We start from the raw sequence: 57,671 nt of genomic DNA on the forward strand, positions 1-57,671 counted from the left end.
GACCGGCAGTTTCTGCGTGGCACTCGGTGCAGATGGCATTCTGGTCGGCGCTCGACTTGAGTAATTTGTCCTCAAACGTGCCATGTGGATTGTGGCAGTCGCTGCATTTCATTAATCCTTCATTCACTTTGTGGTGGAATGGCTGGGCAAAGGCGGCCTTCGCGTCGGTATGGCAGCCATAGCACAGCTTCGGCTCCGATACCTTCAGTAAATTCGCTTCGCTCTGGAAGACATGACTGCTGTGGCAGCTTGTGCAGCTAACACCGGCTGCCCCATGCGAGGAGCGTTCGAAATTCGCGTGTGTGTCTGCGTGGCAACTCAGGCACTTGTCATCCACCATCTTCGGTGTTGCTTTTGAGAACTGAAATATCTTAGTAGCATCGCCGCCGGACTCCACATGCGCCTTGCCGGGACCGTGGCAGCTCTCGCATGTAACGCCTTTTCCACCATGCATAAGAGCAAGCTTCGAATGAGGATTGATAGCGAACTTCGTTGAGACCTCAGCGTGGCAAGTGGCGCAGGTCTCAGACCCGACGTAATCGGCAGGATTGATCGAGGGATCTTTTCTGACCGATGCATTTGTGCGGCCTGGATCAGATTTCTGTTTGTCTTGACCAGCAGCATCTACTACTCGGTGAGGCATACAAAGCCAGAACAGCACCGTAATCATCGCTGAAGCAAAGAGCAAACGCCGCATGCATAATCACCGTAACCTTTTAGTGGCAATGACGACATAGCTCTGTGACTTCCAGCCGTTTTCGAGGTTTCAACACTCTGTTGAACGCGATCACACATGTCACGAGTTTTGATGTCAGAGCAGGTTAACTAGCGTACCTTGTGCTGAGTATGGGCGCACAGACTCGACGGAATCTGAGCACTCTAGCTCATAGAGTTCCCATTCTTCCAAGCAGCCTATGCTCGGCGGACTTGCAGAGCGGCTGAGGCTCTGGATTGGATCACCCTAGCTTTGGGAGGGCAGGCAGGATTCCCTCGTGGCCTACTTTGCGGCTGGCGACATCAATGTTGGCTTTACCCTGGTCTGGTCGGCGTAGCATTAACTGCAGAGGGAAACAAGACCCTCCGCATCCATCGCCCTGATAACTTCTGAAAGGATTGGGGCTCCTTTCCCGTCTACGAAGGTAGCTCCGCGGATATGACGCCGCATCTCCTTTCGCTTTCCCTAAAACTAATGATTGGGCCACACGTTGCCCTAACTCGGTAGCTCAGAGGCCGACAACCAAGGAGTTCTCATGGATATCTCCAAGCAATTTCCCTTCGAAACGATCGTTGTGGCGTCAGACTTTTCACAAAAATCTTCGTCCACACTTCGCTATGCCCAAGCCATAGCGCTCCAGCATGGCGCTAAGCTAGTGCTCGTACATGTGATAGATCCCATTGGCTACGCGTTTCCCACGGGGGTGCCTAGCGCCCTCTCCGTCGATCAAACGGCTCGCGAAGAACTGAATCGGGTCGAAGAGCAGCTACGCGCACAGGGGATTTCGGTTCACTCAGTTGTTCAGACGGGCGACATTTGTGAGCTCATCCTGCAGACGGTGCGTGACCACGGTGGGGATCTTCTGGTTCTTGGAACCCGCGGCAAGACGGCGGTTGGTCGGGCGGCGCTCGGAGCGATCGCGCGTCAACTCCTGGCAAAGACCGAGTTCCCCATCCTCACCGTCACACCCGATGTCGAATTCCTGATTCCATGGGCGGGAAAATGGAGAACCGTTCTGCTGGCAACAGATTTTTCCACTTGCTCCCTGGCCGCATTGACCGCTGCACACCGCATCGCGCATCGGCTGTTGACGGTTCTCCACTCTTCCGTGACAGAAAGCGACACAGAGCATCGCAGTCATCTGGAACAGTTGCGCTTTCTCGCGCCCATGAACGAGTCTCACACCGTTCCCGTCGAACACATAGCGACCACTGGCGAAGCTGGACAGGTGATCGTGGACTTTGTCCTCAAGCATCAAATCGATCTAGTAGTCCTGGGCAGTCCTGCGACGATGCTGTCGGAGGAAGATATGCACACCAGCACCGTGCTCCAGGTGATATCCGGAGTCCACTGCCCTGTGCTTTGTATCCCTGCTCCCCGGGAGAAGGGAAAGTCGGCGACGTCGGCGATTGAATCCGGGAGAGAGGAAACTGCAGCACTGCAGAAAGCTTAGGTTTCCTGACATCAAGTTACCCCTTTCCCCGGGCGAGACCTGGAAATTCCTCAACGAAATCTTCATCTTCGTCATTTTGGTGTTCCTGGATATGTCTCGATCTTCATTCGACAGGTTGCGCTTTCGATCGTAGTGGAGGTCGACATTGAGAATCGTCATACTCGGCGCCGGTGTTCAAGGTACGGTCTTCGCCGTGACGACGTGCGAAACTTTCTCCGCCAAGGGGAAGCAGCAAAACTCCGGAGCCTGCTGGCATCGATCGACGCCTGGCAGTTGAAGTTTCAGAAACATTCACCTAGCGGAATCGCATCGGATTGGCGTTAGACGACCAAACTCTGCGGCACCCTCGGGTTGCGAAGTGGTAATGGCGCGGCCCTTTTAGAAATCCATGGAGTCGCTTCGTAGCCTCGGATCACCAGTCTTTCAGGGACCGTTCAGACACAGGTGTTCTGGGTGCGCAAGGTACTTCCGTTCGAGGATTTCGGCCCATTCTGAGCGTATACTCGAAGACCAGGATACGAATCTTTCGTTGCCCAGGCGGACGGACGTTACTTGCGCAACTCCAGGATGAGTTGAAGCAGTTGCAGCGTCGGATAGAAAGAGCCGATGCTGTCATTTTCGAGGCAGCCGGAGAGCACGAAGTCTGCCAGCGTTTGATGGCGATCCCCGGAATGCCGACTCCTACAGCTAATATGCCGTTTTTTCCGCCTTCGCTAGGTTAAGGCCTCGTACAGTGCCAACGACCGGCGTCATTGCTCTCGGGAAGCTCAAAGAGTTTTCAGGAATGCGATGAGCGCTCGGCGATCTTCTTCGGACAAATCCAATCCAAAGGGATGACCTTTGACCGAATAGCTCTCGGCGCCATAAGGTTTGAACCCTGTCGGCTCATAGTCGTCTTGCTGGCGTTTGGGATCGAACCAATCTTCGAGAGACGCGCACCAGCCGCTGTGCCCGAACATGCTGCGGTACCAGACGCCCTTCAGCGACGGCACTTTGTAATAACCCGTGCCTCGTCTCGTTTTTAAGGTCATATTTGGATCTGTCCCAACCGAGAACGGTGCGATGTCGAATTGTTTTCGCGCCTCAGGAGGCACACGGAAACCTTCAGCCGGCGTGAGCTTGTTGTTGGTGTAAAGAGGAGGCGTGTGACAGGTTCCACACCCTTCGCTCTCAAATATCTTTTTACCGCGATTGGCGAGTGCATCGAACTTGTTCGGATTGGGAGGTGGTTCGAGAGCGTACAGGTACATCGCCAATGCATAAAGCTGCTCGTCACTGTATCGACCGCCGACGGCGATCGGATCGTCGGGTTCCGGGCGTTTTGTCGAGTAGTGAAAATCCGCGGGCACGAAACCGTCGTAAGAAGCAAGATCATCAGCACCCTGGTTCAATGCCGCGTAGCGCATCAGATCCGCGATGGAACGGTGCTTTTGCAGTCCTGTGTGGTCCAGGTAACGGCGATCCTTAACGCCAATAAGGTCTGGAATCTGGAGTGGATAAAAGAGGCTGCTCCGATGCCGGGCTGTTACTTCCGCAGGCATGGCCGCATGCGCGGCGATCAACTGGTCCGTGGTCATGTTGTCTATTGGCATCGATGGATCAGGCTTCTGCCATGGAGCTGCGTACAACGAATGGTCAAGGTGTCGAAGGTCGGCCTCAGCTTTCCGGGCATCATCGGGATTGGCCAACCGTCTGCCGAAGTACCAAGCTTTGCTTTTCTCAAACGGGAAGTTCCCCTGGGCACCCTCTAGAACACTTCCATTGGGCATGACTCGCGTGTGGCAAAAGCCGCAGGCAAAATCGCCGAGGTCCACCTCGCCCTGCTTTCGAATGACATATCGGACAAACGGTACGACTCCATCCTTGGCAACAGGAACACCAGTTGCCTGATACCACTTTAGATCTCGCACGTCGTTCATGCTGGCGATCCGATGCGTTGTGAAATAGATCGGCGTGTTGAAGACGATTCGTCCGGCCGCGATCCAGTCTTCACTAGAGCTGAGATTGGGCTTGTGAGCTGATTCGTCCCACAGGACCTCGGGAGCCTGTTGCTTGAGCCACTCCATATAGTTCGGTGGTTCATGCCCCGGAGCGTAGACCGGGTAGCTCTTGTAGATAGGACGAACGGGAATGCGGTAGTAATAATCGGAGGCAATGTGCTTTGGCGATCCGACCGGGTCTGCGAGCGGCAGCTCCAATGTCGCGATCGCTTCGTCATCCCACACCCGCGGAACCGAAGGCGTGAAAGTTGAGCGTTGGTGCTGGGCCTGGGCATGCGAGAACAGCCACAACCCACTCACGATGACCACCAGCAGAAACACAACCTGGGACATCAACCTCAACCTTTTCATGACTGACCTCCGGGGAAACCTCGCAAGGTGGAATCACCGCCAAGCCTGCACATCTTCCTATGTTCCTGATTTTGTTGGCAATGGAGATAGTCTGTAGAATCCTGTATTTTTCCTTTAGCGGCGGCCGGGGTACTTTCTAGCCAGGACATTGCCGGTTCACCTGAGAGGTGATGGGGGTTTACCTGAATTCCAGCGTCCTACAGTTCGGAGAATTCGAACTCGACCTCCGTAACCATCGGTTGCGGCGGTCGGGTTCTGAGCTGAAGCTCGAGCGGATCCCGATGGAACTCCTGATTCTGCTGGCCAGCCGGCCTGGCGAGCTGGTCAGGAGAGAAGAGATCATTCAAGAGCTTTGGGGCGATGAGATCAACGTTGATACCGAAAACGCAATCAATACCGCCGTCCGAAAGATACGACAAGTTCTGGGCGACGACTCGTCGAGCCCCCGCTTTGTCCAGACGATCAGCAAACGAGGATACCGATTCCTGGCTGAGCCCACACGGCCAGCCGTACCGCCTCAGACACCCGCATCAATTTCGAAAGCCGTCCGCTGGAAGACGATCCGATGGACACTGCTCGCCGCTATAGCAGCCCTGTTAGGCGTCGGCCTCGTCGTCTGGAGCATCCGTCATTCCCGGCAGGTCCTGCGAGTCTCGAATTACATGGCAATCACGCATGACGGCCTGCCGAAACAAGGGCCGCTGCTCTCGGACGGCGTTCGCATCTATTTCGTCTCCGGGAGCATGAATCATCGAAGCATCTCTCAGATATCGGTCCACGGTGGAGAGTCTTCAACTCTCGTTAGCGCGCTTCAGTCCCCTCGATTGATGGATATCTCATCGAACGGAAGCGAGCTGCTGGCCGCATCGTTTGGACCTGATCCTGGCGCTTCAATGGGAGAGAAAGCAGGATTAAACGAGTCGGCTCTGTGGAGCATTTCGTTGCCTTCCGGAAACGTCCGGCGAATTGGCGATCTCTTCGCCGATGCCGCCGCGTTCGCTCCAGACGGTCAGAAGATCGCCATTGGCTGGAACCGCGCGCTGTACGTGGTAAACAGCGATGGCACCGACCAAAGAAAGATTGCTCAATTGTCTGGAACCGCATCGTCCATTCGATGGTCGCCCGATGGAAAGCGATTGCGATTGACCATCATGGACCCGAAGACGCTTCGGTCGTCCCTTTGGGAGTCGCTCAAAGATGGAACGTCTCTGCACGAAATCCTGGGCGAGTGGAACCCGGTTCCCGCCGAATGCTGCGGACGATGGAGCCCCGATGGACGCTGGTATGTTTTCCAATCTACCCGAGATGGCAGGACGGATTTATGGGCGCTTCCTGAGTCTTCGGGCCTGATCGACCGCAAGTCACAGGAGCCCATTCAGTTGACGGCAGGACCAATCAACTCTCTCGCGCCGGAAGTAAGCTCCGACGGACGCAAGCTATACATGATCGGTCAGCAGCTCCGCGGAGAGTTGAACAGGTACGACGCCAGGTTGAAGGAGTTCGTTCCGTACCTCAATGGCGTATCGGCCGAATTTATTGACTTCTCACGAAACGGAAAGTGGATAGCCTATGTCAGTTTTCCGGACCATCTGCTCTGGCGCTGCAACGCAAGAGCCATGCCCCGAGTACTTGGCGATAGCCGATTTAAGGTCTGGCACACTGGCTCCCACGGGAGCGTCAGGTTCGGGTTGTATTGACAGCACAGTCGGACTTCTGCATCGGGATGAGCTACTGGGAACGCGGCGGCTAAGCAGTACCTATCGCGAGAGCTCTCTTGGGCCCGCTCTGCAACTACTGGTAGAGAACGTTGACGACTCCGGTGCTGCTGAGTCGATACCCCTTACGCCCAAGCTGAACTCTAGAGATTCCACGAAGGATCGTTTTGATCCTATCTGGCGCACACCTACCGAAGTCGTATACCTATCGGGATCGGAGCAATGATGAGACCTCTATCGATGAAGTGCATGCTCACAAGTTTGTATCTAGCATTAGTCGCCTCATGTTTGCAGGGTCAGACAAAGCCAATGAGCATGACATCGCTTCTAGTTCATGCCTGGGTACCGTCCGCGACCGGCACGACTTGCCCATTAAGCAGCACATGGCCCGGCTTGACCCGGCCGTTACCACCGCGAGCGGCAGGTGATCGTTTCCACTTCCCCTCCGCGTCCTTATATCTGACCATCAAGGTCACTACCTTGGTATCCATTTGGGAATTATATGGCCTTTTGCGCGACAACCGCACGACAACGAAACCATACTATGCGTATTTACTAGGGTTTTTGGTGCTACATTCCAGAATCCCACTCTCTCCGCCATTTTTCATATTAACTTATTGATTTTATTTAACTTATAGTGACTGTCGAGGGTCGAATCACCCTTGTTATTCCTTGTGAAATCTGACTAGACCTCTCCGACGCTATCCCCTCATCTGTTCAATCGCAAAAGCTAGACTTTCCACCCGCATCTTGCCTTCCCTCTTTGCGACAGCTAGACAACGGCAGCGGAGAGTAGTCGTTTGCCAATCGGAGGCTGACGTCCTTGGTTTTTCGAGTGGAAGAAGGTGAATGGGAAGCCTGGACCGAAATACAAGATTTCCGTTCCTGGCTGTGACCTATTCGGCTTCGCTGGATTGTGAGGAAACTGGACTAATCCCAAGACGAACCAGTGGGAAAAGACGTTCTCGATACTCACGACTACGCCCAACACTGCAATGCGGCCATTCCACAACCGCCAGCCGGGTCATCCTAGAGCCTAGTGAGTACGAGGAGTGGTTGACGCCTACTGAGCGGCCTCCGGTCCATCTGTTGCGTATCCTGCCGGAAGAGAAGATCCACATTGCGCCTGTAGCGGCACCAAAGCAGGAGCCACCGGAGACTGTGCCGGTGACGGGCAGCTTGTTTGAGTGACATCCGTGCCCAGTACCGAGTTATTAGACCCCATGAAGGTGCCCAGTGAATCACAGCCGATGCCGTTCTGAATTAATTCCCGATTCTTAAACGATCGTTCCATAAAATCGGCAATCAGAAAAACCACAGTAAGGACCAGTAAGAACTCTAGGGTTCCCATTATCAAAGCCTCTTTATCGCAGTCAACGGATGAGGGGAAGAGATACGTCAAATTCGAATGTAGAAGTACACAATTGGTTGCCCGTTCAGACCATTTTTTTTGATGAATCAGAACAATGCAACTGTCACACCCGGTATTTGCTATCATCCGAACGAACCAACGCGAATCAGACCCACACAATTCTGCCGTGTGTAGTCGATGCGGGAATGTCTACTGGCTAACTGCGGGCGTGGACAGGCGATTGTTGACACTCAAGATGGGCAGTAAGGTCCAAAGGGAATGACGAGGCAGCAAGTAAATCCGTTAAAGGCAACGAACTGCAATTACTGATCCTCTTCTGGTGACTCTAAAGAATTCAGATGAGTCATCAAAAGGACCGCCTTCACAATGAATTCCAGTCACCCACGCCACAAACAGACAGCTTCTCTGATCCCTATATAAAATCTATCCATGCAAACCCAGCATCGAACTGGGAAACGGAGCAACAGAAGTCGTGGCACCTCCCCAAACTGCATTCTTGACGTTCGCAAATGTCTGCTCCCACATGAGTGGCACTGCATAGATCACCGCGTCCATTGAAGCCCGTCTATAACAGAGCCATTACATCAAATTAGGACGATTGATTTATCGCAGCTCACATTGCGTAAACATGCAACAGCCACCAGATAAGAAACAACGCAACGATACCCAGTAAGATATGGGCGATCCAATGGCCCGGCGTAGTAGGTCGTCCAAACCTGAACATGCGTGCGATGGTATCAGTATCCCTGCAATCCGGGCAGATAATGTTGCGCATGATGAGCCGGTAACGAATCGCATGAGCGTATAAAGTGCGGTGCCTCAATCCGCTTGGATAGTAAGCGACCGCCTCGGAGAGACGGCTTACACGGTGCGGTTGCACGTTTGCAATTTGAGCAATACCGCGCAGATTTTGCTACGCTGTTATGGAACCCTGTATACATCGTGAGGAGCTTCATGCAAGAAACGTGGATAATCGAACGTAATACAGGTTCGCGAGCATTTATCGCCACAGGGAATCTTATAAAAGTGGTATGGCGTCCGCAAATTATGAGCAGGCAAGACTTTTCCAATTTGCTTGTTCCGGGCACTGATGTCGATGAACGAGGTCTAAGAATTACACTAGAGCAGTGGTTATAAGGCGGTTACATAGACTCGACACTCGCTCAGCAGAATCGAAGATTTGCGCTAAACCTTGATGAGTTCAACTTCGCGACTTTCCTCGAACATATAACTTGCCATCGCCAGCGCAGAGTCCTAGCGGGAATTAGCGCACTCCGGATGAAGCATCCGATCCAGACTCAATCCGTGGCAGTCGTGACCGGCTTCTGCCGCCTCCAGCTCAGACTCCTCAGCTTTGTAGATGATGGTTAAGAAGCATTTAGGACAGATTAAATCGAAGGTTCCATCGGCGTTGCGCCGACGTGGGAAGGCGTGAGTTGTAGCGGCCATGCTGGCCTCTTTCTAGGGCCCGATACGTTTCATAGGCGTGAAAACAATATACTCCTGTTTATTCAAGGACTGGGTTCGATCTAATGCCCAACTTCTTCACGGTCACTTCCCATGCGGATTGCCCGTCGATTACTGGCACTTCCAAGTGATCTAAATCCATTCGTTTAACGAACTCGACCAACTGAGCAGCGGCGAGATCGGCAGACCTTGCATATTGGTCAGATTCGTCGCTCATTGGGCCTCCTTTTTCGTGAAATCTGGCCCATGAGAAAGACTCACTCTATCCTCTGAAAGTCGCAGGTCAGGGTCAAAAGAGACCATGTTCGACGATTATCATTTCGCGGATTCTAAATTCAGAGGGGTTAATTCATGTCTGCGGTGATTTCCCTGATGTGATGGCTACCTGTCAGCATTGCGGCGACTTCCTTGATTAGCGCGGTCGGGCTTCCTGCCTCGAGGCTCTTGCTGAGAGTGCCCTTTGGCACGAATACGCAGGAGTCCGTGAGAAGTAAGATGGGCAGCCCGGATTGTCCCGGCTCAACTCGTCACTGTATGGAACGGCATACTCGGGACCAACATGGAGAGCAAGAATTATCAAGTCGAAACGACCTTCGTCGCCTATACGACGGGCATCTGCGAACCTAGGCCTCACCGTAACTTCGTAGCCCGCGTGTTCCAGTAGCCCGCGTGTTCCAATAGTTGCACTCTGGTGTTGCGCCGGTCGTCGTCTAGGTCAATGAGCATCACTCTGAACCGGGTTTGCATTGTTGGGGCCTTCAATTGGATTGTGGCAATAGTATACGCCCGTCCAGACAACACTTTGTTTGCGGCTGAACATTGAACTATATCTCTTCTCGATGCTGTTCTAACGAGTAAAGGAATCTCGCTCTTTATCGAAAGGTTCGCAGTGCAATGATATTTTCCGCCTACTGTCAGTAGCGAGAACCGAAAAAATAGAAAGCCCTATCGACAACGCGAAAAAGCTCCCAATTACCGTTCCTGTCCAAGCAGACCCGGTCGCTAACGGACGGAACATGGCCATCGTAGGCTTCGATGTTCGGGGCGATGCTTTCAGAACCTACGCCGTCTAAAAACTCAAGCCCAGTAATCATGACAAAACACCCCTTCCTGGAAATTGGAATTCCTCATCTGATGAATCGCAAACGTCCGCTACTTTCCAGACGTCTTCTTATGAACAGCCCAACGGCGTTTAACAGCCTCGGCAATGCGCTTATGGCCTTCAGGGGAAATATTGTGCTTTCTGGCTGGCTTGTCAACCGTGGTGGCACCCTTCGGTCTTTCTGGTGCTCGTCCGCTACCGCCATTCAGAAGCGAGCGAGCCTGTTTCAGGTTCGCAATTTCGCTATCTAGTTCCGCTAGAATTGCCGCAAGTGTCATAATGCCCTCGTAATCTCTCACTCGAAAAGCTGGTTCTATCAGCGCCCACCACTGACACCAACATTACCTGAACAACACTTAATTGCTGTGATTGATTATGGACAGAGAGATGAATAAACATAGAGTTCTCATCATTGATGACAGCGTAGCCAATTCCGAAGGACTCGCAGAGTTGCTTTCGCTGATGGGATTCGAAACAGTATCCACCACGTCGGGAATACGCGGCTTAGAACTTGTATCGAAGTAGAACCCCCATGCCGTTCTGACTGATTTAGACTTGCCAGACCTGCACGGCAATGAAGTGTGCAGGCGCATTCGATCAAACCCGGAGTGGGAAGCGATTGCAGTCATCCTTCAGACCGGATCGCAGCCAGTTCTCCTCGCTTCCCCCATCTCATCGATACTGGCATCAGCGACACGATCAAATCTGCCTCGACGAGAAATCCGCCGATTAGAATCCGCAACCATCGCATCCTCGCTACAATCCTAGCCGATTCGTTTCCCACTTCCACCTCTCTGCTTTCTTATATGCACTTTCTTTTTGCTGCAATCATGGATTGTTAAAAGCAGAAATCCGGTTCTGCACCTCGGCCGTAGCGAGCCGACGCGCGATGTTGGAAGAACAGCTTGCCTGTGCCACTTTGGCGTGAGAGTCGGAACCTGGCGGCTATTCTTAGTCATAAGAAATTAATCTAAGGCGCTTAGCGGAAAGTTAAGATTAGATGATATTGATCTCAAAGGAGATGCCATGGCAACGACGGCGGGGACTGCGTTTCGTTACGAGATTGAAGAGTCGGAAGACGAAAACAAATATGTAACCACAACCATCAAGTGCCACGGTAAGCTCTTAAGCGAAAACTCCGCGGAAATCAAGGCGCTGGTTATGCCGTTGCTCCAACGGGGTGGCCGCACAGTGCTCGACTTCTCCGATCTTGAACATCTGGATAGCTCGGGTTTGGGCGCGTTGGTAGGGCTTAAGATCTCAGCGATTAATCGCGGCGCGTGTGTCCTGGAACTGGTCAATCTGACACCACGCATCAAGCAGTTGCTCACCGTTACCAACTTGCTGCAGCTGTTCGGACAAAAGACTTAGGACTTCGGGCTAACCGAGATCTGAATCGTTGCGAAAATAGGACGAAGCTGGCTGCCGAGCAGCCAAGATACTAGATTTGTGTTCGCTGGGCCGCTGCTGAGGTCTGGAGATCAGCTGGAAGTGTTCCTCTGCACGGCTGAAAGCTTGTGTTCTGAGGCGGCCCGACGGTACACCGATTATCGGGTATACCCCGAAGCGCCGAACGCGCAGCATTCAAGCCAACGCCTTACCCGCGTCCATCCACGAATCATTTATACTCCAGGCATCACACCGGACCTGAAGTTCTCATCTGGAACTTGTGGACTGGTGTTTTTCCGTTCAATTCTGGCAGGTTGTGAAGTGCGAAATGAATGATTCCTCGGGCGGCGACAAATCAGGTATTCCGGGAGAAGACACGCCTCGTGGCGGGTCAGAAGTTGCTTCCTCCAAGGTGCCGGATAGTTTGCAGTCTCCGCAACGTCACCCTCCGAACCAGGAGCCTCAGGACTCTCGCGCTACTATCATCGCCGCTGCGGCATTCCGCACCGATTCCAATCCTGCGGTCACGAACGGAGCTCCACCACAGAATCCGGATGCAACCATCGTTGGCGTTACGCGCAACACAATCGCGAGCAACGCCACCATCATTTCGGGAGGCGCAACTGGCCGGCTTCCATCTCCGGAAGCGGCGAACGGCTCGGTCGGGAACCTGCTTTTACTTCAGATCGGAACAGTCCTGGGCAGCCGCTATGAGATTCTCGAGCTCCTCGGAGAAGGCGGCATGGGAGCTGTGTATAAGGCCGCCGACCGCGAGGTGGACCGAATCGTAGCCCTAAAGGTTATCCGTCCTCAGATGGCCTTAAATCCGGAGATCCTGGCCCGCTTCAAGCAGGAACTCTTGCTCTCGTCCAAGGTGACGCATCGCAACGTGATCCGGATTTACGACCTCGGCGAAGCCCAGGGCGTGAAGTTCATCACCATGGAGTTCCTGGATGGCGAGAACCTCCATGACATCCTGAGGCAACGGCAAAAACTGAGTATTGCGGAAGCGGTCGACATCATGGAGCAGGTTGCCAACGGCCTGGCCGCCGCTCACCGGGAAGGCATTATCCATCGCGACCTGAAGCCGGCCAACATCATGGTCGAAAAAAGTGGCCGCATCGTGGTGATGGACTTTGGATTGGCCCGCACTTTCTCCGGCGATGGAATGACACAGACCGGCATGATGCTGGGGACGATGGAGTATATGTCTCCGGAGCAGGCGCAAGGTCTGGAGGTAAAGGCCAGCTCCGACATCTTCACAATCGGCCTGATCCTATATGAATTACTTGCCGGGGTTACGCCCTTCTACGCCGAGAGCGCGATCGCAAGTCTGTTGAAGCGCACGCAACAACGCGCCGTGCCGTTGGCGGATGTCGATAGGAATATTCCAGGTTCGCTCAGCAACATTGTTGCGAAATGTCTAGAGAAGGAACCGGCACATCGCTACCAGAGCGCCAAAGATCTGGTAGGGGACCTTCGCGCATGGCAAGGCAAAAGCGGCAAAGTTTCTGCTTCTTCGCTACGGCTGCGTCTGAACCGTATCCGGGAGCTTCCATGGACCTATCTTGCGGTCTCCGGCATCGCAACGGCGGTGATTGCAGTTGGAATTGCGTGGTTCATCATCGGGAGGCAGCGGGCTGCCAAGCCAGAGCCGCACGGTCCGGTCTCGGTGCTGGTTGGCGACTTTACCAACCATACCGGCGACCCGGTCCTGGATGAGACGATCGAGCCGATGCTCGGCGTGGCATTGGAAGGCGCCAGCTTTATCAACTCGTACAGTCGCGGCGATGCGCGAAGGCTTGCTGCGAAACTTCCGAATCCCACGAACAAACTCGATGAGCAGTCCGCGCGGCTGGTTGCTGTAAGCCAGGGCGTCAACGTGGTGATTACGGGTGACATTAGCCTGAGGGGCAGCGAGTACGATATTTCGGCAATCGCTCTAGACTCCGTAAGTGGCAGCGTGCTGGCAAAAGCGGACATCACCGTCTCCAATAAACAAGAGATTGTGAGCGATCTTCCCAAACTGGTGGTTCCATTTCGTAAAGCCCTGGGCGACGCCACCCCCGCTTCGCGCCAGTTTGAGCAGGTCAGCGGGGGTTTTACCGCTGCATCTTTAGAGGCCGTCCATCAGGACGCTCTCGGTGTGGAAGAACAGTTCGCCGGCAAATTCCAGGAAGCGTTCAATTCGTTTCAGAAAGCAGCAGAACTGGACCCGCAGTTCGCGCGGGCGTATACCGGCATGGCCGCCATGGAAGAGAATCTGGGGAAATCCGCGGACGCTGTAAAGTACATGAAGCTTGCGATGCAGCATGTGGACCGCATGACTGAGCGGGAGCTCTATCGCAACCGCGGCTTGTATTACCTCACCACAGGCGAGTGGCAAAATTGCGTTCAGGAATACTCAAAGCTCGTCACGCGCTATCCCGCCGACCGTGTCGGTCAAAATAATCTTGCAAGCTGCTACACCCAGTTACGCGATGCGCCAAAGGCGCTGGAAGCGGCGCAACACGCCGTCGAGATTGTTCCCAAGGGAGTGGGGCCGCGGTTGAACCTGGCCTTCATCAGTGTCTTTGCCGGAGATTTTACCTCGGGCGACAAAGAAGCGCACACCGCATTGACGATCAGCCCATCCGCTGCGCAAGCATATCTGGTACTTGCGGAAGCCCAGCTTGGACAAGGCCAAATCGAAAAATCGGCGGAAGACTACCATCAGCTCGAGAAGTTTGGCTCCGATGGCGCATCGACCGCGGCAGTTGGACTGGCCGATCTCGCCGCCTACCAGGGAAAGTATGCCGAGGCGGTGCGCATCCTCACCCAAGGCACCGACGCCGATCTGACGGCCAAAATGACTGATAATGCCGCGAGGAAATGTGTAGCGCTTGCGAACATGGAGGAATTACAAGGGCACCATGCGGCAGCATTTGCCGACATCGATAAAGCGCTGGCAAACAGCCAAACTGCCCAAATCCAATTCCTCGCGGCGATCAGTTACGTCGACGCAGGAGATCTTGCAAAAGCACAAAAGCTCGCAACGAATCTCTCGTCGCAGTTATCGGGTGAGCCACAGTCTTACGGCAAGATCATCGAAGGCATGATTGCTCTCAAGCGCAAAGATGCCAAAGGAGCCGTGAAACAGATCACAGCCGCAATCCATCTACTAGATACCTGGATCGGCCGCTTCGAACTCGGGCGGGCATACCTCGAAGCGGGAGCCTATACGGAGGCTGATTCAGAGTTCGATCAATGCATGCATCGCCGAGGGGAAGCCATCGAGCTATTCATGGATAACACGCCGACTTATACGTATTTTCCGCCCATCTACTATTATCAAGGACGCGCGCGGGAAGGCATGAAAAGTCAAGGGTTCGCGGATTTTTATAAAACATATCTCAGCATCCGTGGAGGGTCCTCCGAAGACCCACTGGTTCCTGAAATCCGCCATCGTCTCGGCCAATAAACAGCAGCGAAATCTGGTCTCATGCAACTTGCCTGTGACATCCCGTGTACAAAGAAGCCGCTCGCGCGTCCCTAGTTCCCCTTACCAGAAAGCGGAATGGTTTGTGTGCCACTGCCGCTTTGAGCATTATCAATCAACGTCAGGTTGGCGCTGAATGTGCCAGTCGCCGGCGGGGTGAACTTAACCGAAACGCTGCACTTTGCGCCAGATGCGAGTGAACTGCCGCAAGTATTGGTTTGAACGAAGTCTGACGCGTTTGTTCCCGTGACGCTGATTCCCGCACCGCTGAATACCAGGGGAGTTGCTCCGGGATTGCTCACCGTAACACTTAGCGTACTGCTGGTGGCGTGTTTTATGGTTCCGAAATTCAGGCTTGTTGGACTGAAACTCACCAGGGGATCTACCACCGCCGCACTCAACGCTACCTGCTGGGGACTTCCTGGGGCGTTATCCATGATATTCAATGTCGCAGTCTGCGGCGTATAGAACGGACCGGCGATGAAAGCAATGGTAACCGTACAACTCTTCCCTGCCGCCAACGGTGTCAGGCAGAGGTTGACGGCTAGATATTCGTTGGAGTTCCCTCCATGCACGATGGAAAGAAGAGGATCGTTGACGGTGACAGGCGCCGTTCCTGTATTGGTCACAGTAATCGTTTTGGTTGAGATGCTTCCCAGATATAGCGTGCCGAAGTTGATATTCGACGGAGATATGTTGACCGATGGCCCAGTTGCATTGACCGTCTTCGTAGTCTGCGCCGCGCCGTAGTTGGAGTTGCCTGCCTGGCTGGCGATCACGGAGCACGTGCCTGTGCTGCTGGTCATTTTGTAAGTTACGCCGGTATTGCTGCAGGCTCCGGAACTCGTGAAGGTGACCGCATTCCCGCTACCGCCGCCTGTGGCCGCTACTGTGAACGTGCCGTTATACGCTGCGCTTGCTGGAGGGTTTGTTGTGAATGTAATTGTCTGGCCTGCGGGAGCCAGAGTTATGGTGTTGGCCGGCGTACTGGTTACAGCGTTGTAATTGGTATTTCCAGCCATCGTAGCCGTCACCAGGCAAGCGCCGGTGCCGCTATTGGCAGTAAGTTTGGCGCCGCTGATGGTGCAAGAACCAGTTGCACTATACGTAACAGCCCCGCCGGTGCTGCCGCCTGTGACGCTCAGAGTTTCGCTCTGATTGTAGGTTAAAGGCGATGCAGTGATTAGCGTAAGCGCCGATTGATTCGCCGGTTGTATCGTCAACTTTCCGTTCACATACAGGAAAGAATAGTTTGCGGCAGCGAGCGTGCCAGTCGATACGGCAATCGGATAACTACCAGCATTACTCGTTGCGGTAGCAGTGGTAGACAGCGCGGGTGCGCCACTGACGACCGAAGCTGTATCGCCGTTAACAAAGCCGATGTAGCGGAAGGTCAACGGCGGAAGCGGCTGTCCAAACGTGCCGTTCAGGTTATTGGCGATGACCTCGATCACTGCGGGGTAAATGGTGAACGACTGCGTCTGCGAGGCAGCGCTATAGTTACCGATTGCGGCTGCCGATGCGGTGATGGTGCAAACGCCGGCTCCACTAATCTTGCCATTCGTCGAGCATGGCCCGGTGGAAGTGAAAATGACTGGGTTATTGGCAACAGAGGAGGACGCACTCAAGGTGAAGCTGTTGCCGAACACCACGTTTGGCAATAGAGCGAAGTTGATCGTCTGCGACTGCGTGGTTGAGCCCTGCGGCAGCACCTGGAATGTTCCAGACACAGAATTGGCCGCATTGAAGGAGTTTGTGCCCGCTTGTGAGGCTGTGATGGCGCAGCTTCCCGTGGTGTTGAGGACCATCGCAGCGGAAGAAACATTGTTAGCAATCGACTGGCTGCCAATCGAGCAAGACCCTGAAGCGCTGAAGTTGACCTGCAATCCATTCGGAGCGCCGCTCGACATAGCGGTTGCTGTAATCGTTGGCGGATTTGTAATCACGACAGAGCTAGGTAACGGGCCCAATGTAATCGACTGATCGTTCTTCAACACAGCGGGCGCTGAGGGCGGGCTCTGGCGTTGCGTTCCGTTCGAGTCAGGCACCAGAGTGGTGGAAATGGTGTAAACCACGGTTTGTGAAGTCAAATCCGGGTTTGTATCGATAAACTCCGTCGCCGGCGCAGCACCATTCACGCCGCTTACGCTGCCAATGAGGATTGGCGTGGCCCCATCGGAGCTGCGATAGATCGTATAAGTGGATACAACTCCGAAAGCGGGTGCAGTCCAGTCGACTCGGACTCCTTGCGATGTTGGAGTTTCCGTGGGCGAAGACGGGGGACGAACGACTGAGTTGGCGGTTTCGTAAGTCAACTCGTTGGTGACAGCGCCACCGCTGCCCAAGGTGATGTTTCCGCCGCTGCCGAGAGCGACAGTCCCACCGCTGCCGAGCGTCACATTGCCGCCGCTGCCTAGCGTGACCACTCCACCACTGCCCAACGTGACATTGCCGCCACTTCCCAGAGTGACCACCCCACCGCTGCCAAGAGCGATAGTCCCGCCACTACCAAGCGTCACGTTACCACCGCTGCCAAGCGTGACATTACCGCCACTACCAAGCGTGATGGTTCCTCCGCTGCTGCCAAAGGTATAACTACCGCCTGCACCAATTGTGATTGCACTTCCGCCGGTGGGCGTGACGGTGCCGCCGCTGCCTAGGGTGATTGTTCCGCCGCTGCCGAGCGTGATATTGCCGCCGCTGCCCAATGTAATCGTGCCACCGCTGCCAAGCGTGACATTACCGCCGCTGCCTAGGGTGACGTTGCCGCCGCTGCCTAGTGTCACAGTTCCGCCAGCGCCCAGCGTAGCGGTTCCGCCACTGCCTAGCGTCACGTTGCCGCCACTGCTCTCGCTTGTGTCGCCGCCACTGCCTAGCGTGACCGTGCCACCACTGCCCAAGGTGACATTGCCGCCGCTGCCGAGCACGACGACTCCACCGCTGCCCAGCGCAATCGTGCCGCCACTGCCCAGAGTTACGTTGCCACCACTACCAAGAGTGATGTTGCCGCCGCTGCCGAGCGTGACCGTGCCACCGCTGCCCAAGGTGACATTGCCACCACTGCCCAGAGTGACGTTGCCACCACTGCCCAGGGCGATGGTCCCACCACTGCCGAGAGTGACGTTACCGCCACTGCCCAGAGTGACGTTGCCACCGCTGCCTAACGTGATGGTCCCACCACTGCTGCCGATGGTGTAGCTGCCCCCGGTCGCCGGGATTGTGACACTGCCGCCGCTGCCCAGCGTAATGGTGCCACCGCTTCCAAGCGTGACATTGCCGCCACTGCCCAGAGTGACATTGCCGCCGCTGCCCAACGTGATGGTGCCGCCGCTGCCGAGCGTGACATTACCACCACTTCCCAGTGTGACGGTACCTCCGTTGCCCGGCGTGACGGTTGCGCCGCTGCCCAGCGTGACGTTGCTGTTGCTGCCGAACGTCACACTGCCACCGCTGCCCAGTGTGATTGTGCCGCCACTTCCCAGCGTGACATTGCCGCCGCTGCCTAGTGTGACATTCCCGCCACTTCCCAGCGTGACGGTTCCACCGCTGCCTAGCGTGACATTGCCGCCCGCGCTGATGCTTAGCGGAGATGAGGAGGAACCGAACGAAAGCACATTCGCCAGCGACGCGAACTCACCACCTGTAGCTCCTACCTGCCGCAGATCCGTCTTGGCCACATCGTTGTATCCGCGCAGTTGTGAATACGACGCGCCATCGAAAGTAACGTTCTGTCCACTCTGCCACGGTGGGCTGATCGGTGCGACTGTCCCGTTCACGCGATATCCTGTGTCGCCGGTGAGCGGAGTACCATCGCAATGCAGCGTGGCGGGGCTGGTCGTCGAGGTCGGCGGCGTCGAGGTGTACCAAACCGAAGTGGAGAATGTCGGCGCGATGCCGGCAAAGCCGGAATCCGTATCCGCAAGCTGACCGACTGACTGCAGTGAAGATCTGAACAATTCGGTAAGCGTCTGGTTGGAGTAGGCAACGGCAGCATTCGGTCCCACGCCGTCGAGCTGGAACAGATAGTTCATCACACTCTGATAGTTCGGCTTGCAATTGACCTCGAAGGTCGGAACGTAGCTGCCGGGTGCGTCGTAGTAGAGCCCACCATGGCTCAAACCGAGCGTGTGTCCGATCTCGTGGTATAGAGTGCCAGCGATCACGTTGGCGCGCTTGCTCATGTCCTGATTCGGATTCGTCTCCCAAAGGGCCAGAGTCACGGCAGAGTCGGCGCCGCCCAGATCGGAATAACCGGAGATGCTGGTGATCGTGCCGGAAGTGAGACCGATGACCGGTTCCGGCAACGTGGTGTTCGGGTAGCTCCAGTTGGGAACACCGGGAGTCGCCAGGATGATCGTCTTAGTATCGGGGCAACCGGTCGTGTTGTAGACCCCATTCAGGGCAGGGTTCCCCAGCACACCGGAGAGCGTAATACGGCTTGGGCAACTGCCGGTTGCTGAGCCACGATCGGCGGTAAAGATGGTCGTGACGCCACTGACCACATTGATTGAGGTTAAGTTTTGATAACGCGTGCTCCACGCCGGCACTGCCAGAGAGTGGCCGAAGAGCACGTAGTGATAGCTATCTTTCTGACCGTACGGGAAGCGGGCCGTGCAATCCGTACCCGCAGCGCAGGACGCAAGATTGCGCGGCCAGACCTTGGAGAATTCAAGGCTGTTCTTCCAACCGATCACTCCAGGCTGATTGGGGAACTGGCACAATTGCGACGAACTATCCGTGCAGGTGCTTTCCGGCACTGCATTCCCAACTGTGAGATGAAGCACGATCCCCGCCGAGGCGAATGCCTGCTGTACCATCGCCAACGGATCGTTGCCGCTAGGATCAGGCGAGGGGAAGAGATTCTCCTGGTTGGGATCGCATGCGCCGCTTGCCAGCACGGCTCCGCACATGTAGTCGAGCTGGACGAACAGGTCTTTCCGGCCGTGCTTCGCGCCCGGCAATGCCACCCACGACTGGGTCTTTACATCTGTATAACCGGACTGTCCTGCAAAGAAGCTGCCCACGCCGGGGCCGCTCTTCCAGGCGTCCAGAATGCCGTCATTATCGCTGTTGGTCACGGGCGTGCTAAGAATTACCGCGGCATAGGCGGTACCGGCGTTCAACGTCGCGCTGTACTGGCTTGCATGTGGTGCGAGCGTAATAGCGCTCAAGCTGTTGTTCCATGCCCCGCCTGTGTAGTTGAGAATAGTGCTCTCGGTGCCACTGGCTGTGCCCAGCGCATCATAGAATCCTTGCACGGCTTGCGTCGTAGAAGTTGTCGGAGTCGCCGATCCGTCGTAAATCACGACAGACTTGAGCGGGAAGTTCGGAGACAGCACGCGATAGATGACTACCAGGCTCGCTCCCTCGGTGAGCGGGAATCCGCTTCCTCCACTATCCGGCAGAGAGACTTTGAACGCGCCCGACGCGTAGCGCACTCCATTGCCGTTCGTGCTCGCCGGGAAATAGGTGTTGATGTCGGCGCGGTACACGCGCAGTGTCCCGCTCAGAGTGCGGTCGGTATAGGGGACGTCGCTTCCGATCTGTTGCCCGGTAATGGGATAACCGAGGAAGGTTCCTGTATTGGCCGAAGGAGTCGCGGTATTTTCCAGCGTCTCCCAGTAGAGGAAGCCATCGACAATATCGGCACCATCAGGAACGCCTTGGCCGACGCCGGGGCCTGTGGTGTTATCGGGAATGGTAATCGTTCCAGTGGCTATGCCGTTCACGCCGGTTCCGCGCAGAGTAACTCCTGCGGAGGCGTAGTCTCCAGTGACGAAGTAGTTATTCTCGAACGTCAGCGGATTAGGTGTTGGCGTAGGCGCCTGGCCAGTCGAGATAAGCAATGCGACCGTGGTTCCGAGATTGACCTGCGATCCAGCGGCCGGGCTTTCGCCGACGACGCTTCCTGCAGGCTCGCTGCTGCTGTACGCGGTGCTCACGGTTCCCAGCGTTAAGCCTGCAGTGGTGAGCGTTGTTGAGGCTGCTGCTTCCGTCTGCCCAACCACGTTAGGAACGGTCGCGCCCACAGCCTGCCCGTTCAAGCCTCCGTTGCCGCTGAGATTGATGGTTTGCAGTGTGACTAGCGGAGAGAGATTGAAAGTGTTGTCAAACAACGACGCCGAAGCTGTAAAGTAACCGGTGCTCTGTGGCGTGAAGCTGAATATCTCGGAGCAGATTGCACCTGGAGCCAGTGAAAAGCTGCTGCCGCATGTTGAGTTAATACTCTGCGCGAAGTTCGCGCCCAGGCTCAGAGCAATCGAGCCTGAAAGCTGCTGGTTGCCGATGTTTTGAACAGTGACCTGCTGCGGACTGTCGCCGCTTGTGCTGCCCACATTGGTGAGAGCAAAGCTCAATGATGCCGGCTGCGATCGGGTTAGTTCGACAAGCTGATTGTTGCCCTCGTTGGGAATGAAGACATCGCCGACCCAATCCACGGCCGCGGCTACCGTCTGGATTCCGCTTGCCACGACAATCGCGCAAGCGCCAGTGGTGCAACCTGCTGGGATCTCGATCACCTCTTGGAGTCCGAAGTCCGCCACAAAGACATCGCCTGCAGCATCGACGGATACGCTATCCGGTTGTTGCCATCCGCCGCCCAATGCAATCGTGCAAGTGCTGGTGGTGCATCCGGCAGGAACCTTTTTGACTGCCTTGAGGCCGAAGTCCGCTACATACAGATTGCCCGCGCTATCGACGGCCAGGCCAACTGGATTGGACCCGTTCCCGGGACTGTAGACCACGGTCTGCGCGCCACCGTTGGCGGGCACTTCGGCGACCTCACCATCGACAAAGTCACCGATAAAGACATTGCCCCTTCCATCTACTGCCACGCCGAGCTGACTCCTCAGGCCCGTGCCGATTGTCTTTTGGCAAGTGCTGCTGATGCAGCCTGCCGGAACTTCCACGACCTCATTCAGCAGGTTGTCCCCGATGAAGAGATCGCCGGCCCCATCCACTGCAAGACCCTGCGGATATTCAAGCCCAGTGCCGACGGTGGACAGCGTGCCGTTCGCGCTTATCTTCACGACCCGCTGGTTGAGGGTATCTGCGATGAACGCATCTCCGGCGGCATCGATCGTGAGCCCCTTGGCCTGATTCAGCGTGACGCTTCCAAGATTTACGACGGCCTGCGTGGCTGGACCGAAAGCAACTGCCGGTCCCTGGCCGATGCCATAGACCGGCGCAGCCGCAACTAGATCTCCACCATTGTCGTACAGGTTGACAGCGCCCATGCGCAATCCGGGCGCAAGTGGTGTGAAGGCAACATTTACGCTGCAGGAGTTGCCTGCAACGATAGCTCCGGTACAGGTGTTGCCGCTGCCAAGATTGAAGTCGAGGCCGGTGACGCCCTGTGTGACAACCTGAATCGCGCCAATCGTAGTGTTCGCCGCAAGGTTGATGGTCACAGGCATGGTTGCGCTGCATGGCGCCGGTGTGGTCTGTCCGGACGGGCAGACATTGACGCCTCCGAAGCTCTGGTTCACGAAACTGGCGGTGACATTGACCGCTTGACCGATCGGCAGACTGCACGTCGGGCTGGTTCCCGCACTCGCGCAGACGCCGCCCCATCCCAGAAATGTCGAGCTTCCGCTGGCAGCCGCCGTCAGAGTTACCTGTGTGCCGCTCGAATAGCTTCCGGCGCATGTGCCCGTCGAAACTCCATTGGCCTGACTGCAATCGATCTGTTCCAGATTGTCGGTCACCGTTCCCGTGCCGTTGCCGATCTCCGTCACGGTCAGTGGAAAGTTGATGGCCGCAACAAATGTTGCGGAGACGCTTGTGGCTGTATTCAAGGTCAGGACGCAAATCTGACCCTGGCCTGCGCAAACGCCAGTCCAGCCTGTAAACGTAGAGCCCGCTGTCGGAACTTCCTCCAACGACATGGCTACTCCGCCCAGAACGCTTGCGGAACAGGTCCCTGACGTAACGCCAGCGATCTCATTACAGTTGATCCCCGTCGGATTGGATTGCACAAAACCACTGCCCGTCCCTGATCCGGTCACAGTAAGCGTAACGTTGGAAACTCCAAAGCCGCTGAGTCCAATGCTTTGCGTAATCGAATTTGCGTTCAGAGCATTGTCGGTAAAGACGGCGGTGCTGGTGAGCGAACCGCCAGCCTGCGGCTCGAAACTGATACTCAAATTGCAGGACTGGCCAGGGGTCAGTGCAGAACTGGCGGAACAATCCGCCAGCGTGCCGGAGCCGGGAACATTGACGAAATTGGGCCCGTTGACGGTCAGCAATCCCGGGCTCTCCGCGCTGAGCGTCTGGTTGCCGATGTTTTGAAGTGCGACCGACTGCGGGCTGTCGCTGCTGGTGTAACCCACTGAGGTGGAGGAAAAGCTCAACGAAGGGACCTGCGAGCGGTTCACTTTCGTGACGACTCCCGCTACGCTGTTATTTCCGATGTAGACATTGCCCGTTCCATCCACCGCCACGCTTATCGGGCCAACCAGGCTGCTGGCTGTCGTGGTCTGAACCCCGCTGGGCGCAACCTCCACCACCTCGCCAAGACAGGGATCGGCAATGAAGACGTCACCCGCCGCGTCCACTGCTACACCGTACGGGCAAACCAGCCCGTTAGCGGGCACCGTAGTCTGGACGCCGCCGGGCGCAACCTTCACCACCTGGACGTTCGTGGGATCGGAGATGAAGACATCGCCTGCTCCGTCGACCGCTACATCATAGGGGTTCGTCAAACCTGTGGCGGGTACAGTGGTCTGGACGCCATTGGGCGTGACCTCCACGACTTGAGTATTTTGGCTATCCACGATGAAGACGTCGCCCGCTCCATCCACCGCCACCCCGTATGGGTAACTCACGCTACCCACTGTGGTCTGGACGCCGCTGGGCGTGACCTTTACCACTCGGTGGTTGTTGGGATCAGCAACGAAGACATCGCCCGCTCCATCCACTGCCACCCCGTAAGGGTTAAGTAGACCGCTGGCGGGTACCGTGGACTGGACGCCACCGGGTGCAACCTTAGATACCTGACCGAGGCCGTAATTCGAGACGAAGACATCGCCCGCCGCATCTACCGCCACTCCCTCTGTTTGGTTCCATCCGCTACTCACCGTCGTCTGGATGCCAGGACCGAATCCAACCGCCGGTCCCTGGCCGGTGCCGTAGACCAGCGTAGTGGTCAGCAGGTTTCCGCCGGCATCCACGAGCTTCACCGCCCCTGTGCGCAGTCCCGGCGCCAGTGGAGTAAAGGTCACGCTCACGGTGCAGGAGCCACCCGCAGAGACAGTGTTGATGCAGGTGTTCCCGGTGGCAAGCGAGAAGTCTAGGCCCGTCGCTCCTTGCGTTACAACCTGGGGTGTGCCAAACGTCGTGTTCGCCGCGACGTTGTAGGTAAATTCAAGGGTACTACTGCAGGGCGCAGGAATAGTCTGTCCCGACGGGCAAACATTCACGTTGCCGAAATTTCCCGGAAGGCCCCACTCCCAGGTGTCGGCGTCCTGAGCTAATCCCGAGTACAAGATCACCTGTCCCAACGCCGCATCGTAGGTCATGCCGTTGGGCGCAATTCTCGCCGTAAGGCTGCCCGGGGTGGCTACCTCAGTCCAATTGGTCCCGTTCCATACCCATGAATCGTCCAGATAGCTGCCGTTCGTGCCGCCGAACAGGATCACCTGGCCCAAAGCAGCGTTGTAGGCCATGCCCTGTGCCTCACGCGCCGACGGGCTGTTGGCTGGATTCAACTGAGTCCAGGCAGTCCCATCCCAAACCCAGGTGTCATTCAGATAACCTGCGCTGCCATCTCCACCGAACAGTACGACCTGGCCCATGGTCGAATCGTAGGCCATGCTGTAGTCCGCGCGCGGGGAGGGCCCGGTCGTGCTTACCTTAGCCCAACTGGTCCCGTTCCATATCCAGGTGTCTTGTTGGAAGCCTGTCTCATCATCGATGCCTCCGAACAGGACTACATCGTTGTGCGTGGCATCGTAGACCATCACCGCGCCATTCCGCCCCGTCGGCCCCGTTGTACTCACCTCGGTCCAACTGCTCCCGTTCCAAACCCATGTGTCGCCCTGACGTATGCCGCTGTTGTAGTCCGTGCCTCCGAACAACACCACCTGGCCATGCGCCGCATCGTAGACCATTGCGGGGTTATAACGCGGCGAGGGCCCGGTGGTGCTTGCCTCAGTCCAGTTGTATCCGTTCCACAGCCAAGTGTCGGATGGCTCGGTGTCGCCGCTGAACAAAACCACTTGTCCGTGCGCCGCGTCGTATGTAATTGACGACTCAAAACGGCCGCCAGGGTTAGCCGCAGGCGATTGCTGAACCCAGGCGGGCGAAAGTGTCTGTCCCTGCGCCAGAGTGCATGATGCGCCGAGGAGCATCATGGTCAATGCCAACGAGAGGGCGCGCCGTACTCCAGCAACTACGGAGTGCAAAGATACCGGAAGAGAGCACAACCCCCGCTCAGAGGAATTCGTAGAAGAAACCGATGGGGGCGCGGGACGCACATTAGCAGCCGAGACCGCGAACTTGTTGGCCATGTTTGAGATCTCCTGGAGAAGCAACTGCCGGTGAATGCTTTGTATCTGGCTGTTCGAGCGCTGATCCTGATCCACTAGTACTGGTCCGCTGGTCCTGGTCCTATGTGCGATTCAATACAAACGCCATTGTTAGGTGATTGATGACCTGAATTTCCGCGATCAGAGGCGAACGCGAAACCACGCGGCCAAGTCTTTCATGCGGCTGAGCCGAAGATTCAAGTTGCCATCGGGGAAATGGCATCGCCTTGCAGGCTTTTCATGGCGCACAGGTTGATCAAAATCGTTCTACGCCTGTGAAATAAACTTTTTAGGGGCGACAAGGGTAAAAGCTATTGAAGGCAATACACATTGTCAAGGTATTTGACCCATTCGATCGAACGCTGCAACGATGGTAACGTGCGCTCGGCGATCAATAGTAACGAGTCTTCATTACGGAAGATGTATTTGACCGGCACTGAAATTAAGCTAACCTCTAGAATTCACGCACACATTGCCTATGACGGAATCAACTGCTCCAGCCAAAGCGTTTATCGATGTTGAGTTCGTCGACCTGCCTCAACAGGTAATTGCGATCACTGAGCTCCCGTTCTTCATCGGACGAGGCCAGGAAAACGGCAATCATCTGTCTCTCGATGACATGCGCATCTCGCGCAAATGCGCGGCGATTTCTGCTGGCTCGTCCGGATTCTTCATTGAGGATCGCGGCCAGCGTGAGGGTATCTTCGTCAACGGCGAACCGGCTCACGCCCATTGGCTCGCCAATGGCGACCGGATCCGCCTCGGCACCGACAACGCATGCCAACTCGTCTTCCGCCTGTCCCCAGAGGCAATGGCCCAGGAAAAAGCCGAGACAAAACTGCGCAGCATTCTAGGCTCGATGGGAAACAACTCAGCCGACGAACTCAATGGGCTCAAGCTTCTTCTGGAAGCGACATCGCTCATGCATTCTGAGCTTCCACTGGAATCCGTGCTCGCCACGATGCTCGATCACGCCATTGTCGTCACCCACGCCGACCGCGGAATGTTGCTGGAGCCCGATGAATCCGGCGTGCTGCAGGTCGAGTTGGCACGCGGGCAAGGAGGCAAGAGTCTTGAACCAGAAGCGATGAACCCCAGCCGTTCGGTACTCGGCCGCGCCATCGAACTTGAAACAGCGGTGGTCAATGAGGATCTGAACCTGGCGGAGATGAATCTGCAAAGCGCGCAAAGCGTTGTTCTTCAACTGTTGCGCTCTTCGGTTGTAATTCCTTTGTACGGCGGGCCTCGGCGGCAAGCCGGCTCCTCTGCCGAAACCACACACCGGCAACTGCTAGGCGCCGTGTATCTCGATTCCAAGCGCACAGCCACGTTTTCGGCACTGGACCGCCAGATCCTGGATGCGCTGGGTGCGCAAGCCGGGAGCATTCTTGAAAACGCCCGGCTGATCGAGCAGGAGCGAGAACGCCAGCGCCTTGAGCAAGAGTTAAGCATCGCGCGCGAGATTCAACAGGCCCTGATTCCGCAAGGATTGCAGGACTACCCCAATTTCGCGATCGCTGGATTTCATCGCCCCTGTAACGAGGTGGGAGGCGATTATTTCGATGTCTTCCCTGTGCCGGATGGCCGCATAGCGATCTTGATTGCCGACGTATCCGGCAAGGGCCTCGGCGCTGCCCTGGTCGCAACCATACTGCAGGGAGCGCTTTCAGGAATCACCTTGGATGTCGATCCAGCAAGAGTTTTCGGTTATTTGAACCGGTTGCTCTGCAGCCGCGCAGCGATTGGCCGCTTCGTAACCATGTTCTTCGGACTAATCGATCCTGACGGTACCCTTGAATTTATCCGCGCTGGTCATCCTTCTCCACTGGTAATGCGCCAAGGAATCGTCAGCGAACTCTATTCCGGTGGGTCTTTCCCGGTCGGTTTGGTAGAGGAAGCGTCTTACACCTCTTCCCGTTTTCAGCTCGAACCGGAAGATACACTGTTGCTCTATACCGATGGCGTAACCGAAGCAGAGGACAGATTCGGCAAACTGTTTCAAGATACGCGGCTTCAGGAAACATTCGGTCAGTACAAAGACGCACCTTTGAAAGCCACTCAAGAAGGAATACTGAGTGCCGTCGAAAACTTTTCCCAGGGAGCAAGCCAGTCGGACGATATCACGCTTCTTTTGGTACGCTACCGCGGTCCTGAGAAACAGCAGACGGCAAGGTGAAATCAAGTTGAAAGTTGCCGTCATCGCGGATCTGAACAGTGACTTCTCGTTTCAAAGATTCAACTATGCCCTGCCGGTGGGATCGGAAAGCCAATCATAAGGCGGTTCCCCTCCACCAACGGTTCATAGTGAAGTGATCCAGCGAATTTATGCAGGAGCCGGATGCCCTGACCGCCTGGCGTCACATCGTCCAGAGTGTGGGCGATATCTGCCTGATTCAATAGGGCAGGATCGAGTGGATTGAAATGCGGGGCCTTATCTTCGATGACGAAGACAAGTTCCCGCTTAGTGGAAGGATGCGTACTGACGGAACAACTCACTGTAATGGGGCGGGCACAGTCTCTCTTATATCCATGGCGAACAATGTTGGAAAGCGCCTCTTCAAGACAGAGGTTGATGGCGAAACATACATCGGCTGAAATTGCATACTCGGCGGAGAGTTCTTCCACCCAAGGCCACACACGGGCTAACTCGTCTAAACTGCCGCATAGCGCGATCTGCTCTTTCGGCATACGCGCCGAGGGTTCGGGCATTTCTGACTCCGATATGGGTAGAACTAACCCGGCCGACTTCTTCCGCGAACCGCTTGCTCTGCAGACCTTGGCAGCAACTTCCATAACTACTTCAGGATTTCCAGTGCAGGCTCGAGATCGTGACGGATCGGAATGATCTGGTCGATGCTGCTAGCCTTGATGACTTCCTCCACCATTGGCTGAGGCGCGAATAAGACCACCTTACCACCCCGGCGATGCACATTCTTGGCCGGAACGACAATCGAGCGCAGTCCCATAGAGCCCATGAACGTGACCCCATGCAGGTCCAGCAACAGAAATTTGGCACTGCCGGCGACGACATTCATCTTCAGATCGACCTTAGCTGCGCCTTCAATATCCATGCGCCCATCGAGGACGACTCGAGTCACGCCGCCGTCCATTTCTTCGGTGGAGATGTTCATTCAAAATCCTTTCTCTATGTTCCCCGTGTCCCGAAATCCCCAATCATGCTATCGCTCAAATGTGAATATGACGTTACATCGCTAACTAAACCCAATCAAAGTAAACAGCGCCACTGGCTCAGAGCACTGAACGGCTGAGTTCAATTTCGCCGATGTAATCCGCAGGCAATCGACTTGAATGACAGCTTGACGACTGCATTTCTGGTTACTACCACTTTTACAGGAGCGCATTCTGGGTCGTTTATCGGGATAGTCATAGATGGCACGAGCATTGCTCTTAACCAGGCAAGTAAACTGCCCGCGTGAGTCGTGATGATCTATTTGCCGACAGAAAAGGGCTACCAAACTGAAGAAATTGCGAAACCCGCGACACGTCACGCAGGGGCGTCGGCACACCTAGTCTGACAATGATTGCCAGGTTGTGTCGAATGTTGCTCCAGGGCGTGTAATGCCAAAATATCTCATCTTCGTTATCAGGGTGGTACGTTTTAATCCGAGCTTCGCGGCTGCGCCGCGTTGCCCCCCGATGATCCACGCGCACGCCTCTAACGCGCGCAGAATTAGAGCTCGCTGCGACTCTTTGAAGGTGCCCAGCCCCGAGCTCGCTTCCACGTGAATGCAATCAGATGGGGGTAAGGGATTCGGGAGTTCCCCGTTACTAGCAAGGATTACGGATCGTTCTACGAGGTTTTGAAGTTCTCGTATGTTGCCGGGCCAAGCATACGCTTGGAACGCAGCCATTGTCTCTTTGGCGATGTGATCGATCTGCATCCCAATTCGTCGGGCGTAGATGTCAACAAAGTGCTGTACAAGCTGCGGTATGTCCTCCGGACGTGCGCGAAGCGGTGGCACGGTAATGGGGAATACATTAATCCGATAGTAGAGATCGCTTCGGAATTGCCCGCGATTGACCATTTCCGTCAAATCGCGATGCGTCGCCGCAACGAGCCGAACATCAATCTGATGCGTGCGGGTTCCCCCGAGGCGTTCAAATTCCCGCTCTTGGAGAACCCGCAGCAGCTTGGGCTGCAACGAGAGCGGAAGATCGCCGATTTCATCAAGGAACAATGTTCCAGTATGCGCCGTCTCAAACCGGCCGATCCGTTGCGTGAGAGCACCAGTGAAGGCGCCTTTCTCGTGGCCGAACAGTTCGCTTTCCAAAAGATCCGACGGAATCGCGGCGCAATTTAGCTTTACAAACGGGCGCCTACACCGATCACTCAGGTTGTGAATAGCGCGGGCGATTAACTCCTTTCCTGTTCCCGTTTCTCCGAGGACCAGAACTGTAGAGCCCGTGGGTGCCACCCGCTGCACCTTTGTCAGAGCGGCTTTCAAGGCTGGACTCTCGCCCACGATGTCCTTGAAGCTGCGGTCAGAACAATTCTGGTCGATGTCACTGTCGACAGCGAATACACCTGGCATAGGAGAATGCAACATTGAGCGACCTCGCGTTACTGGTCCAAGGCTCATCGAAATCGAATAGTTGCGCAGCAAAAGCCCTGGGTTTCGGGGAAGATTTGGGAACTGTGCGATTGCCTGGACGAACTCGATCGGAGAATTAGAATCGACAAGTCCGCGAGCTTTGTCGGGCGATGAAATGAGTGTGCATCGGGAGGCTCTATAAACGAAACCCCAAATCGAGCTTCATTTGGGAACTCCATCGGGTGCCGAAATCTCTTCTTCGATTCGAAACGCTCAACCGGAGGAGGGGATTCAATCCACCCTACGGGCGGAATCATCGACGGGGAGGCCCTTCCAGCTTGTCGATGTCAATTCTCTTCAACCCGAAAAGCCATGCGTCGATAGAAAACGCTCCCGGTCCAACGAAAGCTACTCCCGCACCCATGCACGCCAGCAGAATGGCCGGACACGGGCCTTCGTGGTAGAGGAGAACGTCGCTGGCGGATAGCGCGAGCGCGAGAAACCCTGCGAGAGGTGTCCATAACCCGGCTGTCATAAGCACACCGTCTGCGATTGTGCAGACGCCGAGAGTTAACAGGCCAAGGTGCGGGCCAGAGTAAATCCTCTCTCTGCCGCCTGTGATGAGGGCTGCGCCCGCAGCAATCCGAATGAGTAGCAATCCGAGAGCTGGCCTGCCACCAACGAAGTTCGAGATGAATCGTCGCACGAATAACCCTGAGTGATGTTACCCGCGCAGTACGTCGTCACGACAGACCCTTTTAACACCAAACTCCGACCCTTTCGGGTGTTAGAGTTCGATGATTCCGCGCTTCAGGCCTATCGTGGCGGCATGAGTTCGATCATTCGCATTCAACTTCGACAGGATGTTCTTAACCCGGCCTTTGACCGTGTCTTCGGCAACCGAAAGGATACCCGCGATTTGTTTGTTTGAATTTCCGGTGGCGATCAGGCGAAGGACATCGATTTCCGCTGGTGTCAGTGCATCATCCGTTGCGTGTTCAGCCAGTTCAAACGAAACTCCAGGCGACAAGGCCTTCTTACCGCTGTGAACTGCGCGGATCATGTCCACAAGATCTTTGTGCATGGTACTTTTTAGAAGATAGGCGTGTGCACCGGCCTTGAGGGCTCGGAGCACTTGCACATCGCCACTATATGTCGTGAGTACGATTATCCTTGCTTCAGGAAATTCGCCACGAATCGATATGATCGCATCGAGTCCATTCATCTCCGGCATCTGCAAATCCATCAGCGTAACATCAGGCTTATGAGCGCGGAACAGGCGGACAGCCTCAAGACCGCTGGATCCCTCCGCAACCAGTTGCATGTCGGGGTGGTCAGCCAGGAGGCTGGTGATTCCCTGGCGGAAAATAGGGTGATCGTCGACCGCCAGAACTCGGATTAGTTGAATATCCATAGCCATCACGTTAACTTCGCCGGAAACTGGATAAGATGGACCAACGCACGGAGGGTGGCTTTGCGTAAACACTTGCCGCGGGAATACTCAACTCGATCTCAGTGCCGACGTTCGGCTGACTCCAGACCTCCAGCGTACCCCCTACGAGTTTTGCGCGTTCCCGCATCCCCCGCAAGCCCCAATGTCCGGCCTTGTGATCACGGTTGAGAATAGCAGGATCAATTCCTGTTCCATTATCACCAATCCTGAGTCGCAGGTGTTGCTCATCGTATCGGATTTCAACCTCGATTCGACGGGCATTCGCATGCCTGATCGCATTGCGTACCGCCTCCGTCGCAATCCGGTACACTTCGTCACGGATGATGGGATTGAGAGGCACGGGAGGTCCCTCGATCTGCACATGAATCTCGGGGACCGGTTCCGAGGCTGCGCCGCTCAGAAATTCTTTTGCAAAATTGCTGATCGCCAGGTCCAGGTCAGTTGCAGCTGATCCACTCGAGCGCAGCGCATGTACAGTATCCCTGCCTTCGATAACCGCATTCGTCGCTTGCTCGATTGCACGGTCGACGCGCCGCTTGGCCTCATCCGGCTGCGACGGAAGCACATTGGATACAGTTTGAAGATGAGGCAGCAACGCACTGAAGCTTTGCAGCAAAGTGTCGTGAAGGTCTCGCGCCATGCGGGTTCGTTCTTCTACGCGCGCCTCCATCCCCGCCGTAAACTGTGCTTCCAACTGCCGAACCCGGAAGAGATAGGCCCCCCACAACAACAGGAGAAGTGCAGTCACACAGCAGAGACGGAACCAGGTGGTTTGGTAGTAGGCCGCCGCGATTGAAAAGTGCAGAGAGGCCCCCGTATCGTTCCACACGCCGCTGTTGTTGCAGGCGATCAGACGAAAGACGTAATTACCCGGCGCGAGATTTGAGTATCGCACCTCGCGATCGGTCGTGACCTCCCACTTGTTACGACTCTGCCCTTCCAGTTGGTAGCGAAACTGAACTTTTTCCGGCGCGACAAAACTGAGCGCGGCGTAATCGATCTTAAGATCGCGAATTTGGGGTGGGAGGCGTATTCCGTTCGACGCCTCGTAGATATTGCCATTCGCGGTGATTCGCTCAATGTCTACTGGTGGCGGAATCTGATTACTCGGAAGATGCTGCGGATCAATTACGCTTACACCTCCAAGATATCCTTGGAACCACATTTTCCCGTCTGATGGCCAGATTGCTTGGGAGCCTACCTGCATTCCGATGGGTGCATTCGACACTCCGTCGGAGCTGTCGAAAACTAACGGCTGAATCTTTTGTTGGGATTCGGCGCCCCACGCATCCAATTCGCTGCGCACTATACGGACCAGACCGCAGGTCATGTTGAGCCAGAACGCGTGTTTTTCGTCTTGTGTGATCCAATGAATCGCGTCGCAGGGCAGGCCATTCTTGCTCGTCAGTGTGAGAACCCGGCCATTCTTGATTCGGCTTAAGCCACCTTCGGTTGCCGCCCAAACGGTATCATCGGTCTCGATGTGCAGCGCACTGACCCTGCCATTGCCCATCCCTTCCGCACGTCCGTAGGTTTCTTTGATTTGACCGTCACTGAAATACGCGACTCCACCCCCATCAAATCCAAGCCACAGGCCGCCCGTCGAGCGATCGGCCGCCAAAGACTGCGCACCGTCTCTGTGCCCGATGTTGGCCCAAGAGATTCGCTGGACAGTTCCGTTCCTCGATAACCGTATGAGACCCTGGCCTTCGTTCGCGATCCAGAGCTCCCCTTGCTTGTCCTGGGCAACGGACGTTACAACTCCCCCTGGAACACCTCGTATTGACACAAACCGGCCATTCTCCATGTAGCCGAACGCATATGGAGTCGATACCAGGATTCGGCCAGCATTGTCCGAAAAAACAGACACGGATACACGGTCACCCAATCCACGACTTCCAACATAGTGCACAGGGAACCATACAGTCTTTGATTGTGATTTGTGATCGTCGGCTGTACCGTAGATCGTCAATTCTCCGTGTTTCCACATCCTCAAACCATCATTGCTGCCCGTCCATATACTTCCATCTTTGGCCTCCACCACAGAGCCCCTTCCGGGGATCGTTGCAAAGCCCTCGTGTTGGGCGTACGTCGCGACTGCGTAGTTGCGAAAACGATCAAGCCCGCTCAAGGTGGCGACCCAGACATCCCCTTCGCGATCTTCGAAGAGCGAGGTGACGAGATCGCCGGAGAGTCCATCAGCCTGTGAAAATGCGTCGGTGCGTCCGTGATGAAGATGCACAACACCGGCTCCCGCAGTTCCAATCCAGACGCCTCCGTCGCGGTCCCTGAGAATTCTTGTCCCATCGACGTTGCGTGCCTGAGCGGGGTAAGGATGCTGAGTTTCCAGTTTCCCTCCCCCGAATTGAGCGAGCTCTCCTGGCAAAGGAATCAATAGGGTTCCATCACTGGCCTCAGCCAGATCTGGCACAACAGCCGTCGCAAATGGCATGTGATAGTACTTTGGGGGACCGGGCCTCCATCGCCAAACTCCGTCAGGCGCCACGACCCATAGCACGCCGTGGCCATCTTCATGCAGGAAACTCACTCCCTTAGGGAGGGGGGCACCCGATCCACGGCAGTCACCATTTATTCTATCCATCGCGCAGAGCTTTCCAGGCGATGCCAACGAGGAGCTTCCGACCCAAACAGTCCCGTTGCGATCCTCAAGAATCGAAGCGATAAGCAAGCCAGAAAGGCTCGGGTATCGAGTGAGTTTGCCGTCCTTCCAGCTCGCCAAGCCTGTCATTGTGCCGATCCAGAAAGTGCCGTCGCGGCCGACATGGAGGCACACAATAAAATTGCTGGGAAGTGGTTCGCCATTCAACGGTGGCTGCCAAGGCTCAACGCGGACGCCGTCGAACCGAAACAACCCGAAGCCGGTGCCCAGCCAGATGTAGCCGTCTGGCGTCTGCGCAATTGACCTGATGTAGCCTTGCGTGAAGCCGTCGCGAACCAGCCACGCAGTGTGGGCGTATTGACTCACGTCGTGTGAAGGGTCTAACGCAAGTGTGGAAGGACACAAGAGCAGCAGACTTAACGCGCCGACGACGAAAGCCGCGAGTTTGAGCCGTGTTTTGTCGTACCCTGGCATCAGTGGCAACGCTTTCCGGCCCAATTCCAAGTTTCAGGCACAAGTGTGTATTACTGCCAGAGAATATATAACTGAAATACCGCTCCGCCGTATAGAAAACAAGTCTCTGCTGGTGTGGTTTTGCCACGACTACCGGTCTTGGACACGGTGAAGTTGGCGGACCATGGAGTGACCCTATCGGCGGGCCCGACGGTAGAGGCTTGCCCGTATTGTCGGTCCTCTCGGTTCGCTTTAGCCGAACCGGAGGTATCACCGTACTCCTCTCTCTCTTTCAACAACATCAGATGCTCTGGGTATGACACCGTGCCGTGCCCAACAGCCTGGAGTGTCGCCGCAAAGACGCGTGTCGCCCACGCGACATTTGAAACACGTCTCTTGCTCTAAGAGCGACCGAACAGGGCTCCCCAAAAACTTATCCGTGATTCTCCACAACACCAGCGAATCCGCCATACTTTGCAATTAAACGCAGCTCAAACCGCGAATGCAGTGAAGAAATATGAGAACAAGCGCTTTAGAGATTTAGCGCTTCTCAGCAATGACACCGGCGAACCTTCTCTTTTGGGATTTGTCTAGATCCGGTTCTAGCCAGGCCCATCAGTATTTGGTCCACGAGTTGCTAAGACAACTGCGGAATTCCGATCGACATTCCACTTGCAAATAGGAGAGGTCGCTGTGAGAAGCAAGGATCAGGCGGTTGGAGGCAACGCCAAGAAGCTATTGGGAAAGGTCGCCGTCATCACGGGAGGCTCGACGGGAATGGGGCTGGCGACAGCAAAGAGGTTCGTTGACGAGGGTATGGATCGCGTATTCATCACGGGTCGCCGTAAAGATGCATTGGATGCCGCAGTTGCGGAAATTGGTTCCAATGCTGTTGGAATTCAGGGAGACGTGGCGAATCTGAAGGATCTCGACCATCTGTATGAAGTCGTTCAGAGTTCCGGTCGGAAACTAGATGTAGTCTTCGCGAATGCTGGCATCTCACAAATCGGGCCTTTAGGAAGCGTAGACGAAACGTTCTTCGATCTTCACTTCAATGTAAATGTGAAAGGACTATTTTTCACAGTGCAGAAGGCCCTCCCTCTGTTAAGGGATGGCGCCTCAATCATTCTCAACGCATCAATCGCAACCATAAAAGGGTTCCCAGGTATCAGCGTATACAGCGCCACGAAGGGCGCTGTGCGGTCCTTCGCGCGTACCTGGACGAATGAACTCCGCGACAGGCGTATTCGTGTGAATGCAATCAGTCCTGGTCACATCGACACGCCGATCTTCGAAAGTTGGGAAAAGGGCGAAGCCCTAACCAAGATAAAAGACGAACTCGCGAAAAACGTTCCTCTAGGCCGTCTCGGAGATCCAGATGAAATTGCGAAGGTTGTCGCGTTTCTCGCGTCGGATGAGGCAAGTTACATCTCGGGCATTGAACTCTTTGTGGATGGCGGTGTAGCTCAAATCTAACCTGCCACACGTTCGTCAAGTTGAAGCTAAAAGCAGGAGAGCACAACAATGGCACATTCAGTCAGCGGTCCGGCTACAGAAAGCCCGATGAGCAGAACAACAGATGAAATCATCTCGGCAATTACTCGCTTCGGTCATCGAATGCTTAGTTATGGTCTAGCGCTCGTGATCGGTTGGATTGGCATGATGAAATTCACCGAATACGAGGCACGGGGCATCGAGCCTCTCGTTGTACACAGTCCATTGTTGGGTTGGATGTATCACCTTTGGACTGTTCGACAGTTTTCCGACGGGTTGGGGGTGGTTGAAGTTGCCATAGCAATATTGATCGCGCTGCGTCACTGGTCGCCGAAGGCGTGCGCAATCGGAAGCGCCGCCGCAGTTCTGATGTTTCTGACGACGCTTTCGTTTTTGTTTTCGACGCCTGGTTGGGAACAGAGCCTGGGCGGCTTTCCGGCACTCTCCGCTATGCCGGGCCAGTTCTTGCTCAAAGACATTGTTTTGCTGGGTGCCTCAATCTGGTCACTCGGCGAGGCATTGACGACATAAGGAACAAAACACTTTCGAAAAAGGAAAAGACGATGAGCACCAATCAAGATCCTTTTTTCTCCTCGCCATTTCGAAGGGATGAATTGGAAGACTTCGATCTCGTAATTCTCGGTGGCGGCACATCGATGCTTCGCGATTGACCGGATGATAGCTATTTCCGACCAGCCTCAACGGTCTCTGAAGGAAGACAATCGCTCGCGCGATATTACCGTCAAGTCCAATTCAGGAATGGCCCTTTTCTCTGTGTAGAGATTCATTTAAGGAGCTTACGATGAGTCGTCGCTATGCTGTTTTTCCGAATGTCTGTGCCCCAGACCGAAGGATCCGACCAGATGATGAGATCGTTTTGGCTGCCCGAGCAGGATCACCCGTAGCTTTCACTGAACTGCATGGAATCTATTCGCGTCGCCTCTATAACGTCATCGTTGCTATAACAAAGAATCCAGAAGATGCCGAAGATGCGTTACAAGAGACGTTCTTGCGCGCCTTTCTGGGAATTCATTCCTTTGAAGGCAGATCGACGATATATTCGTGGCTGACCCGAATCGCCATCAACTCCGCGCTTATGATACTTCGCAAACGGCGCGCTCGATCCGAGATACTGCTTGACCTGCAACCCGATGGCACAAACAAAACATTCTGTCTCGATTTCCAGGATACTTCCTTAGGCCCTGAGGAGGTCTGCGATCTTCAACAGCGTTCAGCCAAGGTTACGCGCGCGATTGACAAGCTTGGCCCTCATATTCGAGAAACTCTTCGGATGCGGATAGACAAAGAGGCCTCTGTCGAAGAGATTAGCCAGGCATTGAAAATTAGCGGAGCAGCCGTTAAGTCTCGCCTGCATCGGGCGCGGCGGCAACTTTCCGCGAGACCTGACCTCAAGCGCTTGGCGGCAAGCCAACACTGATTGACCAAGATTGTCTCAAACAACGTCGCTGCATGTTACACGGAATGAGGCTGTCTTCACCAAATGTAGTCACACCGACCTTCGGTAAGGAGAAATGATCATGAATGACCACCTATCAGTCCACGCAATGAATTCAGGTAGCGACGACCGATCTTCCTCCGGCTCACCAAGACAATCCGGAAGGAATTTGACGAGATTGGCAGCCTGGGTCAGCGATCGTCATCTTCCATTCCTGGTCATCAGCATCGGAATGATTGTGATGCTTCTGTGGGCCGGGGCGTTCAAGATGACGGTTCCCGGCGCCGAGGGCATAGTCCCCTTAGTGTCCAACAGTCCTCTCATCTGGTGGCACTTCAAAATATTTGGACCTTACATCGGCTCAGATATCATCGGTTCCACAGAATGGCTCGCAGCCATATTGTTTATAGTGGGCTACTGGAGGCCTAAAGCCGGCATGGTCGGCGGCATGATCACAGTGCTCATGTTCTCGACAACCAGCTCAATGCTACTGTCGACCCCGGGCACACTCATCACAGTTCACGGCATGCGATACATGAACAACCTGGGACTATTTCTATACAAGGATGTCATCGCACTTGGTGCATCCCTGTACTTGTTTAGCTACTTTGGTCATAGAGCCCTCCTTGAAGAAAACAGAAGCTAATATGAAATGATCTTTTTGAAATCACATTGGCTGGCGAAGTGGAAATGAATATCCTGTCCAACTGTGCTCTGAGACTCCCGAGGCTTGCTCCACCATCGACAAAGAGTGTCTGTCCGGTGATGTATGCTGCGCCCTTGCTGGCCAGGAAGGCAATTGTCGCGGCGATTTCACTGGCATGCGCGAAACGTCGCATTGGCACATTAGTCAGATAACGCGCTTCTCCGTCGCTGCCGGGAGGGTTGTTGGCACGAAATAGCTCGGTTTCAGTGGGCCCGGGGCGACAGCGTTCGCTGTAATTCCGTCTGCCGCTAGCTCTATGGTCATCGTCCGGATAATACTTTCCAGTGCAGCCTTCGCCGCTGCGTAGCTCGAACGGTACGCGAGGCCTCGGGTGACAAGGCTAGTGATATTGACAATCCGTCCGAATCGGGCGGCCCGCATACCGGGAAGGAGCGCCTGGGTGAGTTGCAGTGCCGGACGCACATTTAGGTCCATCACGGTGGCAAAAGCTTTGAGGTCGACCCGGTCGACCGTCTCGTGCAAGGCCATGCCTACGTTATTCACGATGCCCAAAACATGGCCATTTGCGACGAGGGCCTTTGCAACAACGTCAGTATGCTGGTGATCGGCGAGATCTGTCTCAATGAACCTTCCCGGAAAGTGCGGCGGCTTACGCCGAGCTATCCCGATGATTGTCCAGCCGTCGCTCGCAAGCGCATCCGCGGCCGCACGGCCGATCCCACGGGATGCCCCAGTGATTGCAATAGTTTGTGTCACGTTTAGTTATTCCTGACCCTTTGCCGACTGCAAAGACTTGACGAGTGCTGCGGCTGCAGCACCTTCCAGAGACAGACCGTATCGGACCTCGTGAATTAAGCGCTCCTTCAATGGCTGGATGAAATGGATCCGCGTATTGCGCCGGGTCACCTCAGGGACTTTCAGGTATTGGGCAGCAAGCTCGCGGGCGCGAATCACGGCGCGGCCATTTGGTACAACTTCTGCGACACCCCCCCATTCCAGCGCGGTGCGGGCTGTGACGGGATGCGGGTTGACGCGGGGAGTACCTCAATGCTGTTGGGCGAACCGCTACACCTCAATCGAAGCGTCATACGAAGAGCGCATGGTTGATGATGAGCCCAACAGGGCGAGTCGCTCATCCGGGCCCAAAACCGGACTTGGGCAGGAGATCTACAGAGCGGAGGTCGCGGGTGCGATTACCTCTCTCTTCGTGGTGACGAAGCCGTTTGGAGGTACGGACGCCGATGGCATCGCATTCGCTATCTTTGTTAGTCACCAGAAAACAATCTGGCCAAGGCCGGCTGCGCTGGAAAAGGGATCGGCGGGAGCCCGGTATCACGCTATTGCCGAAGAGGGCGTGGCGCTTAAAGACATCGCCACCGCTATCGGCCACGGCCTGCACGCGCCTGTTATTTCCATTTCACGGGAACAGGCCCAGGAGCATTTCGGCTTCCTCGGGTTCTTCGCTGGGAGGGACGCTCATACCTCCAGCGCGAAGACCCGCGAGCAGATTGGATGGAACCCATGCTTCCAGAAGACCGGCATCGCCTTCTCCAACTTCCTCCCGGCTAAAGCCTTTCGAGCGCCCATCCATTTTATTGTCTAATAAAGAACTAAATAGTTCACTATCTCTACTTCCTCGCCGCACCGCTCAGTCACGACGAGACTGTACTGCTCACATTGGCAGGTAAGGAAGCCTCAATTGAATTGCTTGATTCTCATGCGCAAAGCTCAAAGCGGATTCGCTGCCTTGTGGTGAAAGACAGAAATGGATCGCTTCGGCTACTGGCGCTCCGATGTCCGCCTGCTTCAGAATCCCAATAGAGGATCAGACTCAGGACCTGGCGATCTAGTGCTGCATGGTTGCAGCGTCGGCGCCGCACTTTACGTCGGGGTTCCAAACTGAAAAAAGACCGCTCGGGCTTCGCTTCCACACCCAGACGTGGAGAAACCAGAAGCCCAGGCCAGGCGCCGTCTTGAGGTCTTGCCCCATAATGCGCGGGGGCTCAGCGGACTTCCACGCGGATGCTGGCACGTAGAATTCAACCCCATTCAGCTGGAAGGTGCCGTCCGGCCTCTTCTCGTAGACCAGCACTTCCGGATGTTCGACATCGAGTGTCGCGTCGAATAGTGCCTCGTTGTTAAAGTGGTAGCCCATCGCGCCCGCCGGTTGATGTTGGACGCAACCAGTTGCGAGCTTGTACCCGGCGGCTTCGGCTGCCTCGCTCGTCTGAAACTTGGCCGTCGCCTCACGAATTTTCGCGACGTCGCGGTCTATGTCGTCACCCAGCCCGGTTGGAAGAATACCCGGCGCGTGGCCCGTGACCGTGGCGCCTGTTTGCGCCATAGCTGCACATACAAACACAAATATCACGGACAATACTCCAGCGATCTTCCCACTCAATCGATTCATTGTTGTTGTCCTTTCGAAATCGGTTGTTGTCTTCTGCATGGGTTGAATCTAGCGGGGTGGCGGAGTAGAGCGACACGTTTTTTTGACAAACTGTCTCGCGGGCATGCCTAACTGGACTGAAGCCTCGGCGAACGCGGTTGATTATCGCGACAAGCGCTTCGTCAACGCTAGCCGGTCCGGGGCTGCCCGTGGCAGAATGAAGCCGTGATATCGCCTCGAGTGCGAAAGCAGATCCGACTGATCGTTGGCCTCTGGCTGGCCTGGACTATCGTCGGGCTTTTCTACATTACCCAGGACTCGGTGCCACGGCTCTATCGGGGCCAGGCGGTGGCCTGGAAGTACGTGTTCGTCGGCTGGATGGTGGGTGTGTACGTCTGTGCCGTGCTCACGCCGGCTGTCCTTTGGCTCGGCAACAAGTGGCCTGTCGAGCGCCGAGTCACCAATGCTGGATACCATCTCGGTTTCAGTGTGGTCTTCTCGATCCTGGCGTCTACGATGGAAGTCCCTGTGCTGCTGCTGCTCGGCGTTTTCCCGGCCTCGCACCAACCTACGCTTGTCGCGGGCATCAAACTGTTTCTCTCATTTGGCATTCAGGGAGGCGTCATCCGGTATTGGGCCGTGATCGCGCTTCAAGCTGTGTACCGGTCGCAGAAGAATGCGAAGATTCGCGAACGGGAGGCATTTGAGCTGAGGGTGCAGGCTTCTGAACTCGCGAAGCAACTCGCCACGGCGCAGCTCGGCGCTCTCAAGATGCAGTTGCAGCCTCACTTTCTCTTCAATACGCTCGGCGCCATCATGGTCTTGATCCAACAAGAGAAAGCCGCGCAGGCCGGAGCGATGGTCGCGGGGCTCGGCGATCTCCTTCGTCTCACGCTCGAAGACGTGGAGGCGCAGGAAATCCCGCTGTGGCGCGAGGTGGAATTCCTGCGGCTGTACCTCTCGATTGAGCAGATGCGTTTCGAAGACCGGCTGCAGGTGCGCATTGCCTTGCCCCCCGCTCTGTCTGACGTTCTTGTACCCCATATGGTGCTTCAGCCGATCGTCGAGAACGCTGTTCGCCATGGCCTTTGTGAGAGCGAAGAAGAGGTAACGATCGACGTGAGCGCCACCAGCGCGGACGGCTCACTCGCGCTCATCGTGTCGGACGATGGGCCGGGACTGTTGTCACCCAGGCCCGGTCACTCTGGTATCGGGCTGACGAATACGAGGGCCCGCTTGGCGAGGCTTTATGGCGATCGTGCGCGTCTCGACGTCGAGCAAGCAAGAGGCCGGGGCGTACGCGTCACGATCACATTGCCCATCCGGGCGCTGCAATCAGAAGAAGGACCATGCGATTGAGAGTTCTTGTCGTGGATGACGAGCCACTCGCTCGCGAGGGGTTGAAACTACTGCTCAGCCGTCAGCCGCAGGTCGAATCCGTCCTGGAGGCGCGAAACGGAAGAGAAGCAATCGCCCGCATTCGCGAACAGAAGCCGGACCTGGCGCTCCTCGATGTGCAGATGCCGCGCACCGATGGCTTTGCGGTCGTCAACACCATTGGCGCAGAACGCATGCCGCCGGTAATCTTCGTAACTGCTCATGACCAGTACGCGATTCGGGCCTTCGAGATCGCGGCAATCGACTATCTGCTTAAGCCGGTCACGGAGGAACGCTTTGCGCTGGCGTTTGGCCGCGCCATCCGTAGGCTACGAGACGTGCCACAAGAGGAGAGCGCACGGCAAGTGCTGGCGATGCTGGATGCCGTCGCCAAGCCGCCACGCCAGCTTGAGCGGTTCGCAGTTAGGTCTGGAGAGCGCACGATCTTCGTGCCAGTGGATGAGGTGGATTGGATCGAAGCGTTCCAGAACTACGTCCGACTACATACGGGCCGGGCAACCCATCTTCTGCACGTGCCTATGAATACGATCGACGCCGTGCTCGATTCCAGCCGTTTCCTGCGCATTCATCGATCGCACATCGTAAACGTCCAACGCATTGCGCAATTGTGGTCGATCGCGCACGGTCAGTATGAGGTAGAGCTCAGGTCGGGACAGCGTCTGCAAACGGGGCGCACGTACAATGAGCGGATCCGTCGGGCGCTTACGAACCCATTCTAACCGTTCCGGTTGACAAAAACCTATCTCCACCTGGCCGGCACGAACCGTGGGAGGAGTCCAGACCGTTTTTCCGGCTATGGTGCGAGTCTGAGTAGGGACAGGCGGCCCTGAACAATCATGCGCGCCGGTCGAACCAACCTGGCACCTGTCACTTACGGCAACAACAGTAGAGCCTTAGCCCATCGTCAGATTTCACCCGACATCGCTGCAAATCTGAAAGAGATCAGCGAGCTGCTCGGGCCAGCAAACATTGAAGATCGCGGCCAGGCCAAGCTGCGAGCAATTTCGGATTTCGTCGCAAATGACATGAATGCGGTTGATCGACTGATCAAGTCCGGCGCGAAAAACCAGGATGTGCTGGCTCAGCGAAAGAAGCGCCTTCTCGATTTTCAACAGACGATACGAAGGAGCGAGGATTTGGGCAAATAGCCTTTGCCCTTTGCCAGATTTCACTCGACTGCTCCGATTGGCTCAGCCACAGCATAATTCAATCGCCATCGAGGCCTTGATGCGGTAAGGGTATATAAATGACGCGTGATGGTGGGAGTACTCCGTTCAGTTCGCGGACAAAGGCGATGTAGTGACCTAGGCCGCGTCGTAGTAGTGCTAGGCGCGGCTGATTACCTCTTGGCGAGTGGAAGTATCTGTTCCGGGCTGTCGACAAGCACGCCAGGCAGATCGACTTCATGCTGATGGACCGGCGAAACACACGCGCTCCCCATCGTTTTCTGGGCAAAACATTGACAACAATGCGCCACTGGCCGCCGTCCTCTATCACAACTGACCAGCTCGGCTCCTATCTTAAAGCGCTCAGTCAGCTGCAACGAGAAGGCAAGCTGCAGGGCGATACGAAGCATCGCACCTGCAAGTACCTCAACAACATCATCGAGGCAGGTCATCGGACCCACCCGAGGCTTTCAGACAATGAAGACGGCTTCCGCTACGATCAAGGGCTTTGAAGTGATGCGGATGATCCACAGAAACCATTGCCTCACCTGCAAGCCGTGCGTGAAGGACGAGATCCGCTTCATCAACTAGCTGTTCGATGTCTTTGAGATTGCCGCCTAAACATTACCAAAACAAAGATGAACTGGGCATCAACAAGTTAATACAACAGTGCCGCTAAAGATGTTGCCCGGAACCTTCCTGAGGAGAAACCTGCCGTATCGCCTCGCGAAGCCATGTATGCCGCGCGTCCGTAGTGAGCCTCGGATGCGAGACCATCAGGAAATGAAATGGATACAACTCTTGTGGCGCTTTCACGATCCGCAAGGTGGAATTCCTTTCCACCATCTCCCTCATGCCATTGGTAAGTGTGAGGATAAGTTCCGTGCCTGGAAGGCAGCTAAGGGCGGCACCAAAATAGGGCATACGGACAGAAGAACGGCGCTTTACACCCAACGCGGCAAGCTGCTTATCCGGAATGTTCTACACGCTTGGGATAGTTGTGACAATAAGGTGCTCCGCAGCCAGGTACTGCTTCAGTGTCAGGCGATCGCCAAACTTGCTCTGGCGCGCAACAGCGCAGATCCAGTCCTCACGGTAAAGTCTCTGCGAACTGAAGTGAGAGGGCAGTAATCCATCGTCAGGGTGAAGAATTTGGAAAGAGAATCGGCAACTGCGCGCGAAAGTGCTCAATCAGATTGCAGATCGATTCGAAGCACGGCGCGACGATCTTATTTATATTCTTTCGCTCGAGAACGGCAAGGTCCACGCGGAGGCAGCTCTTGAAGTAGATATGATCCCGACGAGGCTCCGGTATTGGGCATCGGCTGTTCTTACCAACTATGGCCGAGCGCTAGAAGTTGAGCCGGGGCGTCTCTCGTTTTTACTCAAGACACCGATCGGTGTTGCCGGCATCATCGCCCCCTTCAACTCTCCCCTCGTACTGGCGGTGCGGTCTCTGGCTCCTGCCCTCGCGGCCGGAGTTACGACTGTCATTAAGCTGCCGGGAAACACAGCTCAGACCAATTGCATGTTCAGCCAGGTATTGGCTGAGGTAGCAGATTTGCCGCGCGGTGTCATCAACGTTTTCAGCGAAAGTGGCTCAGACGGCTCGTCGCTGCTCGTGGAATCAAAGGATGTTCGCGTGATCAGTTTCACCGGCAGTACAAAAACAGCGAAGATCATTTCTGCGGCTGGAGCTCCGACGCTGAAGATCTTCCAGACAGAACTTGGCGGCAAGACGCCCATGATCGTTTTTGATGATGCCGACCTGAATGCCGCAGTCCCCAAAATCGAAAAAGCTCTGACGGTGTTCGCGGGGCAGTTTTGCGTGACAGGTTCTCGACTGCTCGTACAACGCGGCGTTGCCGACAAATTTCGAGAGCTCATCAAAAATCGCCTGGAGCGAGTGAAGGTTGGTCCGGCTTCAGATCCTTCCAGTGATATGGGTCCGGTGATCGATAAACTAAATGTCGTCCGCATCGACAAGATGGTGGAAGACGCGATTGCCGCGGGAGCAAAGGTGATCCTGCGTGGCGGACCAATTAAGGATGGACCACTGGCCAGGGGCGCATTCTATCGTCCCACTTTGCTTGAAGTGACGGATCCGAAAGTACCAATCGTGCAAGAGGAAGTCTTCGGTCCTGTGCTGACGATGATGGTTTTCGATTCCGAAGCCGAAGCCGTGCAGCTGGCCAACGACAGTGAATATGGTCTTTCAGCGAGTATCTGGACGAGTGATGTAGATCGTCCGTTCCGTGTGGCACGGGAAATCGATGCCGGCACGATTTGGATCAATGATTGGGCGGTGTTCTGGAGTGAGTTTGAAGATGGCTCCTTCAAGCGCAGCGGCAACGGGCGAATGGACGGTCAAACCGCCATCGAAGATTTTCTAGAGTACAAGCACATCGCGTTCAACTCCGGAGTTATCGCTCGCGTAGCCTGAACATTTTTAGATGCGTTGAACCGAACGCGCAGGTAGAAGCACTGAAACAATGCAAGGCAAAATCGCTCTTGAACAGCATTACTCGACAGAGCCGAACAACAAGTACTGGAATGCAAAGGGCGACCTCAACCGGCCGTCAAAAGCATAACCGCAACAGGAGAATGAAATGAGTTCGAATACTTCTCTCCCCCTCAACAAAAGAACCTTGACCGTCCGGGACGCGGTCTTCGATCTACTCCGTGAACTGGGCATGCGCACCATATTCGGAAACCCGGGATCGACAGAGCTTGCCTTCCTCACACCCTGGCCTGCAGACCTACATTACGTCCTGGCGCTACAAGAGGCGTCGGCGGTAGCTATGGCTGACGCATATGCGCAGGCCACGGGAAACGCCGCCTTCGTTAACCTGCCCTCCGCGGCGGGACTCGGCAATGGTCTTGGAACGTTGTACACAGCGTTTCGTAACCAGTCGCCCTTGATCGTTACCGCTGGTCAGCAGACGCGCAGTCTGCTTCTCTATGATCCTTACTTAGGCGCAGAGCGAGCGACAGAATTTCCCCGGCCGTACGTGAAGTGGGCTTGTGAGCCAGCGCGAGCAGAGGATGTGCCGGCTACCATCGCTCAAGCGTACGCCATTGCCATGGAGCGTCCGCGCGGCCCGGTATTTGTGTCGATTCCTTCGGACGATTGGGATAAGCCTACGGTTCCCGTGCACGCACGCCGACACACCTGGGACGTGGCGCCACTACAGACGAGCATTGCCGAACTGGCGGATGCTCTGACTGTAAGCAAAAAACCCGCACTTGTTGTTGGCTCTGAAGTGGACCGGCAAGACGCGTATGCGCTCGCAGTCGAACTCGCAGAACAGCTCAACATTCCGGTCTTCGAGGCTCCGAACAGCAGCCGTTCAAGATTTCCCGAGGATCACCGTCTCTTCGCCGGATTTCTTCCGGCAATTCCGGAGCATTTGTCCGATGCATTGCAGAGCTTTGATCTGGTGCTCGTCATTGGCGCTCCCGTGTTCAGCTTTCACGTGCCGGGAAAAGCCGCCATCTTTGACTCCGGTCCTAGGATTTTTCAGATAACTGATAATCCTCTCTCCGCGGCGCGAAGCCAGGCGACGGACACGATCGTGGGGTCCATGGTTCCTGCGCTGAACGGCTTGCTGCAATGTTTGCCCAAGTCCTCTCATAAAGGGCCGCAGATTCCTCGCCTTATCGTTCCAGTTGAGGCCAGAGATCCGATACAGCCTGACTTCGCAATGCAAGAGATTGCGCGCGCCGTCGGTCGCGACATCATCGTCGTCGAGGAGGCACCCTCGCACCGGCCCTCAATGCAGAAACATCTCCCGATACTCCGCCCCAAAGGTTTTTACACGATGGCCAGTGGAGGATTGGGCTGGGGACTGCCGGCGGCCGTCGGTGTCGCGCTTGCCGAAAAACAACCCGTGATCTGCCTCATCGGAGACGGCTCGGCCATGTACTCCATCCAGGCCCTTTGGACCGCCGTACAGGAGAAGCTTCCCATGGTCATGATTGTCCTGAACAACCATGGCTACGGCGCAATGAAATCCTTCAGCCAACTCCTGGGGACCAGTGAACCTCCCGGAATCCGCCTCCCGGGGATTTCGTATCCCGACGTCGCTCGCGGATTCGGGGCGGTCGGAGTTGAAGTCACGCGGTCAAGCGATATCTACCAGGCACTGCAAAGAGCCATTCAAAGAGAGGTCCCAACCTTGATCGACATTCAGATGGATCCTAACGCCGGCGATCTTTACTGAAAGAGCGTCGACGTTCCTGGATATGCAGCGAACGCCTCACACAACTTCACCTTACTAAGGAGAATCAAATCATGAAGGTCATCGCATTTGAAGAGCACTACAAAATACCCGCTATTGAGCAGGCCAACAAAAATCATCCGGCTGAACAAGTGTGTGCCCATTGGCAAAAAGTGGGTCGATACCTCGGTGACCCATCGCAAGGTATACCACCCGGTATCTACGATCTCGGCGAGAAACGGATTGCTGCGATGGACGCGGCTGGAATCGATGTTCAGATCCTTTCCCACACTGTGCCGGGCCCGGAGGAGTTGGAGCCAAAGCTTGCGATTGAGTTAGCTAAACAAGCGAATGATGCGGCGAATGCGGCAGTCACCCAATATCCGGACAGATTTCGCGCCTTTGCTACATTGCCGATGCGCGATCCCAAAGCGGCGGCTGAGGAGCTTGAGCGCACAGTCCGCAAACTGGGCTTTGTCGGCGCATTGATCAACGGACATGTGAACGGCCGGTATCTGGATGACAAGTTCTTCTGGCCGGTATTTGAGTGCGCCGAAAGCCTGAACGTTCCGATCTATCTCCACCCAAACCGGCCGCCTCAACCGGTTGTAAGTGCCTATTACGAGGGGTTCAATCCTTTTGTATCCGGCTTTCTAGCGCAGGCTGGCGTTGGCTGGCATGTTGACACGGGTGTTCATGTCCTGAGACTGATTCTTGGCGGCGTATTTGATGCGTTCCCACGTTTGCAGGTTATTGTGGGACACAATTTCGAAATACTTAGCTGGACTGCATGGCGCGCGAACTATTCGTTCCCACCGAAAGAGACGGGACTCAAGCGCACTATCATTGATTACCTTCGTGAAAACCTTTATGGCGGAATACTGGCAGGAGAGTACCAGGACCAGGTGCCCGGCGCGATGGATAAGAGCTGAAATTCGGCGTACCAAGCCTATCTGGGCCTGACGAACACGATCGGTATCGACCGCGTCCTCTTCACCGCGGACGCTCCATACGGCAGCATGAAAGCCGGTAGGCAGTTCTTCGAACAGATGCCCATCGACGCTAATGACAAGGAGAAGATCGCGCACCTCAATGCGGAGCGTCTACTCGGGCTCTGATTCGAAGCCTAGACACTTGGACGGCCAGCCTAAACCTTTCTGGCCGTCCAAACGCGACGTGGTGAGATCAGTAAAGAGAGTAGTATCTCCTACGGCGAAAGTCTGAGGTCGGAGTGAGGCTTTGCTTGGTTTGGAGGAGGGAGCGCGCGGAACGACTGGTAGACACGCGCCTCCCTAGAGACCTCTGCTCTCGTGAGGGCTTCTGGGCGTATGCCGCCGCATACCACGCGGAACACCCAGAACCGTCAGCGAAACCCGGATTACCAATCGGCCCTGACCCCGCCCCAATCGGCAAGCTACCCGGTCGCAACCAAGGGATTTTCGCAAACGCAGGAACCGACTGCCCAGGAAATTCTGGCTAGTGTTCGGTCAGTGACGGGAGGAGGCAACTGGAATCGCCTTTCCGAGTGTAAGTCGGAAGGCAAGTTTAGAGTTGCCGGCTACACTGGCACTTATCGCGCTGTAGCAAACCTCCAGACAGGCGAGACAGTCTAGCGTGTGCAAATCCCTGACGCCGGCGTGAACCAGGCCTCGGGTACAGAAATCACCCAAAGCTGGAAGCAGGACGATGAGGGAGACATCCAGCTGCCGCTTGACGGCGATCCTTTTCGCATCGACGAGCTTTACCTCACCAGCCGCGGTTAGGTTTCCGGAGTTATTCTCGCCGCCAAGACGTTCCTCGCTTCGTGGATGCTAAACCACCAACGCACAGATGGCTGAGCTTCGCGAATCATGGTTTCTTGCATCGAACGCCAAAGCTTACTGGTCATCGGTAATGCTGTCGTCAGGTCTTCAGAAAGCCCCTCTCGCCGTGCAGGATGCCGTGAAGAGCTACGGATAGGTGTCGATAATCTGGGCTAGTACCACGGCGTCTTCCCAATGCAGTCAAATCGTGCAACACGCGAAGCGTGTTAACTTTGAAATGCCTTCCGATTTGTCGGCGTAGAGTGTCGTTTGTCGCGGGCCTTAGACTAGCCTGGGGCGTCGGGCTAAGTTGGTGCACACAATGAGGAGGTTCCGCTTGAATAAGACTTCGTTAGAGCCACCCCGACTGTGGGAATATTCTTACCTCATGCACGGAAACAAGGCTTCTTCCAGGGATCGATTCCCTCTCTCAGGCCCAGACGAAACGGCGAAACACGACTACTTCTGGTCACTTGTGAGTACCGCCAAGGTGGTATTACTCTTGAGGGGGAAAATACGCTACTGTCTTATTTACGTGATTGTTCAGCACCTCGTACTGAACAGGGTGCTGCACAATAATCCACGCAAAGTCGGGCTGTAAGAAATTGCCCATAACCCAAAACTACTCGCTATTGAAAACTAACTCGAAGCGATCAACGTTGATCAGACCTTCCTTAGCCTGCCTGTGGAAAGCTGGATTTGCGTGTCTTGGTCATCAGCGGTGAACGCGTGAGCCCAAGTTGACTAACCAAAGGAAGCACTCAGCACTGGGAAGGCCCATGGTGTCGTACATGAACTGCGCAACGGTTGTAATCGGCCATATCAAAGATCCCGAAAGCAAGTTCCGTGGGATTCCCCGAGTTATGCGAAAGACGGCGGAGAGTCTTTCTAAGTCAGCCTGCCGCTCTACCGCAGGGAAACCTTCGGCCATGCGCCCGATGTCGAGCTGGGGGGGAATTTTCGTCTTAGCTGCGATTCTCTTCTCACTTACGAGCGCCCAGGGACAAACCCTCTTCGGACCGCAAAATGTCGGCTCCGCTTCCGCTGCCCAGACTGTCACCGTCACTGCTCAGGTTGCCGGTCAGGTGAGCAGCGTACAGGTGTTGACCCTCGGCGTAAGCAACCTCGACTTTGCGGCCGGCAGCGTCGGATCGACGTGTGCCTCCGCCAACCTGTCGCTGAATCAGACGTGCACGGAATCCGTTATCTTCACTCCCACAGCTCCCGGCCTGCGCAACGGCGCCGTTCTGCTTCTGGACAGCAACGGCAATGTGCTTGGCTCCACCTACCTGGCAGGCACCGGATTGGGCGGTTTGGGAGTCTTCCAACCGGGCCAAATGTTGACGGTCGCCGGGAACGGTCAATTTCGAGGGGTACTGGATGGAGGACCAGCCACGTTAGCGAATCTGGATTTGCCATCCGGCGTAGCTACCGATGGCGCCGGAAACCTGTACATCGCGGATAGTGCACACGACAGAATCCGCAAGGTCAATGCCGCGGGCATCATTTCTACCATTGCGGGAAATGGCAACCCCAGCTATGCGGGCGACAACGGACCGGCAGTTGTCGCCACTCTGAACACACCCTCGGGCATTACGATTGACGGGGCCGGCAATCTGTACATCGCTGATACCGGCAACAATGCGGTGCGCAAAATTACGGCCGCCACCGGGATAATTACGACCGTGGCTGGCAACGGAACGGCCGGTTACAACGGAGATAACGTACTGGCAACTGCGGCCAACCTCAGCGCGCCGTCGGGCGTCACGGTCGACAATGGCGGAAACATCTATATTGCGGACACCCACAATCACCGCATCCGCCTGGTAACCCTTGCGACTGGCTTGATCTCGACCGTTGCGGGCAATGGGGCCATTGACCCCGCCACTGGTGGCGGCACGTTCTCAGGCGATGGAGGTACGGCCGTTCTCGCCGGTCTCTATTACCCGGATACGGTTGCCTTCGATACCGCCGGCAACATGTACATTCCAGACTCGGGCAACAACCGCGTTCGCGAAGTTTCTGCTTCGACCAAGAACATCAGTACCTTTGCCGGCACGGGAGCAGGCGGCTATAACGGCGACGGCATCGCGGCCTCTGCGGCAGAACTCTACTACCCCTCCGGCCTGGCATTCGATCCCGCCGGCAATCTCTACATCGCGGATTCAGCAAACAATCGAATCCGCAAAGTGAGCTCCGCTGACGGCACCATCACGACCTTCGCCGGGAATGGCAACGGACTCTATTTCGTAGGCTCCGGAGCCGCCACCGTCGCCCAAATTTACAGCCCCATCGGCCTTTGGTTCGATCAAAAGGGGAACCTCTACATCGCCGATTATTTCGATCAGCGCATTCGCGAAGTGCAAGACAATTTCTTTGAGGTGAGGCTCACTGGCTCGCTCGCCGTCGGCCAAACCTCGCCGGCGGAGCCGGCGACTATCGAGAACGATGGCAACGCAGCGCTCGACTTTACTGCCTTCAATCCAGATGCCAATTCAGCCGTCGTTGCCGCTTCGACCACTTGTCCGCTGGGTTCCCCTGACGTGGCGGTGAACAACGACTGTATCGTCGCTGTGGAGTTTGCCCCGACCGTGGCGGGCAATCCTGTGACCGCCTTTGTGAGTGTCCTAGGCGATACCCCGAACTCTCCAATGAAAATTCAAATAGGCGGAGTTGCGGTCCCAGCTGCCGGTTCGACCACGACGACAGTTACTTCCAGTCTTAACCCCTCGACGCTCGGACAAAATGTGACCTTCACTGCCACGGTCACCACCGGCACGGGAACAGGCACGCTGACCGGCACGGTCAGCTTCAGCGATGGCACGACAGTTCTCGCCGCCGCAGTTCCGCTCAATGCCGGCGTCGCGACCTTCACTACCTCGGCGCTAACGGTGGGGTCGCATTCAATCACGGCCTCCTACAGCGGCGACTCGGGCCATTCTTCCAGCACTTCCACGCCTCCGTATGTCCAGGTGGTGAACCAGGTGTTCAGCCCCACCGTCACGGCAGTAACCTCCAGCCTCAATCCTTCGACTTTCGGTCAGGGCGTGACATTCACTGCCGAAGTCTCCACGGTTGCAGGCACAGGCAATCTGACCGGCACTATAAGCTTCAGCGATGGAGCAAAGGTTCTGGCGGCTGCAGTACCGCTCAGCGCGGGCGTAGCTACCTTCGCTACATCGACGCTGGCGGTTGGGTCGCATTCGATCACGGCTTCCTACAGCGGCGACTCGAGCCATTCTCCCAGCACCTCCACGCCTCCCCTGATCCAGACAGTGTACCCGGCTGGCACCACCGGCGGCTTCGACCTCAGCGTTACTCCCGCTACGCTTACTCTGGCTAGCTCGCAGAGCACGACAGTCACGGCGACTCTGTCCTCGAGGAACGGCTTCACCGATACGATCGGGTTGGGCTGTGCATCTCTCCCTGCTGCCGTCACCTGCCATTTCTCCAGCATCAGCGAAACCCTGAAGGCAGGCGCAGTCGACAAAGTACAGCTCACCATCGACACCAACAATCCGTTGAGTGGAGGCACGACGAGCGCCGCGAATTCCCATACTGACGGCCAAGCCAGGTATCTTGCAGGAGTATTCTTCCCGCTTGCCGGTGTTTTCGGCTGGCTTCTGTGGAGGCACCGGAGGCGTCACGCCATGCTGTTCCACGCTGGAGTGCTCTTCCTGCTCGTTTCCAGCGCAGCCTTGCTGGTGACCGGCTGTGGCGGGTTCACCCAAAACAGCGCCGCGCCAGGCACCTACGTTATTCAAGTAGTGGGCGTCGGCGCCAACAGCAACATGACCCAATCTCAGAATGTAACTCTGACGATTACGAAGTAGGGGCGAGATGAAGAGCTTCCATAGCGTGAATCTGGTGCGGGGCGGACGGCTCGACATCCGGTGGCGGCGTACCGCAGTACTTCCCCTGGTGCTATTGGCGCTCTCCATCGTCCTGGCGAAACCTGCGCTTGGCCAGGTGAGGGAGTCGGCCGAGGTCGGTGGAGTGATGCTTTCGGCGGGAGGGTCCTTTTCCGGTTACTACGTCGGATATGGCCAGCGCAAGCTGTTTGGCCCCACCGCGTTCGTCGACGTCACCCCCAGGGGCCCCCTTGGCATTGAAGCCGAAGCGCGCTGGCTCAAGCTGAATGAGACAGCCTACGTGCACGACGAGACCTACCTCATAGGGCCCCGCTTCGCCTTCAAAGAGCTGGGCCGGTTCAAGCCGTACGCCAAAGTCCTTTTCGGAGTTGGCCAATTCACGTTTCCCTACAACTACGCGCACGGCACTTACTTTGTGGTAGCGCCGGGCGCCGGATGCGATTTCCGCGTCAATCGCCGAATCTACCTGCGCCTCGCGGATTTTGAATACCAGGACTGGCCCCAATTCACTTACGGCGCGCTCCCTTCCTATGGCATCAGCTCCGGCATCCGTATTCGCCTCTTCTGATCACGGTGATTGTTCCGGTCGCAGTAAAAATGCTCCACCGGGCCGAGCTTGCGAATGAATCTACGGATCGATTCCTCGCGATTAGCGATCGTATCCAGGCTACAAACTTCGCCAGTTGGCTCGGCAATCGCCACGGCGATGAGGCAGGAAAATGATGAAGACCGGCTTGGAAACAGAATCCCCTGCGGTGCTTCTCAAACTCGTCGAAAAGGCCGAGCGACCAATTTTGGAAGGCTTTAGCCGACGATGTATTTGCTCCCCGGCAACAATGAGATCAGCTTGACCCCGAGATAGGTAATAAGGAAAGTAGTGAATGCGATCGCTGGAATGCGCACAAACGCATTTCCGATTATGGGCGCCATGCGGGTATGAATGGCGTTGAGTACGATGATGTGCGCCAGGTACATGCCATAGCTCATGCGCGAAAGATCGTCTATCAATCGCCATAGGAGGCTGTTGCTGCGATTCGCATGAATGTTTCGGAAGAGCAGGAAGAGTCCTGCAGTCATGATCGCAACGTTCAGTATGGTGAAATTCCATGTCAGCTCGAGACTCTTTACTTCATGCTCGTAGCGAAGTCTGTAGAGAAACCCTCCGGCGGTAGCAGAATAACCCACCACAATCATGCCGATTGCGAGCCAGTCGATACGCGACGAAGGCGCCATCCAGAATCGCTTGATGTAGGCGGCCAGTACGGCATAGCCGATGAAGCCTGAGAAGTAGTAGAGGGTTGGCGTTGCATTCCAATAACACTCGCCCCACACCTCTGCGAAGAAGAGGTGAATGAAGGGCAGCGTCAATGTCACGCCCCACAGCGCCAGGAAGAGTTCCATGCTCTTGCGGCTTGCCGATACGATCCACGGCGAGAACACGGGTGCGATTAGGTAGATCGCCATCAGCATGTAGACGAACCACAGATGGCCGACTTCGGTGCCGTAGTTGACGGGGATTTTGGCGATGTTGAGCAATGCGGTATGAAGAGTGATCGCTCCTTGCGCGTAGTAATAGAAGGCGTAGACTGCGCACCAGATCACGAAGGGAATCAATACACGGGTGAAGCGCTTCCGGAAGAATTTACGCTCATCTTCGATGGGAAAAAGGAAGAATCCGGTAATCATGACGAACAGCGGCACGCAGACGCGCAGGAGCGAGTTTGTCCATCCCACGGCCCAGGACCCCGCCGTGTGCAGTACGGTTCCGTTTGATGATATGTACTCGAACTCGCCGGTGTGGATCTGCATGACCATGTAAATCGCAATAACGCGCAAGAGATCGAAGCCGCGATGCCGCGTGTGGACGGGAGAAGCTGAGATTTTCAAGATATGCGGGCTCCAGTCATTCAAAGATGATAGTGAAAGCCTCGTTGGCGAAAACGGTGTAATGGGAAGCTGCTAGAAAAGTTGACAGACCGCGTTGTGCCCCGATGCTAAACCCGTTGATGATAAATCCTCGGGCCGCTCATCGAGGTGTTCTGGCGAGGATTACGTCAAAACTGAAAATACGCTTACCAATATGCACTCAAAACGAGGCCAGTTGGAAGGCGACCAAAAAGCTTGCGCAGATCGATAGCCATCTTGCCGTACACTTTCATTGATGAATAAGTCCACACTTTTTCTTTCGTGCTTTGCGCCCCTTACTGCATGTGTTTTGGCCGCGCCTCAACCTGCTGCACCGCCGGTTCTCGCGCATTCCACACAGATGATCGTCGTAGTCACGCCTGGCTGGGACGCGGTCCAGGGCTGGCTGGAGCGTTTCGAGCGCGCTGATTCGCAGGAGTCATGGCGTTCCGTGGGCGAACCCGTCCCTATCGTGGTTGGCAGCAGGGGTATGGGCTGGGGCATAGGCCTCATCGATGCTGGACAACCGGGTATCCGCATCGAACCCGAACCAATCAAGATAGAGGGGGATGGCAAGTCGCCAGCCGGCGTTTTCACCATGGGTACGGCATTCGGCTACTCAATCCAGCCCCTACCTGGACTCAAGCTGCCCTATCTCGTCCTCACTGAATCCATTGAATGCGTCGACGACGTCTCATCGAAGAACTATAACCGGATCGTCGACCGTTCCACCGTTGCACCTGACTGGAACAGCTCCGAGCATATGCGCGATGTCGGCGAATCCTATCGCTGGGGAGTCGTGATCGATCACAACGCCATTGTACCGAGTCGCACGGTACCACAGCCGCGAGGCGGCTCTTGTGTTTTTCTCCATATCTGGCACAGCAGCGACCGCGGCACCGCTGGCTGCACCGCGATGACCAGGAACAATCTCGAATCCCTGCTCCTCTGGCTCAATCCAGCTCGGCTGCCGGTTCTGGTCCAACTGCCCGAGTCGGCATATCAACGCTTAGCCGTATCGTGGGGTCTTCCTCAGCAGCCGGCACCTGCTACGCATTAACCGGGCAGACTTGCTACTGGCTTAAATCCTCGAATTTTACGTTGATGATCGGGTAGAGCTTCCAATCCTTGTAGTCGAAGTGCCACCACTCATCCGGGATCACTTTGAAGCCCTGTTTTTCCATGGCCTCGCGCAGCAGCGCACGACGGGCGCGCTCATCGGCTGTGCCGCCCGGATAGTCGGCGTAGGCACGATCGGTCATCTCGTCATAGCCGCTCGGCATCTGCACTTCTTCACCCGTCTTCAGATCATATAGAGAGAGGTCCACCGCGCACCCGCGGTTGTGCTTTGATCCCTCTGCGGGGTTAGCGACAAAGTTTTTCTTATCATCCGGCGTCGCGTCCCAAAAGATCTTGGTCACGTACCACGGACGGTAGCCGTCGTGAATAATTAGGCCGTATCCATGATGCCTCAACTGGTGATTGGCGAGCACCAGTGCCCGCGCGGCCGGCCGCTCCAGAAAAGCTCGTGCCTGCGTGTAAACTGGAGTACCCAGAAAATTGTTCGTGGTCGCGTATCGGATATCCAATTTTATGGTCGGATCGAGCTTGACCAGTTCCACCAAGTCGGGCTCGCGGAAAGTCCCTTCTTCTTTAGGCGCCTGACTTTTCAATGCCTCCGCGCGCAGTTCTTCCACTGGCCGCAGCGGCGTAATGCGAAAACTCACCTGTTGTGCCTCAGTCAGCGGCGCCAGGGATACCGATATGAGGAAAAGACAGCGGAGAGGCGTTAGGAACGCGTGTGGAATGCGAGGACCATCAAGAAGCTTTCGCAGTGGTTTCACTGGCATCTCATAACAAGTGTGACTGGCTCGAATGTACCACTCGCATCACCGATCCGAAAGCGGAGTTTTGAGGCATTGATGATTCATGTCATGGATCGCTATATCGATTGCGCCCTCGCCCTCCCTCGTATCTTCGATTACGTTTTTGATGCCCGGCCCGGCGCGCGCCGTTTTCCTCATGACTTTTGCGCCCAGCACTAGCGCACGCTCTATGCATCCCGTGACGCGTTGCGCTAAGTCGTGGGCGTCATCCGGAAATGCCCCTTCAACCTGCAGGCAGCCGGTCAGGCAGATATCCACATACGATTGCACGATGGGGAACTCGGGCGACGGCAGGCTCTTCTCCCGTTCGCCGGGTTTGAAGTCGTTCACGTACATCCAGACCTTGTCTTTCGGCTTATAGTCACCGCTGAGGATCTCGATCTCGTCAATAATGTCCGTCGGTGTATAGCCCTGTTCGCGCCTGTTGGTGTCATCCAGTTCCTGTTTGCTCACCGCGTAGACCACTCCTTGAATGGAACCCGAAGGGTCCGGAGCGGCCCCGGCAAACGTGGTGGTGAAGCCGATGGAACCTGTGCGGGCTCACCAACCACGGGCAAACCTCGAAACCTTGGCCAGCAGCACGTAAATCGCCCGCGGCGTTGTCCTGAGGCGCGATGACTGTTCGATCAGGTAGCCATATCCAAAGATGTAAGGTATGCTTTCTCCTCGTTTCTTCGAGCCGATGTCTAGTGGACTGCAACTGACTGGGCCTTAGGCTCTGGCAGCTCAATGTGGCTGTGAATTCTAGTTCCTGGCTTCATGCTGGAGC

General features: G+C 55.8%; 37 protein-coding genes and 2 pseudogenes (1 of these 39 cut by a window edge). 23 read left to right on the forward strand and 16 right to left on the reverse strand.

The features are described from left to right. On the reverse strand, positions 1-697 hold the 5' portion of the coding sequence (locus tag OHL23_RS10885) for a DmsE family decaheme c-type cytochrome (RefSeq protein WP_263351912.1). 254 nt of this gene lie to the left of the window's left edge; 697 of the gene's 951 nt are visible here — the first part of the coding sequence; the start codon lies at positions 695-697; its stop codon lies beyond the left edge, outside the window. Positions 698-1,250: 553 nt separating this feature from the next. On the opposite strand from OHL23_RS10885, the gene OHL23_RS10890 reads away from it, so the two are divergent. Next, positions 1,251-2,168: a universal stress protein gene (locus tag OHL23_RS10890; protein ID WP_263351913.1), complete on the forward strand. Its 918-nt coding sequence runs from the start codon at positions 1,251-1,253 to the stop codon at positions 2,166-2,168. Between the two features lie 767 nt (positions 2,169-2,935). Here OHL23_RS10890 and OHL23_RS10895 read toward each other — a convergent pair. After that, on the reverse strand, positions 2,936-4,519 hold the full coding sequence (locus OHL23_RS10895; protein WP_263351914.1) for a c-type cytochrome: 1,584 nt from the start codon (positions 4,517-4,519) through the stop codon (positions 2,936-2,938). A 170-nt stretch (positions 4,520-4,689) separates the two neighbouring features. Between OHL23_RS10895 and OHL23_RS10900 the strand changes: the two genes are divergently transcribed. Then, positions 4,690-6,216 carry a winged helix-turn-helix domain-containing protein gene (locus OHL23_RS10900; protein ID WP_263351915.1) on the forward strand — a complete coding sequence of 509 codons (1,527 nt, stop codon included), beginning with the start codon at positions 4,690-4,692 and terminating at the stop codon, positions 6,214-6,216. A gap of 1,074 nt (positions 6,217-7,290) precedes the next feature. Then, a complete protein-coding gene (locus OHL23_RS10905; RefSeq protein WP_263351916.1) occupies positions 7,291-7,425 on the forward strand; it encodes a hypothetical protein in 135 nt (44 codons plus the stop codon). A gap of 1,435 nt (positions 7,426-8,860) precedes the next feature. Here the strand turns inward: OHL23_RS10905 and OHL23_RS10910 are convergent. Both OHL23_RS10910 and OHL23_RS10915 read right to left on the reverse strand, forming a co-directional pair. Then, a complete protein-coding gene (locus OHL23_RS10910; protein ID WP_263351917.1) occupies positions 8,861-9,055 on the reverse strand; it encodes a hypothetical protein in 195 nt (64 codons plus the stop codon). 58 nt (positions 9,056-9,113) lie between these two features. Then, positions 9,114-9,290, reverse strand: coding sequence for a hypothetical protein (locus tag OHL23_RS10915; protein WP_263351918.1), 177 nt, complete (start codon positions 9,288-9,290; stop codon positions 9,114-9,116). A 1,911-nt stretch (positions 9,291-11,201) separates the two neighbouring features. Here OHL23_RS10915 and OHL23_RS10920 point away from each other — a divergent pair. Then, positions 11,202-11,546, forward strand: a complete 345-nt coding sequence (locus OHL23_RS10920; protein ID WP_263351919.1) for an STAS domain-containing protein — start codon at positions 11,202-11,204, stop codon at positions 11,544-11,546. 346 nt (positions 11,547-11,892) lie between these two features. Then, complete coding sequence (locus tag OHL23_RS10925) at positions 11,893-15,024, forward strand: serine/threonine-protein kinase (protein ID WP_263351920.1); 3,132 nt, start codon at positions 11,893-11,895, stop codon at positions 15,022-15,024. A 71-nt stretch (positions 15,025-15,095) separates the two neighbouring features. Here OHL23_RS10925 and OHL23_RS10930 read toward each other — a convergent pair whose 3' ends face one another. Then, positions 15,096-25,550: a choice-of-anchor D domain-containing protein gene (locus tag OHL23_RS10930; protein ID WP_263351921.1), complete on the reverse strand. Its 10,455-nt coding sequence runs from the start codon at positions 25,548-25,550 to the stop codon at positions 15,096-15,098. Between the two features lie 496 nt (positions 25,551-26,046). Here OHL23_RS10930 and OHL23_RS10935 point away from each other — a divergent pair, with 496 nt between their 5' ends. Next, positions 26,047-27,744: a SpoIIE family protein phosphatase gene (locus tag OHL23_RS10935; protein ID WP_263351922.1), complete on the forward strand. Its 1,698-nt coding sequence runs from the start codon at positions 26,047-26,049 to the stop codon at positions 27,742-27,744. Positions 27,745-27,803: 59 nt separating this feature from the next. On the opposite strand, the gene OHL23_RS10940 is transcribed toward OHL23_RS10935, so the two are convergent. From OHL23_RS10940 to OHL23_RS10965, 6 genes are all read right to left on the reverse strand, one after another. Next, a complete protein-coding gene (locus OHL23_RS10940) occupies positions 27,804-28,277 on the reverse strand; it encodes an ATP-binding protein (RefSeq protein WP_263351923.1) in 474 nt (157 codons plus the stop codon). A gap of 86 nt (positions 28,278-28,363) precedes the next feature. Next, positions 28,364-28,699: an STAS domain-containing protein gene (locus OHL23_RS10945; protein ID WP_263351924.1), complete on the reverse strand. Its 336-nt coding sequence runs from the start codon at positions 28,697-28,699 to the stop codon at positions 28,364-28,366. 396 nt (positions 28,700-29,095) lie between these two features. Further along, the gene (locus OHL23_RS10950) at positions 29,096-30,169 is read right to left on the reverse strand and encodes a sigma-54 interaction domain-containing protein (RefSeq protein WP_317891695.1); all 1,074 of its coding nucleotides are present in this window, start codon (positions 30,167-30,169) and stop codon (positions 29,096-29,098) included. Between the two features lie 265 nt (positions 30,170-30,434). After that, positions 30,435-30,827, reverse strand: a complete 393-nt coding sequence (locus tag OHL23_RS10955) for a hypothetical protein (protein ID WP_263351925.1) — start codon at positions 30,825-30,827, stop codon at positions 30,435-30,437. An 81-nt stretch (positions 30,828-30,908) separates the two neighbouring features. Further along, positions 30,909-31,541: a response regulator gene (locus OHL23_RS10960; RefSeq protein WP_263351926.1), complete on the reverse strand. Its 633-nt coding sequence runs from the start codon at positions 31,539-31,541 to the stop codon at positions 30,909-30,911. A 4-nt stretch (positions 31,542-31,545) separates the two neighbouring features. Continuing rightward, the gene (locus OHL23_RS10965; protein ID WP_263353221.1) at positions 31,546-34,668 is read right to left on the reverse strand and encodes a sensor histidine kinase; all 3,123 of its coding nucleotides are present in this window, start codon (positions 34,666-34,668) and stop codon (positions 31,546-31,548) included. A gap of 672 nt (positions 34,669-35,340) precedes the next feature. On the opposite strand from OHL23_RS10965, the gene OHL23_RS10970 reads away from it, so the two are divergent. From OHL23_RS10970 to OHL23_RS10980, 4 genes are all read left to right on the forward strand, one after another. Then, positions 35,341-36,123, forward strand: a complete 783-nt coding sequence (locus OHL23_RS10970) for a glucose 1-dehydrogenase (protein WP_263351927.1) — start codon at positions 35,341-35,343, stop codon at positions 36,121-36,123. A gap of 48 nt (positions 36,124-36,171) precedes the next feature. Beyond that, positions 36,172-36,672: a YkgB family protein gene (locus OHL23_RS10975; protein ID WP_263351928.1), complete on the forward strand. Its 501-nt coding sequence runs from the start codon at positions 36,172-36,174 to the stop codon at positions 36,670-36,672. A 271-nt stretch (positions 36,673-36,943) separates the two neighbouring features. Further along, on the forward strand, positions 36,944-37,579 hold the full coding sequence (locus tag OHL23_RS28815) for an RNA polymerase sigma factor (RefSeq protein WP_396127333.1): 636 nt from the start codon (positions 36,944-36,946) through the stop codon (positions 37,577-37,579). A gap of 100 nt (positions 37,580-37,679) precedes the next feature. Beyond that, positions 37,680-38,243: a YkgB family protein gene (locus tag OHL23_RS10980; protein WP_263351929.1), complete on the forward strand. Its 564-nt coding sequence runs from the start codon at positions 37,680-37,682 to the stop codon at positions 38,241-38,243. Here the strand turns inward: OHL23_RS10980 and OHL23_RS10985 are convergent. Then, positions 38,197-39,020, reverse strand: a pseudogene (locus OHL23_RS10985) (SDR family oxidoreductase). The gene OHL23_RS10980 and the pseudogene OHL23_RS10985 overlap by 47 nt on opposite strands. 343 nt (positions 39,021-39,363) lie before the next feature. Here OHL23_RS10985 and OHL23_RS10990 point away from each other — a divergent pair. Next, complete coding sequence (locus OHL23_RS10990) at positions 39,364-39,867, forward strand: Rossmann-fold NAD(P)-binding domain-containing protein (RefSeq protein ID WP_263351931.1); 504 nt, start codon at positions 39,364-39,366, stop codon at positions 39,865-39,867. A 243-nt stretch (positions 39,868-40,110) separates the two neighbouring features. Here the strand turns inward: OHL23_RS10990 and OHL23_RS10995 are convergent, their stop codons facing one another. Continuing rightward, positions 40,111-40,674 (reverse strand): hypothetical protein, encoded by a 564-nt coding sequence (locus tag OHL23_RS10995; protein ID WP_263351932.1) that lies wholly within the window; start codon positions 40,672-40,674, stop codon positions 40,111-40,113. A gap of 219 nt (positions 40,675-40,893) precedes the next feature. Between OHL23_RS10995 and OHL23_RS11000 the strand changes: the two genes are divergently transcribed. From OHL23_RS11000 to OHL23_RS11045, 11 genes and pseudogenes are all read left to right on the forward strand, one after another. Next, complete coding sequence (locus OHL23_RS11000) at positions 40,894-42,012, forward strand: sensor histidine kinase (RefSeq protein ID WP_263351933.1); 1,119 nt, start codon at positions 40,894-40,896, stop codon at positions 42,010-42,012. After that, positions 42,003-42,770 carry a LytR/AlgR family response regulator transcription factor gene (locus tag OHL23_RS11005; RefSeq protein ID WP_263351934.1) on the forward strand — a complete coding sequence of 256 codons (768 nt, stop codon included), beginning with the start codon at positions 42,003-42,005 and terminating at the stop codon, positions 42,768-42,770. Before OHL23_RS11000 ends, OHL23_RS11005 begins: the two co-directional genes overlap by 10 nt. 117 nt (positions 42,771-42,887) lie before the next feature. Further along, positions 42,888-43,199 carry a hypothetical protein gene (locus OHL23_RS11010; protein ID WP_263351935.1) on the forward strand — a complete coding sequence of 104 codons (312 nt, stop codon included), beginning with the start codon at positions 42,888-42,890 and terminating at the stop codon, positions 43,197-43,199. A 212-nt stretch (positions 43,200-43,411) separates the two neighbouring features. Continuing rightward, positions 43,412-43,729: pseudogene (locus tag OHL23_RS11015) on the forward strand (DDE-type integrase/transposase/recombinase); the annotation flags it as partial. Between the two features lie 659 nt (positions 43,730-44,388). Further along, on the forward strand, positions 44,389-45,660 hold the full coding sequence (locus OHL23_RS11020; protein ID WP_263353222.1) for an aldehyde dehydrogenase family protein: 1,272 nt from the start codon (positions 44,389-44,391) through the stop codon (positions 45,658-45,660). A gap of 166 nt (positions 45,661-45,826) precedes the next feature. After that, positions 45,827-47,440 carry a benzoylformate decarboxylase gene (gene mdlC / locus OHL23_RS11025; protein WP_263351936.1) on the forward strand — a complete coding sequence of 538 codons (1,614 nt, stop codon included), beginning with the start codon at positions 45,827-45,829 and terminating at the stop codon, positions 47,438-47,440. Positions 47,441-47,511: 71 nt separating this feature from the next. Next, positions 47,512-48,369, forward strand: a complete 858-nt coding sequence (locus OHL23_RS11030) for an amidohydrolase family protein (protein WP_263351937.1) — start codon at positions 47,512-47,514, stop codon at positions 48,367-48,369. 27 nt (positions 48,370-48,396) lie between these two features. Next, on the forward strand, positions 48,397-48,555 hold the full coding sequence (locus OHL23_RS28820; RefSeq protein ID WP_396127371.1) for an amidohydrolase family protein: 159 nt from the start codon (positions 48,397-48,399) through the stop codon (positions 48,553-48,555). A 498-nt stretch (positions 48,556-49,053) separates the two neighbouring features. Continuing rightward, the gene (locus OHL23_RS11035) at positions 49,054-49,200 is read left to right on the forward strand and encodes a hypothetical protein (protein WP_263351938.1); all 147 of its coding nucleotides are present in this window, start codon (positions 49,054-49,056) and stop codon (positions 49,198-49,200) included. A 968-nt stretch (positions 49,201-50,168) separates the two neighbouring features. Beyond that, on the forward strand, positions 50,169-53,072 hold the full coding sequence (locus OHL23_RS11040) for an Ig-like domain repeat protein (protein ID WP_263351939.1): 2,904 nt from the start codon (positions 50,169-50,171) through the stop codon (positions 53,070-53,072). Positions 53,073-53,079: 7 nt separating this feature from the next. Next, positions 53,080-53,679 (forward strand): hypothetical protein, encoded by a 600-nt coding sequence (locus tag OHL23_RS11045; RefSeq protein WP_263351940.1) that lies wholly within the window; start codon positions 53,080-53,082, stop codon positions 53,677-53,679. 236 nt (positions 53,680-53,915) lie between these two features. Here OHL23_RS11045 and OHL23_RS11050 read toward each other — a convergent pair whose 3' ends face one another. Further along, positions 53,916-54,998, reverse strand: coding sequence for an acyltransferase (locus tag OHL23_RS11050; protein WP_263351941.1), 1,083 nt, complete (start codon positions 54,996-54,998; stop codon positions 53,916-53,918). Positions 54,999-55,326: 328 nt separating this feature from the next. Here OHL23_RS11050 and OHL23_RS11055 point away from each other — a divergent pair, with 328 nt between their 5' ends. Next, positions 55,327-56,076 (forward strand): L,D-transpeptidase family protein, encoded by a 750-nt coding sequence (locus OHL23_RS11055; RefSeq protein WP_263351942.1) that lies wholly within the window; start codon positions 55,327-55,329, stop codon positions 56,074-56,076. Between the two features lie 13 nt (positions 56,077-56,089). Here the strand turns inward: OHL23_RS11055 and OHL23_RS11060 are convergent, their stop codons facing one another. Continuing rightward, positions 56,090-56,743: a M15 family metallopeptidase gene (locus OHL23_RS11060; RefSeq protein WP_263351943.1), complete on the reverse strand. Its 654-nt coding sequence runs from the start codon at positions 56,741-56,743 to the stop codon at positions 56,090-56,092. A 162-nt stretch (positions 56,744-56,905) separates the two neighbouring features. Then, the gene (locus OHL23_RS11065; RefSeq protein WP_263351944.1) at positions 56,906-57,355 is read right to left on the reverse strand and encodes a hypothetical protein; all 450 of its coding nucleotides are present in this window, start codon (positions 57,353-57,355) and stop codon (positions 56,906-56,908) included. Positions 57,356-57,671 lie beyond the last annotated feature (316 nt).

The organism is Acidicapsa acidisoli (assembly GCF_025685625.1).
GTDB lineage: Bacteria > Acidobacteriota > Terriglobia > Terriglobales > Acidobacteriaceae > Acidicapsa > Acidicapsa acidisoli.

Coding starts and splice junctions, on each gene's coding strand:
- OHL23_RS10890 (WP_263351913.1), top strand. CDS start 1,251: ATGGATATCTCCAAGCAATTTCCCTTCGAAACGATCGTTGTGGCGTCA.
- OHL23_RS10895 (WP_263351914.1), bottom strand. CDS start 4,519: ATGAAAAGGTTGAGGTTGATGTCCCAGGTTGTGTTTCTGCTGGTGGTC.
- OHL23_RS10900 (WP_263351915.1), top strand. CDS start 4,690: ATGGGGGTTTACCTGAATTCCAGCGTCCTACAGTTCGGAGAATTCGAA.
- OHL23_RS10910 (WP_263351917.1), bottom strand. CDS start 9,055: ATGGCCGCTACAACTCACGCCTTCCCACGTCGGCGCAACGCCGATGGA.
- OHL23_RS10915 (WP_263351918.1), bottom strand. CDS start 9,290: ATGAGCGACGAATCTGACCAATATGCAAGGTCTGCCGATCTCGCCGCT.
- OHL23_RS10920 (WP_263351919.1), top strand. CDS start 11,202: ATGGCAACGACGGCGGGGACTGCGTTTCGTTACGAGATTGAAGAGTCG.
- OHL23_RS10925 (WP_263351920.1), top strand. CDS start 11,893: ATGAATGATTCCTCGGGCGGCGACAAATCAGGTATTCCGGGAGAAGAC.
- OHL23_RS10930 (WP_263351921.1), bottom strand. CDS start 25,550: ATGGCCAACAAGTTCGCGGTCTCGGCTGCTAATGTGCGTCCCGCGCCC.
- OHL23_RS10935 (WP_263351922.1), top strand. CDS start 26,047: ATGACGGAATCAACTGCTCCAGCCAAAGCGTTTATCGATGTTGAGTTC.
- OHL23_RS10940 (WP_263351923.1), bottom strand. CDS start 28,277: ATGCCCGAACCCTCGGCGCGTATGCCGAAAGAGCAGATCGCGCTATGC.
- OHL23_RS10945 (WP_263351924.1), bottom strand. CDS start 28,699: ATGAACATCTCCACCGAAGAAATGGACGGCGGCGTGACTCGAGTCGTC.
- OHL23_RS10950 (WP_317891695.1), bottom strand. CDS start 30,169: ATGAGCCTTGGACCAGTAACGCGAGGTCGCTCAATGTTGCATTCTCCT.
- OHL23_RS10960 (WP_263351926.1), bottom strand. CDS start 31,541: ATGGCTATGGATATTCAACTAATCCGAGTTCTGGCGGTCGACGATCAC.
- OHL23_RS10965 (WP_263353221.1), bottom strand. CDS start 34,668: ATGCCAGGGTACGACAAAACACGGCTCAAACTCGCGGCTTTCGTCGTC.
- OHL23_RS10975 (WP_263351928.1), top strand. CDS start 36,172: ATGGCACATTCAGTCAGCGGTCCGGCTACAGAAAGCCCGATGAGCAGA.
- OHL23_RS28815 (WP_396127333.1), top strand. CDS start 36,944: ATGAGTCGTCGCTATGCTGTTTTTCCGAATGTCTGTGCCCCAGACCGA.
- OHL23_RS10980 (WP_263351929.1), top strand. CDS start 37,680: ATGAATGACCACCTATCAGTCCACGCAATGAATTCAGGTAGCGACGAC.
- OHL23_RS10990 (WP_263351931.1), top strand. CDS start 39,364: ATGGTTGATGATGAGCCCAACAGGGCGAGTCGCTCATCCGGGCCCAAA.
- OHL23_RS10995 (WP_263351932.1), bottom strand. CDS start 40,674: ATGAATCGATTGAGTGGGAAGATCGCTGGAGTATTGTCCGTGATATTT.
- OHL23_RS11005 (WP_263351934.1), top strand. CDS start 42,003: ATGCGATTGAGAGTTCTTGTCGTGGATGACGAGCCACTCGCTCGCGAG.
- OHL23_RS11010 (WP_263351935.1), top strand. CDS start 42,888: ATGCGCGCCGGTCGAACCAACCTGGCACCTGTCACTTACGGCAACAAC.
- mdlC (WP_263351936.1), top strand. CDS start 45,827: ATGAGTTCGAATACTTCTCTCCCCCTCAACAAAAGAACCTTGACCGTC.
- OHL23_RS11030 (WP_263351937.1), top strand. CDS start 47,512: ATGAAGGTCATCGCATTTGAAGAGCACTACAAAATACCCGCTATTGAG.
- OHL23_RS11040 (WP_263351939.1), top strand. CDS start 50,169: ATGCGCCCGATGTCGAGCTGGGGGGGAATTTTCGTCTTAGCTGCGATT.
- OHL23_RS11045 (WP_263351940.1), top strand. CDS start 53,080: ATGAAGAGCTTCCATAGCGTGAATCTGGTGCGGGGCGGACGGCTCGAC.